Here is a 55,698-nt window from a genome sequence, read left to right on the forward strand (position 1 = left end):
TATTCGCGTCGAACCATTATTCCTGAAGTTGATGCCCTAAGTATGCTTGCGGCTGGAAATCCTGGACCCATCGTAGTCAGCGCCGGCATTGAGGGCAATGAAATCGCTGGCAGGCTCGCTGCTCGACTCGCCTCGGGGGTGCTTTGCGATGTAGTAGCCATCAACTCCGATCGCAGCGCCACCATGAGCATCTTTGGAGACTCTATTGAAGTCAATGCAGTCGTAGGAGGTACCAGCCCAATTTATACGCTGCGCCAGGGTGCCGTTGATTCTCGCCAAGAGATTAGTGCAGGGGCTGGGGCTGTCAGCAGCTTCGCGCTTCCTTCTCACGGCGCTAAGGATTGCACTATTACGTCCTTTAGCCCAGTCGAGGCTGGCGAACGGCCGGATCTGAGTCAAGCAAAGGTAGTCATTTGTGCTGGCCGCGGAATTGACTCGGCCGAGAATTTCCACGAGCTCGCCGAACCTTTGGCCGATCTATTCGAAGGGGCGGTGGGTGCAACCCGCGATGTGGTTGACCTCGATTGGTATCCCGGGCAATACCAGGTGGGGCAGACAGGCGTGACTGTCAGCCCTGATCTCTACATTGGTCTCGGTATCTCTGGAGCCATCCAGCATACATCCGGAATGCAGACCTCGCGGACGGTCATCGTGATCAATAACGACGAGGACGCACCGTTTTTCCACATAGCGGATCTAGGTATAGTGGGTGACCTCCATGAGGTCGTGCCACTAGTGATTGAGAAGATCAAGGCTCGTCGTAGCTAAATAGGCCGCTAAATAGGCTGCGCTGCAATTAGGAGGGAGAAGCCTTGGTATACCTTGACCATGCCGCCACAACACCGATGCGCGCGGTCACCAAAAGTGCATGGCTGGAGGCGAGCACCTACCTGAATCCAGCCGGCCAGTATGGGGCAGGGCGACAGGCTCGAAGTGTGCTCGACGATGCCCGCGAACTCGTAGCCAGTCTCTTAGGTGCAGAACCCATTGAGGTTGTTTTCACAGCTAGCGGCACCGAAGCAGACAATCTCGCGATTCAGGGCTACTACGAGGCGCGGGGTGCCACCCACCCTCGAGTGATTAGTTCCGACATAGAGCACGCTGCTGTTTATGATACCGTACGCCATCTCGAGGCAAGCAGAGGAGCACACCTCGAGCTACTCCCTGCCGACCGTAGCGGCTTTATCCATGATGCCCACGACGCTCTCGACCAACCCGCGGCGGTGGCTAGTTTCATGTGGGCCAATAATGAAACTGGCGCGATACAACCAATATCGAGCCTCATTGCCGGAGCTGCCGCTACTGGTACCCCGGTCCATATTGATGCTGTCCAGGTGGCAGGCAAAATCCCCATCGATTTCGCGGCGCTGGGGGCTAGTTCGCTGGCTGTGTCCGGACACAAATTCGGTGGGCCCCGAGGTGTCGGAGTGCTGTTAGTGAAACGCAACCCCGCTCCACGTCCACTTTTCCATGGAGGGGGTCAAGAGCGAGGGCTACGGTCAGGGACCGTGGACGTTGCTGGAGCGTGGGCTCTTGCACGCGCGCTGGAGGAGGCAGTCGCGGACATCGACGCAGAAAATAGGCGCTTGGAACGGTTGAAGGAGAAAGTGCTTCGCACAGTTTCCGACACCGTTGATGACGTGCTGATCAATACTCCGGAGCTCTCCTTATCGAGCCATATAAATTTCTCTTTTCCCGGCTGTGAGGGGGATAGCCTCATCATGCTTCTCGACGCGATGAATATCGCTGCTTCAACCGGGTCCGCCTGTGCCAACGGAGTTAACCGTGCTTCGCGGGTGCTGCTGGCCCAGGGCCTCGATGACGCTACAGCGAGGGGAACCCTGCGCATTACCTTGGGCTATACCACCACCGAGGATGACGTCGATACGCTTTTAGCGGCGCTGCCTAAGGTAGTCGAACGAGCGCGAGCCGCTGGAATGGCGTCCACGTAGAAAAACTGCCTGCTCTGTAAGCAGGCAGTTTCTTTATTCGAAAGGAAGTTGGTTGAGGTCAGCTTCAGTCAGGGTTGATCTAGTCTCGCTCGGGGCCAGATTCTCGTCGCTGTCTGTATTGCTGTCTTCGTCGGTTGCGCGCATCCGGAATGCGTGGGGTAATACCTCCTCGTTGTCGATGCCGAACCCTTTAGCGTAGGTGGGCCAGGAATCCTCCATATCACGGACCCAGTAGGACCAGGTGTGGACGCCTGTATTGCGGAAATTATAGGTCGCCGGGATCCCCAGGTGATCTAGTTTCGCTTTAAGATCATGAGTGCATGAATTGGTTGCAGCCTCGATCACTCCACCGGATACCGTCACTTCGGCAGACCCTCCCAAGGCTTCCGTGCTTTGCTCCGGGGTACTTGTCTTGGAATTAACAAAAGAGCTAAATACCTCGCTTGCGGAAACTAGGCCCGAACCATTGGAGATATAGATCGTTTTATCGCGAAGTCCAGGAGCTTGGATCAAAGCATCATGGGCCTTGTTGCGCTCGGATCCCAAAGGGCCCCATATTGACGCTGGGCTCTCCCCGTCGCGGTTCACGGTGAATTGAGCCCATAGGGCTGGTAGCGGCTTCGATGTAGCAGCGCAGCCAGAATATGAACCGACTACATCATAGAAATCGGGATTGCGCTCGGCTAGTAGTAGCGACGAGGTCGCAGACATACTCATACCTACGATGCCCCGGCGCTGACTGTCAGCCTCCAGTTCTGCCTCTAAAGGGCCAGGTAATTCTTTAGTAAGGAAGGTCTCCCAGCGCTGCGGCCCCTTGAGATAGGTATCGCCTTGGGGTTCCTTCAGCCAATCCACATAATAGGAAAAGGCACCACGCATCGGGATGACCACATTGATATTCTTTTTCCAGTAAAAATCGAGCGCTTGAGTATTACTTACCCACGTCACACGTTGCTCACCGCCACCGGCACCATTGAGCAAATAGAGAATCGGTCGATTGGGGTCTTTAGCCTTAATAACCACCAACGGAATACTACGATTATTCATAGACGGTGAGGTCGCCTGAATCTCCACAATTCGATCATCACCGTGGCGCTGGTTGAAATAATCAATCCGTTGCCGGAAACGATCATCGTTGAACTCGGCATCAGCGGGGCGATCTTCTGGACGCATCACCGTCAATTGCGATAAAGCCACAGGAACGGCTTCTGCAGGATCTTCTTCTGCGATGGAGAGTTCTGTCTGTGAGGGTGCGGCGATCTCATCCCTGAGGGTCTCCGTACCTAAAACTTCGGCTGATACGAGGTTGTCAGCAGCAGTAAAAGATGAGTCTTCTGCGTGACTGAGAGCTGGATGAGCTACCAAGCTCGCAACTAAAAAACTGATCGCTGTAAGACCTACGGACGATTTACTCATAACGCTCCTTGCGAGAGGGACAACCTGGTTGGAAATCTTAGTGCACTTAGAATAGCAGCCTTTATCTAACTACAATCGTCGCCATTGCTTGCCCGCTATGATCAGTCATGCAGAATCTTACCGCTGGCACAAAATTGCTTAACCCACTCCTCATCCTTATATTGAGCTGGAACCGCACCGCGCAACAGCATCTTTGTCATATGAGGTGCCTGATCACGTAAAGGCAGGGGAGAAGAAGAAGCGAGTAAAATCATATTCCCATAGCGTCGCCCTTTCAGCATCGCAGGATCGGCAATCGCCGCGCGGTAGGGAAAAATCTCTCCCATAGTTTTCAATTCCGATTTAGCTAGACTGAGATCGGAGTGGTCTCCGCAATTTGCGCAGTACAGACCGCTGGAGTCTAGGGAGGCAGCCACCTGATGGAAAAACTCAATAGTTCTAAGAGATGAAGGAGTTTGATCACCGGCGAATACGTCTCGAATGATGATGTCTCGCGAGCGATCGACAAAGGAATCAGTCACAGTACGAGCATCGCCCACTCGAATTTTCAACTGGGGGCTGCGGGGCAGATCAAACCACTCGCGCACCATACGAGCTAAATCTCCATCGATTTCCACCACAGTATTTCGGGACGCCGGATACCGTGCCACCATATACCTTGCCAGCGAACATGCCCCACCTCCTAGGTGCGTCACCCGCAACTTCTGCGGATCCAGGCAGTTCTCCACCCACGGCTCAATTGCAGCCACAATCCACCGCATATACTCATATTCAAGGCGGAGAGGGTCTTGGCTGATATGAGAAGACGGAACCCCGTTGACTAAAACCTCCCAGTCGCCCGGGCTGAAACTGTCTGCTCGCACCTCCACGCTTCCCGAGGACGTAGGATAAACTCCAGCCAGCTCGGACTTATCGGGAGTCTTCTTGTTTAGATGTGATAATCGTTGTTTTCGGCCCACAGTGCTCTAATACTAGAGTAGTAGACTCGCATTATCATCGACGCTCGAAAGAAGAGAGGGGCTTATGAGAGTTCTTGCAGCAATGAGCGGTGGCGTTGATTCCGCCGTCGCCGCCGCCCGCGCAGTACAAGCCGGCCACGAGGTCATCGGCGTTCACCTTGCTCTTTCTCGCGATCCGAAGTCCGTGCGCGAATCCTCCCGCGGATGCTGCTCTCTTGAAGATTCAGCCGATGCGCGCCGGGTATGCGATAAACTCGGTATTCCCTTCTACGTGTGGGACTTCTCTGACCGCTTCAAGACCGAGGTTATCGACGATTTTGTGGACTCCTATGAGCGCGGCGAAACCCCTAACCCCTGCTTAAGATGTAACGAAAAAATCAAATTTGAGGCCCTCCTCGAACGCGGGATTGCGCTAGGATTCGACGCCGTGGTTACCGGACACTACGCTCAGTTGACGCAAGTTGGTGACGGCGGCGATGGATATCTCCGCCGCGGGATCGATCCGCAAAAGGACCAGTCCTATGTTTTAGGTGTACTCGGGGCGAAGGAAATCGCACATTGCATGTTTCCTGTCGGCGATACGATTAAACCCGACATTAGACAAGAGGCAGCAACATTGGGTTTCTCGGTGGCAACCAAGCCGGACTCCTACGATATCTGTTTTATTCCCGACGGAAACACCCAAGCCTTCTTAGGAGCGCGCATCGGCCTCAGGCCAGGGATGATTGTTGACACCGAGGGCCGAGAGCTGCGCAGCCACGACGGGGCATGGAATTATACTATTGGTCAAAGAAAAGGTCTCGATATCAAGGAACCAGCTGCTGATGGTCAACCCCGATATGTCACTGATATTGATGCGGCAACCGGGACAGTGACAGTAGGTGCCAGAAAAGATCTCGAGGTCCGCACTATCACAGCTGATCGCCTCAAATACCTGCATCCTGATATGACTGGTGAATTTGAGGCTGAAGTTCAAGTTCGCGCTCACGGTTCGGTCGTACCGTGCACTGTTGTTATCGATCGCGAACGCGATACCATGACCATCGACCTTCATCATCCTCTTAGCGGTGTGGCGCGCGGGCAGGCGGCTGTCATCTATCGACCCGACCCTGGCGGAGATATTGTCTTGGGCTCCGGCACAATTTCTGGGACGAAGAACTAATGGATGCTTTTGCACGCGGCGAGTTCCCAGGAACAGACCTTGAAAGTGCTGCCGATATAATCTCCAGCGAAACGGGGAGCCTGCGAGCGATTCCACGGCTCGTGCAACGAGGCCTTGGTGCTGATCTGGTTGGACACACCATGGCCGTCATCGAAGAACTGCCTGTCGATATCGGACCCCGCTCATGGCGGCTTAGTGCCCGGCCGCAGCAGATCAGTAGGCGCCTATTCGATATGAGGGAAAGGGATCTGGACCAATTAGTGGAATTCTGGGGTCGAGGGGATATCCACTGTCACGTCATGGGCCCATGGTCACTGGCGAGCAGGATAGAGCTGCCTCGGGGACATCGCGCCATTACCGATCGCGGAGCAGTGGAGGAGATTTTTACGCTCTTCGCCGCTGGGGTGCAGCAGCATATACTCGACCTAAAGAAACGCTTTGGAAAACGGGTAACGCTCGCCATTTATGAGCCGGACGTGAAGGACCTCATGCGCGGAACGCTTCCAGGAACGAGTGACTTTGATCGAATCCCAGCGATGAACATGGAGGACCTCGCGCCTCGGTTGGCGCACTGTGTTTCTGTGCTGCCCAACGATAATACGTGGCTATACCTGCGCTCTCGCGAAGACTTTCAGATTGTCCAGCACGCTCAGTTTCCCGGGCTCATGGCTGATATCGATTCACTATGTACCGCTGAGATCCTCGATGCCTGCGGCGAAGCAGTTGCCTCAGGCATGCCGCTAGCGCTTGGCGCCGTCAACCCAAAAAAGCCATATGAGTCAGAAACAGATTTAGCCCAGCGAGTCATCCGGCTTGCAGATGAGTGGGCCATTGATCGCTGCCTGCTGCTCGAACGCCTCTCGATTACCCACACCGGCGACCTGAGTGAGGGTAGTCAGCTGGATGCCGCGCACACCCTCGAACGAGTGCGAAAGGTAGCGCAGATTTTAGAATATGCTGGCAGTGACCTCTAATAGCTTCCTTATGTGTGTGCTCTGCGCACCTGCACGGGCCACGAGGTATTGACTTCGTCTGCATCCTTGCCCTCACCTTGGAGATAGCGCGCGAGAGAACTTTGAATCTCGTGATATCCCACAGCTTGGAACTCCATCAATTCTTCCATGGATCGATCGGAGATATCGGTCTTGAACGTGTGCTTTGCTTGTTTCCACGCAATACGAGCAGCCGCTAGAGCGTCTGCGGTGGCTTCGTGAGCATTATCAATTTTAACCCCATAAAATTCACAAAGATCTGTCAAAGTCCGGCGGCCCTTACGGTAGCGATCTAAGGTTTTGTCGATCACATAGGGATCAAAAACGGGACCATTGATGAGAAAACTCGGGTCGAGGTGGTGCAAGACGGAGAGATCATAGGCGGCATTAAAAACAATAAGTGTATATCCCTGCTCCCAGCCCTTAGTGATCGTGGCAATAGTCTCATTGAGTACGTCATTGTGGGGGCGGCCGTGGGTACGCGCATAGTCGGTAGAGATTCCGTGCACGTTGGTTGCTTCCTCCGGTATGTCCACTCCTGGGTCCGCCAACATCTCATACGGGTGGGCGCCATCGGTATCGATGGTGATGAGCGCAGACGTTACTATTCGCGCCTCGAAGGGCTGCGCAGACGTGGTCTCGAGATCAAAGCTGATGACTTTTTGCGGGTCGAAGGGGTGAAGAAGCGCGTCCATAAAGATACCTTCCAGGGGAGGATGAGGGGGAGACCTTCATCAAAGTCGATGAGCCACCCAGGTTTTGTCCCTATCAGTGTAGATCACAGTCGCGACACCAAAGCTGTGAGGTGGATGACGAAAGTACGGAATTATTACTACACTCTAAGGCTATGACAAGTGAGACGAGTAAAGAGTCGGACTACAGCGATATCTATCAGCAGTGGCAAAAATTGGCGGCCACGATCACCGATCACCGGGATCTCTACTATCAAGGCTCTCCGAAGATAAGTGATCAAGAATTCGACCGACTTTTTCAAGAATTACTCGCCCTGGAAGAAGCGCATCCGCAGTTAAAAACGCCGGATAGCCCTAGTGCTCAAGTTGGTTCACCAGTAAAAGAATCTAGCTTTGAAAACGTTGAGCATCTGGAGAAGATGACTAGCTTGGACAATGTCTTCAACGCTGAGGAACTCGACGAGTGGCTTAAGAAAACCCCAGCTGATGACTATATTACCGAACTGAAAATCGATGGGCTATCGCTTGCGCTCGTCTACCGCCGTGGTGTTCTAGAACGCGCAGCTACGAGAGGGGACGGGCGCGTGGGAGAAGACGTGACAGAGAACGCCAAGGTCATCGAAGATATCCCGCACCGACTCCACGAGCACCCCGAGTTCCCCATTCCAGACGTTGTGGAAGTGCGCGGCGAAGTCTTTATCGCTGTTGAGGATTTCGGGCTCGTTAACGAACAACGGCAAAAGGATGGTGGTAAGCCATTCGCCAATCCTCGTAATGCGGCCGCTGGATCGCTGCGTCAGAAGGACGTTGAGGCCGTGAAGCGCCGCAGACTGAGGCTCCTTTGCCACGGCATTGGCTACAGCGAGGGTTTTGAGCCTGTTACACAGTCAGCAGCCTACGAAGCCCTCGATGCTTGGGGATTACCAGTGTCCAAATACTCACAAGTGGTTACCAGTTCGGCGGAAGTGCACCAACGGGTGAGCTACTGGGAAAAACACCGAGGTGATGCACTTCATGAGATGGATGGGCTTGTCATCAAGGTGAATTCACGCGCTCAACAGGCCCAACTGGGAGCAACCTCTAGAGCGCCACGCTGGGCCATCGCCTACAAATACCCTCCAGAAGAAGTTACAACTAAGCTCCTTGACATAAGGGCCTCAGTGGGACGTACCGGCCGAGTTACACCTTTTGCCATTATGGAACCAGTTTTCGTGGCCGGATCGACGGTTTCTATGGCCACATTGCACAACCAGACGGAGGTTAAGCGCAAAGGCGTTCTGATCGGTGATACCGTAGTCGTGCGTAAAGCAGGAGAGATCATTCCAGAAGTCTTAGGCCCAGTGGTGGAGGACCGTGACGGAAGTGAATACGACTTCGTTTTTCCCACGTATTGTCCGAGTTGCGGTACAGTCCTCGCGCCGCAAAAAGAAGACGACGCCGATTGGCGCTGCCCCAATACTCGTTCATGCCCTGCACAGCTGTCAGCCCGCCTGAGTTATATAGGTGGACGCGGAGCCTTTGATATCGAAGCGCTAGGTGAAAAGGGTGCCCAGGATCTCATAGCCTCCAAAGTTCTCAACGATGAGGCCGGGCTTTTCGATTTAACTGCTGAGGATCTCGAACGAACGGGCGTCTATACCACCAAGAAGGGAACTATCAACGCTAGTGCCCGGAAACTGCTCAAGAATCTTGAGAGCGCCAAGCATACCGAATTGTGGAGGGTCATCGTGGCCCTGTCAATTCGTCACGTGGGACCGATCGCGGCGCGCGCGATAGCGAATAGGTATCGCAGCATGGCTGCCGCCCGTGCCGCGGATATCGAGGACCTTGCCGAAACCCCAGGCGTAGGAACCATTATTGCGCAGAGCTTTAAGGAATGGTTCGAGGTTGATTGGCACCAGGATATCGTCGACAGATGGGCCGCTAGCGGGGTTACCATGGAAGAGAATGCTCGCGAGGAGCTGCCACAAACGCTAGCTGGTTTAACCGTCGTGGTAACGGGCACCTTGGAGGGGTATACCCGTGATTCCGTGAAGGAGGCGATTATTGCTCGTGGTGGCAAAGCCAGTGGCTCTGTATCTAGAAAGACTGATTACGTTGTCGTGGGGGCCAACGCAGGGTCTAAGGAAACGAAGGCTCGCGACTTAGGTTTACGGATTCTCAACGAAGAGGAGTTCCGTGAGCTCATTGAAACTGGGAACATCGGAAATGCTGCGGGCACTGCTGACTAGGCATCGAAGCTAAAGTATGCCCGTGGTCAGCTCGGGCCGCGGGCATGCTTCGTGGTTCTTCTAGTCTTGAAGCATCCTGGATAGGATCGTGCCAAAATTACCCATATGTTCTACCTCTCCCGGTAAATAATCGGGTCCGCCTACTCTGCCGATGATAAGGACGAGTCCAGAGTGGCCTAGGGGTGCCGCTGCGAGAGAAGAGTCGAGCAAGGACCACGACTCCGGAATCCAGGCTTCTTCTTCAGGGTTGAGAATGCGCGCCTTGGGAATATTAAGCTGCGAAGGTGCGGAGCCATCGTCGCCGGGTGCGGCATCGGATGCGGTCACTCGGCTCACAGGACTGCCATCTTGGAGGAGGATGGCCCAACTCGAGGTGATGGCCTGGGGGATCCGATCCACGAGGGCGGCAATAGTGTCAGAGTGAGAGGACGCACCTGCCACGGCTGCGAGCATGGCAATTTGACCGCGTCGATCGACAGTTCCGGAAAAAGGCCGAATGGAGTCTACTTCGACGCCTGGGACCGAGGTGGCAGCCGAAATGAGGGTATCGGCCATGGCATGACCAGGCAGATGGACTACCATATCATCCATGGCGGTACCATCGGGGAGTGTTTCTATGACATCGACCGATTTGATATTGCCATCGATTAATCCAATAGCCTCTGCGAGTAGTCCCAGGCTACCGGGAGTATCGGGAAGCAAGACGCGGATTAAGTACTTCACCGAGTATCACAGCCTTTCTTAGAGTACTGACCTTTACTTCTCATGAAGGATCCATGACTGAGGGCTAACGAAAGGCCAGACTTCCTATCTTAGACTCTCGGGGCTTCTATGCTCCGTAGCGCTCCAGCGCGTTTCGGCAATTACCAGCCACCACGATTGGGGCAACCCCTTGAACTCCTCTGGACCCTCTAGACCCTCTAGATCTCAGAAACGCGCCTAGTTGCAAAACTATGATGCACCCACCTGATAGCGCGGTGCTCATTGTGTCTCCATGGCGGCTCATGACGCTTAGGTGTGACGATCGCTGGGCATCCGCGTTACCGCGCGAGTGAGGAGCGAAGATTTGGCATGGAATAGCTCCACGTTCGATAGGTGCCCTAAGATGGTGGTTACACCTATATGTTCACCATCCAAATCGAGGTAGTGAACATCGAATTGACTGCAGTAAGGATACGTCTAACAGTGCCTGATATTTCGCGCAATGAAGTTGCTCACCTGGCTAAGCTCGCCCGCTTGGCTCTAACAGATGAAGAATTGGATCGGTTTGCAGAGCAGATCGACAGTATCGTGGCTAATGTTTCCGCGGTTCAAAAGGTCTCGGTTGAGGGAGTTGAGCCGATGAGTCATCCGCACTCAATTCCAACGCGGATGCGGGAGGACAGAGTAGAGCCCACATTAACCGCGGAGCAAGCTCTGGACCAGGCGCCCAAGGTTGCCGAGCAGCGTTTCGTCGTACCTCAGATTTTGGGAGAGTAAACTAGCATGACCAGTAAATATATATGGAATTCTGAATCTGCCCCAGAGCTCGTTAAGCTCTCGGCGGCAGAGCTAGCAGAGAAAATTCACTCCCGCGAAGTCTCCTCGGTAGAGGTGACCCAAGCTCATCTTGATCGTATTGCTGACATTGATGACGACATCCACGCTTTCCTTCATATTGGAGCTCAGCAAGCTCTTGAGGCGGCGGAAAAAGTTGATGAAGCTCTCGACCGCGGGGAGCAACCCGCCTCTGCACTAGCAGGTGTGCCATTGGCACTTAAGGATGTATTTACCACCACTGACGCTCCTACGACCTGCGCTTCAAAGATACTTGAAGGGTATATATCGCCGTACGATGCCACGGTAACGTCTAAGATTCGAGCAGCTGGAATCCCAATTTTAGGTAAAACAAATATGGACGAATTTGCCATGGGCTCGTCCACGGAAAATTCCGCCTACGGTCCTACCCATAATCCGTGGGATTTGGAGCGCACTGCCGGTGGCTCCGGAGGTGGCTCAGCTGCTGCCTTAGCGTCTGGTGAGGCTCCTTTGGCTATTGGAACTGATACAGGTGGATCAATTAGGCAGCCCGCAGCTTTGACCAGCACAGTAGGCGTGAAACCAACCTATGGTACGGTCTCGCGTTATGGTCTAGTGGCATGCGCATCGTCTCTGGATCAGGGCGGCCCGACCGCGCGCACGGTACTGGACACAGCTCTTCTCCATGAGATTATTGCAGGTTATGACCGATTTGATGCGACAAGCGTGAACCGCTCTGTTGCGCCTGTTGTTGAGGCTGCACGACGGGGTCAGAGTGGCGACTTAACCGGCGTGCGGCTTGGTGTGGTCAAGCAATTCGACCGGGAAGGCTACCAAGATGGTGTATTGCAGCAATTCCACCGGTCTGTGGAGCAGCTACAATCCCAAGGTGCTGATATCGTGGAGGTCGATTGCCCCCATTTCGATGATGCACTCGCAGCCTACTACCTCATTCTGCCGTGTGAAGTGTCCTCGAACCTTGCCCGCTTTGATGGCATGCGCTATGGCTTGAGAGCCGGTGATGACGGGCAACGCTCCGCGGAAGAGGTGATGTCTCTAACGCGTGCCGAAGGCTTCGGGCCCGAAGTCAAGAGGCGCATCATTCTTGGAACTTATGCACTCTCAGTAGGTTATTACGATGCCTATTACCTGCAGGCGCAGCGTGTGCGAACGCTCATCGCCCAAGATTTCGCGCGCGCTTTTGAGCAGTGCGACGTGCTGATTTCCCCCACCACGCCTACCACCGCCTTCAAACTGGGGGAGAAGGTCTCCGATCCAATGGCAATGTACAACTTTGATTTGTGCACCCTGCCTCTAAATCTTGCTGGTTTGTGTGGCATGTCGGTCCCAGCAGGATTGGCCACCGATACCCAGCTGCCGGTGGGCTTGCAGTTGATGGCCCCCGCTTTTGCTGATGACCGTCTTTACCATGTCGGAGCGGCATTCGAACAAGGTCGTTCCTGATAGGGGGACTGGCAATTAAAAGCCCGCCGGATTTTACCGGCGGGCTTTTAATTGCCAAAACACACTGCTAAACTAATTACTAGCACTTCGAAGTGAGCTGATGGGAATTTTCCCATGGGAACACCCAGTGAGATTCTGGGGACTGACGCGCAGCGGTGAGCGGGGACTTCCTACTCTCGAGTTATTTATAGCAACCACTGGCCAATTCCATGGCTGGGAAGGTGAGAGGGTAATGAGGGTTGATCCGCGAAGTCCGAAGACCGATCAGCTCGTGACCGTTAGTAATCGCCTCGCGTTCTAGGTAGATGCTGATACTACGAGGATCTTTCCGGCATAGCAGGTCCGTTATAGTGCCTTAGGTTCGATCAGCCCTCCGTCAAAAGGGCCGGTACACCTATCGCCATAATGCTCCTAAGTGCACGCGCCACGCAGAACCGTGGGGCAGTAGCAGAAAAGTGAGTCAGTCGATCGTATTGAGGTCACTGTCAGCCGGAAAAGTTTTGTCAGGCTTCCTCCGGGACCAAACGATCGACAGGCGCTTGTGATGCGCGGAAAATGCTGCCTCCTCCCTGCTGACGCACCTTTTGATGAAACAGGAAATAGGTTATCGTCGTCGCACCTTTTTTGAGGAAAGCCTCGACGCTGAGGGAATATGATCTCGAAGTTTTTCCCACCCCTTTTAGCTTCGAGTAATTTTATTTCGGTGCCGAACATGGACTCAAATAGTCTCAAGATTCATCTTGGGGGCTGAGCTTAAAAAAGGTCCAACCTATTTCCTGTTTCACCCATGCCTTAATTTAGTGATTTTAGTTTGTTATTTGATATGCATTTAGCGGATAAAATGGCATCGCCAATGAAACGGTTGGCTGTCAGAGCTTTCGCTGCGCAGTCCACAAACCAGAGGGTATCGGGGGTTCTGTAGGAGACGGGGAATGAGTCAGTCGGCGTGTGAAACCCGGGGAATAAGCCAGATGTGTCGGCAATCGTAATAACTGCTGCTCGTACAGTTAAGAAGCGTATTAGGGGAGAGCTTGCTTAGGCGATTTATCACAATCAATGGTGGTAGTGGATACCGGGAAAAACGGGGGTAAAGAGATTAGTCTTTTTTATTGTTTAGATAACATTTTCACCTTTCAGTTACGTTACGTCAGGTATATGAGCTACCATTACCGCTGAGCTTTCATTAGAAAGCTAGCGTTAGTAACAAGTATCTAGACAAGCTGCTTTGCTACCGCTTTTTTTGGAATAATAGAGGTTCGTTAGTGCTAAAGTTTCGGTGGCTCACACCCGTTCTCTTTCTCACCTTGCTGGGTTTTACAGCGGTGAGTTTTGTGCTTTCCTTAACCTTTGGTGCGGTTGAATATCCCGCAGCAGATGTTCGAAACGTAGTGATGGCCCACCTCGCAGGTGGAATGGGAGATGACCCAGCACTTGATGCGGTTGTGTGGGAGCTTCGCGCCCCTCGAGGCCTGCTAGCTATCATCGTGGGCGCCGGTTTGGCGCTAGCAGGTGTGGCCATGCAGACTCTGGTGCGCAATCCTCTCGCAGATCCCTATCTTCTTGGCGTTTCCTCTGGCGCTTCAGTGGGAGCAACTGCGGTTATCACATGGGGAATATTCTCTTCCTTCGGTCTCTACTCGCTCTCGGTGGGTGCTCTGATTGGCGCCCTCGTTGCTACCGTCAGCGTATACACCATCACTCTAGCCCAAGGAGGTCTGACCCCTTTGCGCCTGATACTTACTGGTGTTGTACTTTCGTCGGCTTTTTCTGCCCTGGCAAGCTTCCTCGTTTTTTGGGGACCAGATCCCCGTGCCGCTCAAGGAGTAATGTTCTGGATGCTAGGCTCAGTCTCAGGCGGACAGTGGGATAAGCTGCTGATTCCGGTCGTAGTCGTTGTTATCAGCTACCTCATCCTCAGCTTATGCGCTAATGATCTCGATGCTTTAGCTTCAGGCCCTGACACCGCTAGTGCTTTGGGGGTAAAGGTGCCACAGCTTAGGCGTTTACTCTTTTTCCTCCAAGCCCTGTTGGTGGGATCGATGGTCGCTGTTGCTGGCGGCATCGGATTCGTTGGCTTGGTTATTCCACACCTTGCCCGAATGGTGGTGGGCTCTCTGCACCGTCGATTGCTACCCATTGCGATGGCGATGGGTGGGCTGTTTCTCCTTTGGGTTGATGTGTTAGCGCGTATCGCCGCCGCTCCACAAGAAATTCCGCTCGGTGTGGTGACCGGTGTGATTGGCGCACCAATATTCCTGATTCTCATGAGTCGCGGTCGCTATACCTTTGGGAGTGCATCATGACCTTACTTGAAGTTAAAAACGTTGCTGCGGGATTTAATCAAAGGTCGGTTGTTCACGATGCTTCCTTTAGGGTGGCGAATGGATCCTTCACAGCACTCGTAGGAGTCAACGGTGCAGGTAAATCGACACTGCTTCGCGCTATTGCGGGCATCACTCCGGTTCTATCTGGCCATGTGCACCTCGACGGACACGATATCCACCGTATGCCGTCAAAAAAGCGAGCCCAAGCTCTCAGTTTCATCGGGCAGGATGAGGTTCCGTTGGGTGATCTCACCGTTCATGAGATGGTAGCTATGGGGCGTATGCCGCATCTAAAGAGCTGGCAAATTGGCGGCAGAAAAGAGCAGACGATTATTGAATCATGTTTAGACATGGTGGATATGGTCGGCCTTGCGGAGCGCCGCTGTGAGCAGCTATCTGGCGGTCAGCGTCGATTAGCTCTGATCGCAAGAGGGCTAGCTCAGCAGGCACCCATGATGATCCTGGATGAGCCGACCAATCACCTTGATGTTCACCACCAGCACCATCTCCTGCAGTTATTGAAGAACTCGGGATTAACCATTCTTGCTACTATTCACGATCTCGATCTTGCGGTTGCATACTGCGATCAAGTTGTGGTGCTCCATGAGGGCGGGATCTTGGTTGCAGGGACTCCTGTCGAGGTACTAAATTCGCAAACCTTAAGACAGGTCTTTGATGTCTCAGCTTTTGTATTCGATTTTGAGACAACAGAACACCCCCATCTAGTTGTGGATTCTCTCTGATAGATTCTGCACCAGTACGACCCAGCTCAGAAGGGCTGGAGAAAGAAAACCTAATGAAAAATATCTGGAATAACAAGAGCATCGGCGCCCTAGTGATTAGCGCCTTCGTTTTAACTGGCTGCGCAAATAATGAGCAGGCCGTTAACCCTGCCACCTCGGGCGCTGCCGACAGCCAAATGACTAAGGCAGCTGAAGGCGAAGGAGTCACTGTTACTAACTGCGGCGAAGAGGTGACCTTCTCGAAGGCCGACAATCTATTCGTCAACGACGGCAATATCATCTCCATCGTCATGTCGGCTGGTGCTCGCGAGAATATCAAATATGTCTCGTCTGTCCAGCGCGATATGGATATTCTCAGGGCCAAATACGGTGAGGAGGTCGATGGCTTAGTTGATGTGGCTGAGCAGTACCCGTCTCTCGAAGAGATCGTATCCAAGCAACCTGATATTTATGTAGCTGGGTGGGGCTACGGCTTCAGTGAGGGTAAAAATATCACTCCAGAGGCACTCAAAGAGCAAGGCATCGACTCGTATTTCCTCACGGAATCATGCCGCCAAGAGGATGGCGACCGCGGTATCGTTGACCCCTGGACCGCTGTGACCACCGATATCAAGAATATCGCCGCCATCACTGGACACAAGGAGAACGCCGATAAGGTCGTTGCCGATATCAACTCCCGCCTGAATAAATTGGAAAACGCCGCGAAGGCTGAGAAGACCCCTGTAGGCTTCCTTTTCGATTCTGGCAGTGACACCATCTTTACCTCTGGCCGGTTCGGTGCTCCGCAAGCCATCCTAGAGGCTGCTGGCTCCGAAAATGCAGCCGCTGATATTGACAACACATGGACCACTGTGAGCTGGGAGCAAATGTCCGCGAAATCCCCAGATTTCTTCGTTTTCGTGGAATATCCAGGACAAGAATTCGATGAGAAGGTGAAGATCCTCAAGGAGCACCCAGTGACCAAGGATCTCCCAGCTGTCAAGGAAAACCGCTTTATCAACCTGCCGTATGCGATGTGGACCTCCGGCCCGCTCAATATCGATGCTGCTGAGCACGTACGGAAGGGCTTGGAAAAATTTGACCTCGTTCCTGCTTCGAACCTGACTCCCAAGCTTGATTTGCCAGATTCTGTTCCTGGTAAGGAGTTCTTCGTCGGCTAGTAGCCGCTGATTTTGCTCTACAGTTAACCGCCTCTGTCTGTGACGAGGCGGTTTTTCACCCCCTACTTTGCTATACCTCAGATTCGGCTAAGCTGTGCTGCAAAGCTAGTACCGGGGAAAGGGTATACAGTTGCCTCAGTTGACGCGCTCTCCAAAAAATACCGTATGGGTTTACCTCCTATCAGCCGCCTTATCCAATTTTGGCAACTCCATTGCTGGGACTGTGTGGCCATGGCTAGTCCTCGTACGCACGGGAGATCCGGCTTCCGCTGCACTGGTGGCCGCTCTCATTGCTATTCCCTCGGTGGTGTTTTCCGTTGTCGGCGGCCAACTCATCGATACCTTTGGCCGGAAACGTATGAGCGTAATCTCCGACACCATTTCTGCTTTAAGCATCGTGAGCGTGATCATCGTTGATCAATTTTTGGGGCTTAATATATGGTGGTTCGTGATTATAGGGATCTTTGGGGCAATCGGCGACGTCCCAGGTTACGCCGCGCGTAGTGCCCTCCTGGGAGATGTCGCTCAAACCTCTCAACGCACCTTGAAGTGGTTAGCGGGTGCTAGTCAGACGGTGGGCGCGATGACCTTTCTTGTTGGTCCAGCACTTGCCGGTGTACTTATTGCAGCGTTCCCTATCACTCAAGTTCTGTGGATTACCGCGTTATGTTCTTTCTTAGCCGCGCTGGTGACGTGGTCGCTGCGTTTGAAACCCAGTCAAGAGGCAGCAGAAACCTCAGACAATCCTCTGCAGGGCTGGCGAGCATGGACCAACCTGTTAAAAAGCGGGCCTATACGATTGCTTGCTATCACCAGTGGTATCTCTCAAATCTTAGTCATGCCTTATATCATTATTGTGGTTCCAGCCCACTTTCAGGCCACCGAGAATCCTCTCGGTATGGGCATGGTGCTTTCGAGTTTCGCTATTGGGATGATGGCCGGCGGTGTTCTAAGTACTACAATCTCTTCCAAAAATAAGTTCTGCCCGTGGAGTATTGCTCTTCTCAGTTACAGCATTGGGTTTTCTATGATGTCAGTCCTACAGTGGGAATGGGTCGTGATCGCGGGGACTGCTATTGCCGGAATTGGCGGCGGATTAATTAATCCTCTGCAAGCGGTCATCATCACCGAGAATGCCGCCGAGCACGTGCGAGGGCGAGCGTTTTCGCTCCTCGGTGCCATTGCCTTATTAACTCAACCCATGGGATTATCAGCCGCAGCATTTTTCCTGGAATTCACGACCATCTATGTTCTTGCCACAGCGGTTGCGGGAATTTGGCTCATTGTTGCTTTATGGGCTGCCGTTTATGGAGCGCGAGTGCTGCACCCGAGCAAAACAGCGTAGTAGGATCGTACCGGTGACTGATATAAGTGAGAAGCAGGCATGGCGGGCGCTGGCAGCCTTGTGTATTGGCTTCTTTATGATTTTACTTGACCAAACAATCGTTGCCGTTGCCACCCCTGAAATCCAAGCCGAACTGGGTGCCACGCTCAATCAAGTGGTGTGGGTATCGAGTATTTATTTACTCTTCTTCGCGGTCCCTATCCTTGTTACCGGACGCTTAGGTGACCGATATGGACAGCGTCGGATGTATATCACGGGTATGTCTATCTTCACGGCAAGCTCGCTGGCTTGTGGACTGGCTCCCACGATTGACATTCTCATTGTAGCGCGCGCTTTCCAAGGGATCGGGGCGGCTATTATGACACCCCAAACAATGAGTGTGGTTAACCGGATTTTTCCGCGCGATCGACGTGGTGCGGCCCTCGGGGTTTGGGGTGCGGTTGCAGGACTTGCCACTTTGCTTGGCCCAATTCTCGGCGGAGTCTTAGTCAGCAGTGTGGGATGGCAGTGGATTTTTCTGGCGAATATCCCTCTCGGAATTCCTTCGATTATTGCGGTTTATTACTGGGTTCCAAAGCTCCCGCGAACCGCTAAGGCAATAGACACCGTAAGTGTTGTTGTGGCAATAGTCGCTATGTCCTGTTTCATTTTTGCGGTTCAGCAGGGTCCCGAGCTCGGGTGGCCCTGGTGGTTGTGGATCCTTCTCGCCATCGGACTGCTAGGTATCGGGTATTTTATTCGACGTCAGGCTGATGTGGCTGCTCGCGCCGAGGATGCTCTCGTTCCTTTGGAAATTTTCAAGGACAAGAATTTTTCCCTTGCCGCTTTCTCCATATCGACCATGGCTTTTGCGGTTGGGGGTGTGATGCTCCCTATGATGATTTACCTCCAAGACGGGCACCAATTAAGCGCGCAAGATGCGGGTTTTATGCTCATTCCCATGTCCGTTCTAGCGGGCGTTTTGGCTCCTTTTGTCGGCAGGTTATCGGATCGGCTTCATCCACGAATCCTCTCTACTATTGGGTTTAGCTGTATGCTCTGTGCTGCCTGTGCGCTGTTTGTCGTTATGCGCGAAGGATGGAGCTACTGGTGGTTGTTGCTTCCTGTGGTTTTGCTTGGTTTTGGAAATGGTTTCGTGTGGTCGCCTAATTCCGCCACCGCCCTGCGAGACCTTCCTGTTTCGCAGCTAGGAGCAGCTTCAGGGGTATATAATACGACCCGTCAGGTGGGTTCAGTGGTTGGGACCGCCATGATCGGCGCCTTAATGCAGCACGGTATGGCGCATTCTGCTTCGGTCAAAGACGCTATGGGTTTTTCCATGATTGCAGCCGTCATCGCGCTGGCTTTTGGCCTGCTAGCCGTAATCCAATTCAACGACCCGTCAGCGAAAAAGAATGCTCGTGTGCGAGAAAACTCACAGCTCTAGGAAAGACCAGCTCAACACCACAATGCCCATTTTTACCGATCGGACATTTTTTCAAGTATAAGCTAGGATAACAATCATGCGTATTGCCACTTTAACCTCCGGCGGCGACTGCCCCGGCCTGAATGCTGTTATTCGAGGAATTGTTCGTACCGCCACCGAGTACGGCTCCACAGTAGTGGGCTATCAAGATGGTTGGGTAGGCCTCATGGAAGATCGCCGTGTGCAGCTTTACGACGATGAAAGTATCGATCGTATTCTCTTACGTGGCGGTACCATACTTGGTACCGGCCGACTGCACCCTGACCGTTTTAAGAGTGGGGTTGACCAGATCAAGGCAAATCTCGCTGACGCAGGGATCGATGCTCTCGTACCCATCGGTGGCGAGGGAACCTTGAAGGGCGCTCAGTGGCTCGCAGATAACGGGATCCCTGTTGTAGGTGTCCCTAAAACAATCGACAACGACGTCAACGGAACCGATTTCACCTTTGGTTTTGATACGGCAGTATCAGTAGCAACAGACTCGATTGACCGTTTGCACACTACCGCAGAATCGCACAACCGCGTGATGATCGTGGAGGTTATGGGTCGGCATGTCGGTTGGATTGCCTTGCACGCAGGTATGGCTGGTGGCGCTCACTATATTGTGATACCTGAGGTTCCTTTTGATATTGCGGAAATCTGCAAGGCAATGGAACGTCGCTTCCAAATGGGCGAAAAGTACGGCATTATTGTGGTTGCTGAAGGTGCACTGCCCAAGGAAGGCACCCTGAATTTTGATGAGGGTGAAGAGGATCAATTTGGTCACAAGACCTTTAATGGCATCGGTCATGTGATCGGTGAGGAAATCAAAAAACGTCTGGGACACGATGTTCGCACCTCGGTTTTGGGACATATTCAACGCGGCGGTACTCCCACCGCCTTTGACCGAGTTCTTGCCACTCGCTATGGCGTTCATGCAGCTCGTGCTTGCCACAACGGAAACTTTGGTAAGTGTGTGGCTCTGCATGGAGAACATATCGAGCTCATCGATTTGCAAGAAGCAGTTGGCAGTTTGAAAGCTGTTCCAGCCGGCCGGTATCGCACCGCCCAAGCCCTCTTTGGCTAATAATAGTAATAGAAAAAGCCTGCGGCCTCTGTGGTCGCAGGCTTTTTCTAATAGTGGGTTGCAAGCACGAGACCGAGGACCTGGACACCGTAGTGCTCGTGCAGCTCCGAAGCCGCGACAGTGACACTCCACGACGTGTCCACAACATCACTGATGAGTAATACAGGACCGATGACCTCACCGAGAGAGTCGCAGTTCCATCTCTTGGTGAGTGCTCTCACGCGGTAGGTGGAATTATGTGCGTCGACGTCTCGGGCCCCCTCATGGAGCTTTAGTACACCGCTGAAATTTATATTGCCAATATCTGCTAGGAGCTGCGCATACTGGTGGAGCAATGTTGTTATGTCTGGATGCGGATTTTCTAAGACGACCACACAGCGCGGGCGATATTCCCACTCCCAATCCTGTAAGACACTGACGGATAGGGCGAGGAGTGGGTCGTCCTGCCACCGGGCAGCGAAGGGCCACGCTTTGTCGTGGAGGATTTGACGTAATAGTGTTCCGTGCGTGAGGGAGGAGAGTCGATCGAGAGCTTTGATCCCAGCAATTCCTAAAATTGGTCCTTTCTGGGTTACACCAGCAGGCCACCTCTTTCGGACGCTTATATCGACGCCGCTCTGAGCGGCCGCTGCACGCAGGGCCTCGAGACTCGCTGTGTCGATATGTGGGTCGAGGTAGGTGTTGCGGCAATTGTCGCACCGACCGCACGGTTCCGTAGCGGTCATATCATCGAGTTGCTTGCGTAAATAAAGCTCGCGGCACCACGACGTTTCGATATAGTCCAACATCGCCTGTGCCTCCTTTGCGCGTGTTTCTTTGAGAGCTTGGTTCTTGTGGAGGTCAAGAGTAAAGGGTTTGCTGGTTCTTATCCATCCGCTGCGGGTTTTCTCTACGAAGTGGTCAACGCTGAGGATTTTCAGGGTTTGCTCAATTCGCCCGCGGCTTAGGTTGACAGAATTCTCCAGGCGGGCCACGGTGAGAGGGGTATCTGCTTGGGAGAGGGCCTGCATAAGAGTCTCGACGGCGGAAGCATCGGGCAGGCTCGATTTGGCGAAGTATTCCCAAATTGCCTGATCCTCAGTTCCGGGTAGAAGAATAATACTGGCTTGATCGTTATTGCGGCCTGCTCGTCCAATGTGCTGATAGTAGCTAATAGGTGAGGAGGGCGCTCCGTAGTGTATGACAAAGCCGAGGTCAGGTTTGTCAAAGCCCATGCCCAAGGCGGATGTGGCAACGAGTACTTTCAGTTCGTTGTTGAGAAGTTGTTGCTCATAGAGTTCCCGCTCTGCAGCCTCAGTGCGCCCTGTATAGGTAGCCGCCTGATAACCCATGGAACGAAGATAGTGGCCGAGCTCTTCGGCTGCCGCAATAGTCAAGCAATAAACGATGCCGGAACCAGATAGATCTTGTATATGAGTAGCAATCCACGCCGCTCGTTGGGACGAATCGGGTAGGTGGAGCACATTGAGATATAGCGAACGCCGGGCGAGAGATCCACGCATGATCGTGGTTTCTTCCCCTAATTGAGCACTGATATCGCCGACTACTCTGTTATTTGCGGTAGCAGTAGTGGCAAGCACTGGGGTTGCCGGATTCAGAGTGGGAATCAGGTCCTTAATGCGGCGATAGTCAGGGCGGAAATCATGTCCCCAATCTGAAATACAGTGCGCCTCATCGATGACAAGAAGTGACAACTGTGTTGCCAGTCGAGGCAGGAGCTCTTCGCGGAAATTAAGATTATTCAGCCGCTCGGGGGACACGAGGAGAATATCGATGTCCCCATCCCTTAGACGGGAAGCGATCGTGCCCCATTCGTCGATATTTGCACTATTGAGAGTCACTGCCTGAATGCCAGCGCGCTGGGCCGCTTCGATCTGGTTGCGCATCAAAGCTAATAACGGGGAGATAATCACAGCGGGGCCACCCCCTGCATCGCGGAGGAGTTGAGCAGCTATGAAATAAACGGCTGATTTTCCCCATCCGGTCCGTTGGACCACCAAGAGCCGTTGATGGCCGTTGACAAGGGCATCTATCGCATCCCATTGGTCAGGGTGGAGATGATGGTCATCATCTCCGGTAATTCTTCTTAAAATATTAGTGGCTGATGCCTGGCTAACTATGCTCATATGGATGAGAGTATCGGGTGCACAGGACACACCACCCCCACGATGGTGATGCAACGGCGCACGGAGTCCCGATTATCTGGCTTCTCAGTGGGTATCGGTATCTCGGAGGAGACAGTATAGAATGGTGAATTATGACTACAGCCTTTGATGAACTGATGGATTACGACGAGGTCCTGGAAAAATTTGAGCCAGTGATGGGCATGGAAGTCCACGTTGAATTGGCAACTGAAACCAAAATGTTCTCCACATCCTCGGCTCATTTCGGTTCAGAACCCAATTCCAATGTTGATCCCGTTTCACTCGGTCTGCCTGGTGCGCTTCCCGTTGTAAATGCTCAGGGAGTCGAGTGGGCTATTAAGATCGGCCTCGCCCTCAACTGCTCCATCGCTGAATCTTCGCGCTTCGCTCGCAAGAATTATTTCTATCCTGATCAGCCCAAAAATTATCAGATCTCGCAGTACGACGAGCCAATTGCTTACGATGGCTATCTCGATGTGGTTCTCGATGACGGTACGCCGTGGCGGATTGACATTGAACGGGCACATATGGAGGAAGATACTGGCAAGTTGACTCATATCGGTGGGGCCGATGGCCGCATCCACGGAGCCACCTCGTCGTTGGTGGATTGCAACCGCGCAGGGATTCCACTTATAGAGATAGTGACAAAGCCCATCGTTGGTGCTGGTGAGAGAGCCCCAGAAGTAGCAAAAGCATATGTGTCTGCGCTTCGAGATTTGGTCAAGGCTCTGGGTGTATCTGATGCGCGAATGGATCAAGGATCTATGCGCGTTGATTCGAATCTCTCGCTCAATCGGATCGGAGCTGAGGAATTTGGCACCCGTACAGAGACAAAGAATATTAACTCTCTCAAATCCGTTGAGCAGGCTGTGCGCTTCGAGATGATGCGTCAAGCAGCAGTGATCGAGAACGGAGGTGAGATTATCCAAGAAACGCGCCACTATCAGGAAACCGACGGGTCGACGACCTCCGGCCGTATCAAGGAAACCGCCGAGGACTATCGGTATTTCAATGATCCCGACTTGCCGCCGGTTATTGCCCCCCGAGAATGGGTCGAGGAGATCCGCGCCACCCTGCCGGAGCTGCCGTGGGTGAGGAAGGCACGTATTCAGAAGGAGTGGAATCTCTCCGACGCTGAAATGCGCGATCTCGTGAACGCTGGTGCCATCGACGTCATCATCGCAACCGTAGAAGCCGGAACCACTGCTGACGAGGCTCGTTCTTGGTGGGTTTCTTATCTGGCGCAAAAAGCCAAGGAGCGCGGTGTGGAACTTGAGGACCTCGCTATCACCCCTCAGCAGGTTGCTGAGGTGGTGTCCATGGTTAAGCAGGGAACGCTTACCAATAAGTTGGCCCGCCAGGCAGTTGACGGGGTCGTCGCCGGGGAGGGCAGTGTGGCTGAAGTTATTAAGGCCCGAGGCTTGGAGGTAGTCCGCGATGATGGTGCGATCGAAAAGGCAGTAGATGAGGCCTTAGCAGCCAATCCAGATATCGTGGAGAAATATAGAGCCGGCAATAAGAAAGTTGTCGGAGCCATTGTTGGTCAAGTGATGAAGGCAACACGCGGCAAGGCCGATCCAGGTCACGTGAACCAGCTCATTGCGAAAAAGCTCAACTCTTAAAAAAGAGGGGGATCTAGCTCCGGCTAGATCCCTCTTGTTGGTTTCGGTTAGAGCACACGTTCAGTTAGTGCATGAGTAAGCGCACACACATGACGGCCATAATGCAGCCGATGGCAGCGTTAATAATACGCCAGGATGAGGGCTTGGCTAAGATATGGGAGAAGTAGCTGGACCCGAAGCCTATGAGAGGAAACCACACAACTGAGGCGATGAGGGCACCTGTAGCGAAATACCAGCGACCAGACGTTCCATACTGGTTTGCCATTCCGCCCAGCATGATGAGTGCATCGATATAGGCAGCTGGATTCAGCCATGTAAACGCAAGCGCCGCGAGAACGGGCTTCGTCCATGTCCGAGTGCGTTGCTGTGGTCGCACCTTAACCTGAACGCCCCCGGAACCGCTGGCACCGTCAACGGGAGCAGTAGGGGAGGATTGCTCTATGACCATAGATCCGCCTTTAGGTTTGAAAGCATCCCTAAAACAGCTCAGCCCAAACCAGGCGAGGTAGCTTGCGCCCGCATACTTCAAAATGGTGAGAATAATTGGAGCCCGCTCGATTATGGCGCCCACTCCTGCGGTGCCACCGAAGATGAGCAAGATATCACTGATGAGACAGACGGCCACAACAGCTCCAACAGCTTCGCGTTTGATGCCCTGTCGGATAATGAGTGCGTTCTGAGGACCAATGGCCACGATAATGGAGATTCCCAGGAGGAATCCAGCGATAACAATGCTCATACTCAATGAAATTAGATTGAGCGAATCCTTAAGTAAAATTACATACCTTAAACATAGTTTAGAATAGCTTCATGAACCCCACTCACCTGCACACATTGCTCAGCATTATCGACGAGGGTAGTTTCGAAGATGCCGCCGCAGCCCTAGGCATTAGCCCTTCAGCGGTTAGCCAACGCATCAAGAGTTTGGAGAAATTCGCCGGTCGGGTTCTCTTACGTCGTACGAGCCCGGTGACTGCCACCGCTGCTGGAGAAATTTTGGTGCAGTCCGCTCGCAAGATGGCGCTTCTGGAGGCGGAGACTCTCGCAGAATTAAAGGGAAGAATTGCGGGTATTCCGCTGAGCGTCGTCGTTAATGCGGATTCACTGTCCACCTGGTTTAAACCTGTGTTGGCTGAGGTGGCTCGGTGGGAGAATGCCACATTAAGGCTACTCATCGAAGACGAATCGCATTCGCTAAACTTGCTGCGTAGGGGGGATGTTTTGGGTGCAGTGACGCGAGAAAAGAATCCGGTCCCCGGATGTGAGTCTGTGGCATTGGGAACCATGCGCTATGTGCCCGTTGCCCATCCCCGCCTCGCGCACCGCTATACAATCCAAGGCGAACTAGATTGGGCTGCGATGCCAACGTTGCGTTTTGGTCCCCGGGACACCTTGCAAATTGATGACCTCAAAGGGCGCTCGCGCCACCGACGCATATCCCAGATCCCTTCTGCCGAAGCTTTTATCGAAGCTACGAGAGTGGGTCTGGGATGGTCAATGCTACCTATTCATGAGGCTAGCCCCCTTCTTGAGAGCGGAGAGATTATACTCCTCGATGAAAAGGTCCAGGCGGTACCCCTGTTTTGGCAGAGCTGGCGTCTGGAATCGACCTCGCTAGAGCGCCTGACCCAAGCGGTAGTTGGTGCAGCACAGACTCTATGAGCACATTTTCGGACGGTTGTGATACGGTACCGACCGTGAAAAATGCACGACCTTTTGGCCTTGATATGGCGCAGCTTATTAGTTTAGTAATTGGAATTATCACGACGGTATCGCTCATTGTGGGCGTTGTATTAGGAAGTAATTCGGGATCGAGCACTCAACCTCCAGCAGTGACTTCGGCTGTGACCCCGACAACTGAGGAAAACCCTGACACTGGTAGCTCTCCTCAGCAGGAGGAGGACCTCGACGCTGTACCTGGAGAATCAGCGGAAGACGAACAGCTCCCCGACGTGGCACCCGAAGGACCAGAGGGTGCAGGCGAGGTGCCTCCAGCGGTAACTGGCGACCAGCAATCTTTGGCTTGGCTTGCGGAGCTACCGACTCGCGTCTTCGATAAGAATGCACCCGCATACGATCGAGGCGCTTTTGGTAAGGCGTGGAGTGACGATGCTATGGACGTCGATTTGAGTGGCAATAGCTGCGATACTCGAAATGATATTCTTGCGCGCGACCTTAATGATGTGGTCTTTGTTCCTTCGAAGCGGAAGAATAAGGTCGAGACATGTAAGGTGAAAAGTGGCTGGTTCATCGATCCTTATACCGGGAAGCGCGTTGATTTCCAGCGAGGTCAGAAAACCAGTGCCCTCGTTCCCATCGATCATGTGGTTGCCCTCGGTGACGCGTGGTATGCCGGAGCTTATCGGTGGGATAATCAACGTCGTCTCGCTTTTGCTAATGATCCTATTAACCTCCTTGCCACCACGCAGTCTGAGAACTCCTCGAAGAGCGCACAGTCTGCGGCGAGCTGGATGCCACCTAACGAGGAATTTCACTGCGAGTATGCTCGTAAGCAGGTGCAGATCAAGCACACATATGATCTCGCGGTCACAACAGCGGAGCGCGGAGCCTTGGAAAAAGCTCTGCATCGCTGCTAGTTTTCCTGCGTGCCGTTGCCCTATTCGACGGCGTTCTCGCCTACATTGATAAAGTATGAGCGAGAATAATACACCCGATCGAGCCACCGAGCTCGACTCAGATATTCCAACCTTTGATCCTAATACGCCGCCCACCGCTGCTGAGCCTACAGATATTTATGCGCGCGCCGGACGGGCGGCCCCACAGGATATCCCCCCTCACAGCCCTAGCATTAACCCTAGCCCTGAACCAGTGCTAGGCGAGGTGCCTGATATGCACGCCGAGGATGCACTGGATCATCCCGTGCGCACTCCGGCGGCTGCCACCCAGCAGGCCGAAATTTTTGAAGTGAGTGATCGCCTCGCCTCTGATGCACCTATCAGTGCCTATGACGACGGTGCTATGGGTACAGATGCCACTCAGCACCTTGCCGCTGTGCAGCTTGCCCAACCTGCTCCTCTAACAGAACCAGCGCCAGCAGGTGTTCCTGCAGACTTTGTGGTTCGAGATGAGGTGATCGTGGAAAAGGAAGTTAAGCGTGGAACTCTTGACTTTGGACTGCTCCTTTTGCGTATCTTCTTTAGCCTCTACCTCATCAGTCACGCTCTCATCGTCTTTTTCCGCATCGGTTCGTCGGAGGGTATCAGTGAGCTATCCGCCGAATTTGCTGCCTATCCTTATGGCGATATTCTTAGCATCGCACTTCCTACGATTGAGCTTACTGCCGGCATATTCTTGCTCTTTGGACTCCTGAGCCCAGTAGCTGCGGCGCTGGCGATCATATCAACCTCCTTCATGGCCTTGCACACCATCAATATCCAAGACAGCCTCACCTTTAATACGGCTACTGAGACGCTGTGGTTTGGTGCATTTTTGAGCGCGATCGCTCTCGTTGTGCAATTCACAGGTCCTGGCCGTTACTCTTTCGACGCCGGTCGTTCGTGGTCGAAACGGCCTCTAGCTTCGAGCTGGGTCTTTGTGATAGTAGGCCTTGGTGCGGCCGCCGCGTTGTGGTGGTTCGGGGCGGCCACGAACCCTTTTAACTAAGTCCGAACTCCAGGCGCTGCAGGTGAGACTGCAGCGCCTTTTACGTTCGTCTTTAGCAGTGGGAGGATGAGGAAAAGAGTCCAAAAGAAATAATCATCCATCCACAGTTTAAGCAGTAAAATCTGCTCAAAGTCCTGATCACCTTGGGGATCACCGAGCCACCAATGAGGTGGAGTGGTCATCATAAAAAAGCTCATAGCTCCCAATAGAACCACCAATGTACGGGCACGCAAACGCAGTGCATAGTAGCCGAGAACCGCTATCCATATAGGCCACCACACCCAGTGATGTGACCAGGAAATAGGGGAGACTAGCAGCATGAGGGCTGTATTGACTAATGCTGCCTCGAAATCCAGGCCAGATCGCAGCAGTCGGAGCATAACTACGGCGAAAATGACGGTCACTAGTACCGCTAGGATCAGCCAGAGTACCTGAATGGTGTCACTGGCATTGTGGGCTGCCTCGGAACTTGGCCACAACCGTGTGAGGACACCCTTGATTGATTGGTTGGAGATATAGCCGATATTCACACCAATGCGTGAATTATCATTCATAACAAAGATGGCACGGCCAAAGAAATCAACAGTTTCCTTGGTATTATGAAGAGCACCAATGGCCGTGGCTCCCACAGCTCCTAAGATAAACATCCCAATGCCCTTGAGATCTTTGCGGAGCACCAGGTAGAGCACCATGACTGCTGGGGTGATTTTGATGGCAGCGGCGATTCCTATCAACCACCCTCGTGGTATCTTTCGCTTGCGCGGCACAATATCAAGAAAAACCAAGGCGAGAAGCCACATATTGATTTGCCCAAATTTGGCATTCTGCACAACAGGTTCCAGAAGCAGCCCGAATCCCCACCCTGTGGCTGTAAAAAGTAATGCGGCAGAGGGAGACGAGAAAAGATAGCGCCCTAAATACCATAGGCAGAGCGCTAGGAGAAGCCCCGATAGAGCAATCATCAAGTAGCCAGCGTGCTGCTCTGAGAGGAGGGCGAACGGACTAAGGAGAAGTGCTGCAAAGGGCGGGTAGATAAACGGCAAGGTAAGATCGTAGGCGGGAAATCCTGCCTGGTAGAGACTGGCTCCGTCCATGTAGGCTTGTGCTCCCTGACGATAAATGATCATATCTATATGCCCGTGAGGGTCTGCGATCTGAAGCACCATAATGAGTGCGGAGACCACACAAGCTACTACCGTGAGCAGCGGCCTGAAGCGCCGCAGCAAAGTCATTGAGATTCTTCTTCCTATACTTCGCGGACGGCACCCTTGTCAGCGGATGTAGCCATTTTTGCGTAGGCCCGCAATGCCTTCGATACTGTGCGTTGGCGGTTGACTGGCGTCCACGGTTTGTTGCGGACCCCTTGTGCCTGGCGACGTCTTTCGATCTCGTCGGCGTCGACGAGTAGATTGAGTTCGCGGTTTTTCACTGAGATGCTGATCATATCTCCGTTCTCTATGAGACCGATGAGCCCGCCGTGAGCGGCCTCAGGGGAGATATGGCCGATGGATAGACCAGAGGTCCCACCGGAGAAGCGTCCGTCTGTGATAAGAGCACACGCTTTGCCAAGACCTGCTCCTTTAAGAAAAGAGGTGGGGTGGAGCATCTCTTGCATGCCAGGGCCCCCGGCTGGGCCTTCATAGCGAATGACAACTACTTCTCCGGGCTGCACCTCTCGTTTGAGAATAATAGACACAGCTTCTTCCTGGGATTCGCACACCCGTGCCGGCCCGGAAAATTCCCATAATTCGGCGTCGACGCCGGCGGTTTTCAAAACCGAACCGTCAGGGGACAAGTTGCCACGCAAAATGACGAGTCCGCCGTTTTCGGAGTAAGCATGGTCGATGCTGTGGATGCAACCATCTTTTTGGTCGGTATCTAGGCTTTCCCACCGCGTCGATTGGCTAAACGGTTCTGTGGTGCGCATGCCGCCGGGGGCGGCGTGGAAGAGTTCTTCGGCCCGATCGAGGGCTTTGCCGCCGCGGATATCCCAATCGTTAAGCCAGCCGTCTAAGGTGTCATAAGCCACTGTGTGTACCTGCTCATGAAGGAGCCCGGCGCGTCGTAATTCACCCAAGATTGCTGGAATCCCTCCAGCGCGATGGACGTCTTCGATATGGTAGTGCCCATTAGGCGCAACTTTGGAAATACAAGGAATTTTATGGGAGAGTTCCGAAATATCGCTGAGATCGAAGTCCACCTCGCCTTCTTGAGCTGCCGCTAGAGTGTGCAGGATCGTATTGGTGGACCCGCCCATGGCCATATCGAGAGCTAAGGCATTGCTAAAGGCCTCTTTAGTCGCGATCGAGCGTGGCAGCACTGATTCATCTTCCTCGCCGTAGTAACGCTGACACAGATCGACGATCATATGGCCGGCTTGTTCAAAAAGCTGCTTCCGAGCGGTATGGGTGGCCAAGGTGGTGCCATTACCGGGCAGGGATAGTCCCAATGCCTCGGTGAGACAATTCATGGAATTCGCGGTGAACATTCCTGAACAGGAACCACAGGTGGGACAGGCGAGGTCTTCGATTGTGCGCAATTCAGCATCGGAGATTGCCTCATTGGCAGAGGCCGTGATTGCTGTGATGAGATCAGTGGGGGCGTGAGCGACCCCGTCAATGGACACAACTTTTCCGGCTTCCATGGGGCCACCAGAGACGAAGACCGCTGGAATATTCAAACGGAGGGCGGCGTTGAGCATGCCGGGGGTAATTTTATCGCAGTTGGAGATGCACACCATCGCATCGGCGGTATGGGCATTGCACATATATTCCACAGAATCAGCAATAATCTCGCGAGAAGGTAGGGAGTAGAGCATGCCCCCGTGACCCATCGCGATACCGTCATCGACGGCAATGGTATTAAATTCTTTGGGGACACCTCCCGCCTTGCGGACAGCCTCAGCGACGGTATCGCCCACATTTTTCAGATGCACGTGCCCTGGAACAAATTGGGTATAGGAATTGACGATGGCCACAATTGGTTTGCCAAAATCTTGTTCCTTGGTGCCGGTAGCTCGCCATAGGGCGCGTGCCCCAGATGCGTTGCGGCCAACCGTGGTTACGCGAGAGCGCAGAGGAATCATACTAGTCAATCCTTAATCGTTGTCAGCGGTATCACTATGAATACGGGCATCGTACTCATCCTTAGAAATGAGGACTTGGTGGCCGTCTTTATTTATGATGACAACCTGGTCATCGGCCGCCTGGTGAGCCTTAGTGATAACATCGGGAATCCGGCCAAAAGAGGCTTTTTCTAGTTCGGGCAAGGAATTGAAGCTGATACCAGGAAGCCTCATCTTCTTATTGTGCGAACCAAATGCCAGTGCGCGCGAGCCCTGAAAACCGAGCCCGGTGAATTCTGCCCATGGCATTGTGGCTGGGCGTTTGAATGCATAGTAGGCGGTAATCCCGTCGGTGGTAATAACGGTGCGCGACCTCAGCACATAATAAATCATGACCAGCGGTAGGAATGGCACCCAGAAGAGATATGTAAAAGCAGCGCCTGAGATGAGCAGCGCTAGGGCTGCCATGAAGATCGCTGCGAGCAGATGGGCGCGATCGACACGAAAGATTGTCTCGGGGCTGTCGGGGTTGTGGTCGCTCATACTCATTGATGATATTGGATTCTCAAGATCACGGTTAATTCTTTAAGTAGTTTCAGGCTCCACTGAGCTATCTAAGGGGGTGGTGGATTCAGGTTCGACTGTCACTTCAGTTTCGGGGTTCGCTGTGGGCTGGATGGAAACCGGCTCCTCCGTGAGTTCCGCTACGTGGGTATCGTCGTGGGTATCTTGAGGAACAATAGTCACCTCTGGTTCAGTTTCACTTGGAATGGCGGGCTGGATCTGACTCTGCGGTAACAGCGTTGGAGTTTCTGCAGTGGGCTCGGGTTCGAGAGTGAAGGCCTTAATAGCTAGCAGAATGATCCCCGCTAGCAACATCAAAGCAGTGGACAGACGTACCCTTCCGCCGAAGGTAAAAATATGCTGCGAGGAGTGTGCGGTCGGCTCTGCGTCGTCCTCTTGCGCAGGATCGGTAACAGCGGGATCGTTATCGGTGAGGAATCCACGCTCAGTTAGCCGTTCCGCACTGCTGGGATGCATAGTTCCTTCTTGGGGGGTGTACTCAACGGTGGTAGCTTGCGTCGCGAGTGAATGAGGAGTCTGGGTATCTTCGAGTTCTGAAACGATGCGTCCATCAATCGTTGCAGCGGATCCGTATTCGTGCCAAAACTCTTCGATAATTTTGACTCGCACTGCGCGTTCTACCATCCATTGAGAACCCGGCTTGACCTGAGTAAGGAAGCGCATTTGCATGGTCCACGGCATGCCAACGCTCGCAGGCGGATTGATCGCCAATGCGGGATGTACGGCAAGGGGGCCCAAAACCACCTCACGTATATTAGGCTCATCGAGGGCGCGCTGTGTAGCGCTAGTAGCGCGTTCGACGGCTTCGTCCACCGAATGGGATCCGAGAAGGGGAACGGGCATGGAAACTACGGCAGAAGACCAGTGATTGGAACAATTGATGCTCACCCCGGCTTTGGAATTCGGGATGATAACCGTCTCTTCTGCGAGGGTTCGAATACGAGTCGATCGCATTGTAATTTGAATGACGGTGCCCTCGATAGCGTCGGCAGATCCCCCTTTAAAGATCACCCAATCGCCAACCCCGTACTGCTTCTCCGAGAGAATGAAAAAGCCTGCGAGAAAATCTGCGATGATGGATTGCGCACCCAGGCCGATAGCGGCTGAGGCCGCCGTTGCAGGAATAGCTGCGGAAGCGAGAGAAAATCCAAGTTGTTGCAATATTGCAACAAAGATGAGGAAATAGGCCAAGATTTGAGCGGCATAAACAAATACTCCCGCGAAGGCGAGTTGGGTTTTCTGCTCATCCGCTTGTTCATCCACGACCTTATTACGAATGATATACATGGCGAGGCGTCCAGCGCGGGGCACCAGGAGCGCTAACAAGATAAGCAGGGCTAGAGGAATGCCAGGATCGAGAAACCAGTTCCATAGAGACTGGGCAATATAACTGATATGCATAATTCTTTCTAGGTTATCGTCTTCCCTGTGGTCTCGCGAATAGTGCGGATCGAGCGCCTCACTGCTTGGTCATGACTGCTGATAGCTTAACTTGGGGTGCTCCAGAATTTTTTGGGCGAATAAGCCTCTACCTGCACCGATTGGTTTTTGGGAGAGCTCTGGATGGGGTAGTGGCGAGGGGTAAAAAGCGATATTTTCGACAATTCCCTTAGTTGAATTGTATGATTGGTGACTATGAACATTATTCGACTTGTACTAGTAGTGAACGGCGCGGCGCTTGATGTCGCGGCTTGCTAAAGTTCAAGTCGAAACCAAAGCGCCCCCGAAACCTACGCACCACAAGTGCTAGGAATACGGGGGCTTTAGTGTTTTAGGTGGCAGACCGCCATTGGCTTCATTCTTTGCGATTATCACACCATGGATAATGGGCAGGAGTGAAGGAATATCTTTATTTCTAGACCCCAACAAGGAGTTAGAAGTCGTGACAACTCCCTCACGTCCGAGCCCCGCCACGGTTGCTTCGCGTGCTAAAGCTGCACAACCAGAACGAATGACCGGCGCCGACGCGGTCGTTCGGACTCTGGAAATGTTGGGCACCGATATTGTCTTCGGTCTGCCCGGCGGGGCCGTTTTGCCACTCTACGACGCGCTCTATAAATCAACGAAATTGCGGCATATTTTAGTTCGTCATGAGCAAGGTGCTGGCCACGCGGCGACAGGCTACGCACAAGTATCCGGAAAAGTGGGCGTCTGTATTGCCACGTCCGGACCAGGTGCAACCAATCTCGTCACCCCAATAGCAGATGCCTATCTCGACTCTGTTCCGCTCGTCGCCATTACAGGCCAAGTGGCCCGCCCCATGTTAGGAACAGATGCCTTCCAGGAAGCCGATATTCGATCGATTACGATACCGGTGACCAAACATAGTTTTATGATTACTTCTCCGGACGAAATTCCGCGGGCTATCGCCGAGGCCTTTCATGTAGCGAATACGGGCCGCCCCGGACCAGTGCTCGTAGATATTCCCAAAGATATCCAAGCGATGGAAATGGAATTCCACTGGCCACCGCGTCTGGAACTTGTTGGGTATCACCCCGTGACCAAACCTCATTCGCGTCCCATCGAACAAGCAGTGAGGCTCATCGCAGAATCTACCCGCCCGGCCCTCTATATTGGGGGCGGCGTCGTGAAGGCTGATGCCGCCCGCGAGCTGAAAATCTTTGCCGAAAAAACTGGAATTCCAGTCGTGACTACTTTGATGGCGCTCGGCGTATTTCCCGATTCACATCCTTTGCATATGGGTATGCCAGGCATGCATGGAACAGTTCCCGCTGTGGGGGCGCTTCAAGAGAGCGACTTGCTGATCGCTATCGGCACCCGCTTCGATGACCGCGTAACCGGTGATACTGCATCTTTTGCCCCGGAGGCTAAGGTGATCCACGCTGATATAGACCCAGCCGAAATTGGCAAGATCAGAATGGCCGATATCCCCATAGTTGGGGATGCCCGCGAGGTACTTGTGGCGCTGGCGGAAGAGTTTGATAGAACTTTGCCCCAAGGGATTGATATTTCTGCGTGGACGTATCATCTCAGCGATCTTAAAGAGAGGTTCCCGCGTGGCTACGAGCACAGCGCCGATGGAGTTTTGGAACCTCAATTCGTGATTGAGTCCCTCTCATCGATAGTTGGACCTGAGGCAATCTACTGTGCCGGAGTAGGTCAACACCAAATGTGGTCAGCGCAGTTTATCGACTTCGAAAGACCTCGTCACTGGCTTAATTCCGGGGGGCTAGGAACCATGGGTTATGCGATTCCGGCGGCCGTAGGCGCTAAAGCTGCAGCACCCGACCGTGAAGTATGGGCGGTTGACGGCGATGGATGTTTCCAGATGACCAACCAGGAACTCACTACGGCCTCAGCTAATGGCTTCCCCATTAAGGTAGCCCTCATCAATAACGGCAACTTAGGCATGGTGCGCCAGTGGCAGACACTGTTCTACGACGGACACTACTCTCATACCCAACTGCGCAAGGGTAATCATTTTCTACCTGATTTTGTAGGACTGGCTGAGGCTCAGGGCTGCGCTGCTTTTAGAGCCGCCACCGAGGCGGAGGCACTTGAGGCGATTCACAAAGCGCGCGAGATCAATGACCGACCGGTGGTTATAGATTTTATCGTCGGAGAGGATGCGCAGGTGTGGCCCATGGTCGCTGCGGGGCACTCGAATTCCGAAATTCAATACGCGCGTGATCTACGTCCGCTTTTCGACGAAGCTTCGCCCACCGACGTCGACGATATGACGAAAAAGATCTGAGGGATAGCGTGAATAATCAACCTAAAAATTCCCGCCATATACTGTCCGCTTTGGTAGAGGACGTTGATGGGCTGGTGACCCGAGTGTCCGCAATGTTCTCACGTCGCGGCTTCAATTTGCGTTCCTTCGTCTCGGGCACCACCGAAACGCCACAGCTCACACGAATTACCATCGTCTTCGATGCGGATGAAAATGCTATTGAGCAGATCACCAAACAGCTCAACAAGATCGTGCCAGTTCGCAAAGTGGTTCGCATGGATCCAGAATCGACAGTGGCCCGTGCTCTAATGCTGGTTAAGGTCTCGGCAGATGCCTCAAATCGCCCGCAGGTAGTCGATGCAGCCAATATTTTCAGGGCTCGGATTATCGACGTGGCTCCCGAATCTGTGGTTATCGAGGCCACAGGTACCGAGGATAAGTTGGCGGCTTTTCTGGAGATCCTAAGGCCCTTCGGAGTTCGAGAATTAATATCCTCAGGGCCGATCGCTTTGACCCGTGGTCCGAAGACGATGGCTCCAAAGATCAATTAAGCAGTATCCTATAATTAGTTTCACAGAGTCCCCACTAGGAAACTCTCGTGTGACTCATATTCTTTAACAGAAAGGTCCTTTTTTCATGGCAATTGAGCTGCTCTATGATGCAGATGCTGATCTCTCCCTCATCCAATCCCGCAAGGTAGCGGTTTTGGGCTACGGCTCCCAAGGGCATGCCCATGCGATGAATTTGCGTGACTCAGGAGTCGAGGTCGTTATCGGTTTGCGCGAAGGCTCCCCATCACGTCAAAAGGCTGAAGAAGCCGGTTTCGACGTTAAAACAAATTCCGAGGCCGCCGAATGGGCAGATGTCATCATGGTCTTGGTTCCCGATACCACCCAGGCCAAAGTCTACGAGGAAGACCTTGCACCACATTTAAAAGACGGCGATACAATCCTTTTTGCCCACGGCCTCAATATTCACTTCAAACTGATCGAGCCTGCGCAGAATATAACCGTAGGAATGATCGCCCCTAAGGGCCCTGGACATCTCGTCCGTCGTGAATTTGTCGACGGTAAAGGGGTGCCGTGCTTGATTGCCGTAGGCCAAGACCCTCACGGTCACGGCAAGGAGCTATGCCTGTCTTATGCTGCAGCCATCGGTGGCGCTCGCGCCGGGGTTATCCCCACTACTTTTGAGGCCGAGACTGTTACTGATCTGTTTGGTGAGCAGGTTGTGCTGTGTGGTGGCCTCGAAGAGCTGATTAAAAATGGTTTCGATGTCCTCGTTGAAGCTGGCTACGAGCCGGAGATGGCTTATTTCGAATGCTTGCATGAGATGAAATTGATCGTTGACCTCATCTATGAGGGCGGTCTGGCTAATATGAATTACTCGATTTCCGATACCGCTGAGCTCGGCGGCTACCTGTCTGGTCCTCGTGTCATTGATGGGGATACGAAGACACGCATGCGCGAAATTCTGCAGGATATCCAGAACGGTTCCTTCACAGAGCAGCTCCTAGCCAATATCAAAGACGGCAATCGGCGGCTTGAACAGTTGCGCGCTGAGACTTCTGCACACCAGATCGAAGAGACTGGCGAGAAACTGCGCGATCTTATGAGCTGGGTTAAAAATCCTCTCGATGCCACTGCCTAGAGTTTAGGTAGCTGCTGACCCTCAAACCCCTCGGGTATTCCGAGGGGTTTTGCTCTGCCAAGCTTACTATTCGACATTGGGTACAAGCCTGGTGAGGTTCGGGATATGTGTTGAGAGTAGGAGAGCTGGGCTTCGATAGAGCTACTCTTAGAGCTACCTCTTAAGTTCTACTTTGCCGACCAATTCCCATCATCTGGTTGTAACTTGTGTTCTTGCGTGCTCTGTAGCGTGTGGGCTGGACTTTCGGGTACACCCACCTTAAAAGCTCGCTTTGTCGCATCCGAGTGCTCAATGTGGGCACATTAGAGCTAATGAGAAGAAGTATTGGATCTGTGAGAATTTGCTTAACGTGCGGGGGCGTCGAACCGTCTTCGTGGAGGTCTAGCCGCGTAAATTGTGTCAGCGATAAGTATCTTTGAAATAGGTAACCGGAAACGACCGGTAAGCGATGGCAACGAGCCGGGTATGTCGACGGTCGCCCCATTTTTTTTGCTCTCTTTTTCTTAAGAAAAACCCCAAAAAGACCGACTGATATGAATATCTATTTTCATTATATTGAAGTTAATGAAAGTAAAGGTTAGGGTAGCATCATGAGCAGGAAACGACGTCATTTAAACCACGGACACAGCCGTCGCCCGGGAGAAACTCGCTCGCGAGGCGCGCGTCGTTATAGTATCCGCGCACGTGACGCTTCCGAGTCCCAGACCGCTCCGACTCCTCGCACACACGATCAGGAGCACAGTGTGCCCCAGCAGTCCAAGGTGCTTGTAGGTCGTGGCCATGCCCGCGATGATGATCATGACCACAACCATGACCACCGTAATGGCCATGATCACAACCATAACCACAACCACGATCATGATCATCATAGCCACGCACCGGAGGGTCTAAAAGCACTCCTAACAGTTCTTATTTTCACCGCGACAATTTTTTTTGCCGAACTCATTGGTGGATATATATCTGGCTCGCTCGCCCTCGTCTCTGACGCGATGCATATGCTCTCGGATTCAACAGGACTTCTAGTAGCCGCGTTAGCCATCATTTTCGCCCGCAAGACTGCAAGCGATACCGCAACATACGGCTACCGCCGACTAGAGGTGGTAGCCGCCTTAGCGAACGCGCTGAGCGTTTCGATTATCTCGTTGTGGATCGTAGTGGAAGCGATCATGCGTTTTTTCGCCCAGGAAGAGATCAACGCCCCGCTAATGCTCGGAGTAGGCATCATAGGTTTGGTGGCAAATATTTTCGGGGCACTTGTGTTGCACGGACACAGTCACTCCAGCATGAATATGCGCGGTGCTTATTTACACGTTCTCGTCGATCTCTTCGGATCAATTGCCGTAATCATCGCAGCCCTCGCCATGATCTTCTACCAAATTATATGGGCTGATACGGTAGCTTCGCTCATCATCGCAGCCCTCATTCTCCCGCGGAGCATGAAGCTGGCATGGGAATCGCTAAGGGTGATTACGGAACAGGTGCCACTAGGGGTAGACATGGCCGAGATTAAGCTAGCGCTTACCCATATCGATGATGTGCTAACAGTACATGATCTACACGTCTGGTCACTTGACGGCAATGAACTAATCGCCACCTGCCACCTCGTAGTCGATCGCGATATGTCCATTGGGTCGTGTACCGTCTTGGATAAAGTTCAAGATCGCTTGCTCGATTTTGGTATCGAGCACTCAACAGTGCAGCTCGAAGGCCCCGGGCACCAAAGGCACGAGACGACGTGCTGATCATCGGCTAAGCTAAAATTATGGCTTATAGCACCCCAAGTTATGATCTTCTCGATCTCTTCGCTCGTGTAGATCGCGGCGATATCCAACTGCCAGATTTCCAGCGCGAATACCGGTGGGATGTCGACCAAATCCGCACTCTAATCATTTCAGTCCTACGGGGCGACCCCATCGGCGCATTCATGGCGCTCGACACGCGCAACGAGGTACTCCGTTTCCGTCCGCGCCCCCTCGCCGGCGCCCCAGATCATGGCCTGGGTCCAGGTATGCTGCTCCTTGATGGACAACAACGCCTGACTACCTTGTATCATTGCCTCCGTGGTGGTGGAATCGTCGAAAGCGTCGACTTTCGTCATAAGCGGGTGCGGCGGCGGTTTTACGTTAATGTTGAGCGCGCTACAGCAGAAGAAATCATTCCAGATGATGCTGTCATCGCAGTTGATGAACAAGGTGTTGTGTGTTCGCATTTCGGCCCTTCTGCACAACTTCCAGACTCCGATACTGCATCTACCTATGGCTATATTCCAGTGGCAGATTTACTCTTTGAAAAAGGTACAGATCTACTCTTCGATATAGCTGTTGCTTCCTCCCATGACGTGGCAAAGAAATTTTATACCCGGGTTATCAAGCCACTAGTGCGCTACCAAATCCCCATTATCAGGTTGGATCGTGATACTGCCCAGGCTGGAATCGGATCGATTTTTGCCCATGCTAATAGCGTGGGTCAGCAAATGGACGTATTCGAGCTCATCACTGCAATCTTTGCTGCCCAGGACCAGAATTTTCACCTAGCCGATGATTGGCGCAAAACCCAGCGGGTCCTTAATGCCCACCCAGCTTTAGCAGAAATTGGGCGCACCGAATTCCTCACTGCTGTTGCCCTCTATTGCACCTACAACAAGGGCAAAGCCTCAGGCTTCAGGCAGTCAATTCTGCAGCTCACGCTCGAGGAGTACAAAGAGGCCGCAGAAAAACTGCGATCTGCATTTGAACACGTCGGTGACTTCCTCACTGAACGCTGTATTCATTCCATTGACCAAGTGCCCTATAGTGCCCAATTGGTACCCCTAGCCGCGATCAGAGCCCTTCTCGATGACAGTGTCTTGGACAACCAAGCAGCACTTGACCGCCTGAATCGCTGGTTCTGGTGCGGGGTATTTGGCGAACTCTACGGCTCCCCAGCTGTCATGGTGCGAACAAGCCAAGATGTCGATGAAGTAACCAAGTGGATTCTTGATTACAACAATTCCAGGGGCGTACCAGAGCCAAAAACCATTGCTCAAGCCCGCTTTGTGGAATCACGACTGCATTCTGCTACCCCACATTCTGGGCTCTATAAAGGCATCTATGCTTTAATCATGGGGCGCGGTGCTATAGATTGGCGCAGCAATTCTAGGTTCGACGGGGAAAATTTCCACGCCCTCAGCACACATTTCCGCAAGATTTTCCCGACCGAGTGGTGCGCGGAAAACGGCATCGAAGAATTTCTATCAGATTCGGTTCTCAACCGGACCCCAATGTCGCGGCGCACATATGTGATGCTGGAGCAGAACTCGCCTGCGCGCTACCTGCACCGAATTCAGCTGAAAAGTCTGCTTGACGATGCGGAGTTCGATGCCGTATTGAATTCCCATCTCATTGATTCTCACTTACTCTTTAGTGCCAATGCCCGAGAATTCTTTCATGATCGACGCCATAAGATTCTGAAGATGATCGAGTCAGCCATGGGAGTCACAGCCATCTTAGATGTTGATGAAGATAACCTTCACGCTGGAGAAGAGGGCCCAGGTGCCTTCGTGGATGCCCGCAAGTAATTCATGCGTTATTGGAAAATACTGTCAAGCGTCCTGCTAGCGTCGTTGGTGCTCGGCGCGTGTACCACTGATCCGGCTCGCCAGATTTCAGCGATTCCAACTACTCAAGTTGCCGATCATCTAGAGCAATCGCGAACCAGGAATCTAGGGCACCATGTCAATCCTATATTCGATCGGGAACCAGTTGTATTAAGCGACACTGGTTCGGGGATTGCGGCGGTAAGACACTTCTTCGAGGCTGCGGAAACTCTGGTGATTTCAGACGCAGATATTGCCCACCAGTTGCGTGCAGCCAGCATCGCAGTGGTTGCTCATGCTCCGATGCTGACCATGACTGACGACGACCGCGACGATATTATCGCCGAAATCGATCGCCTGGGTGTCAAAACTATCTTACTCGTCGGAGATGTGCCTTTGGCCTCGCTCAGTGGGGATGTAGCAATCATCAAAGATACGTTAACTCCGGTAGCTCTAGGGGACCTCACCGCACTGCAATTCCAGCGCAAAGCGATAACGTATCAAAAATCTGTGATCCGCAGTGTGGCTAAGCTCCCAGGAGATGAGGCCGTTGAATTGGTGCCTGCATGGGATGAAGAATTTGCTGACATGAGCCCGCAAGAGCGTTTTGGCCGTCCAGACGGTGGCCAAAAATTGCGCCCTTTCCCGCTGAATTCTAAACGCGACGCAGATACTGCCCCCATTGTAATTGCATCCGCAGATTCAAGTATTGCAGCAGTTGCCAGCACGCGAGCTTTCGGTGCAAAAATACGTGTTCTGGCATTTCCTGATCCCCGCTTTAGCGTGGAAAGTATGCGCAAGGTAGCAGGATTATCCAATCATCCATTAGTGGCCCTGGGTGAACAGTTTGGTAGTGCCGCAGAACTTGCAGATCGAATCGAGGCAGGTGAGCAGCTGACACAATATCAGCCAGGTCCGGGTCGACGCGGCCTCGTCTTCCCGCAGCGCTCGATTGCGGCGGTAGAGATGCCTGCGACTAAGAGGGTGGACCATAGCGGCATCTTCACCGAAAGATTGGCCCAAGCGCGGGCTGATAGCGCGGAGATGGGTAAACTTTATGATCACGTTATTAGCCCAGCAGTTTTCTTTGATATGGACAATACGAATCTATCGGAGTTGGATGGATGGCTGGAGCAGCTCAAGGATGCCGATGCATACGGAATCATCAAGGTCCGCAGTTTTAAAGAATTGCAACGCTTCAAAGCGGAAGTTATTGCGCCTCATGTGGGGGTTTATTTCCACACCGATTCTGCTCGAGATACCGAGGATCACACGGCGGACAATCGTGAGGTGGAAAAAGCCAGCGAGTGGCTTTCTTTAGTCGTGAGGGCGCAGGATCTGCCACAAAAAATATTTATTACTGATTTTCCTCTCACTACGCGTTACGATGAGCTGTCCTATGTCCACTTGATTGTGGGAAAAGAGAAATACCTAAAGGAAGCGGCGGAATTACCGCCGTATTACCATCCAGCTCTAGAGCTACTTCCCGATAGTCCGCTTGCGGTAGCTGATATTGACCAGGTGCAACCTCGGTTGAAGATGTTAAAACGTAGTCAAAAGAGCCAAGAATTTCCTGCTCTTCGCTAAGGTGTGGGATACACTACACATAGTCAATATCAGTATTGACCGTCACTAAGAGCCTATGGGTGATATTTCATCCGGCCAAACCCACCTGTCAAGGAGAATATGCAACGTGAGCGTTTCACATCGCCCCGTAGTTTTAATTGCTGATAAATTGGCGCAGTCAACTGTTGATGCGCTTGGAGATGAGGTTGAGGTTCGCTGGGTTGATGGCCCCAATCGTGAGGCATTGATGGCAGCAGTTGCAGAGGCTGACGCGCTGTTAGTACGTTCCGCGACTACGGTAGACCGAGAGGTTTTGCAGGCGGCACCTCGTCTAAAGATTGTAGGTCGCGCGGGCGTGGGGCTGGACAACGTCGATATCCAGGCAGCCACAGAGCTGGGAATTATGGTCGCCAATGCACCCACCTCAAATATCCACTCGGCGTGCGAGCATGCAATTTCGCTACTACTAGCCACAGCTCGTCAAATTCCGGCGGCTGATTCAACGCTGCGCCGCGGTAAGTGGAAACGCTCGTCCTTTAACGGTGTAGAAATCTACGGTAAAACGATTGGCATTATCGGCTTTGGCCATATCGGACAGTTATTCGCGCAACGTCTCACGGCGTTCGGGGCCCGAATTATCGCCTTTGATCCTTATGCGAACCCGGCGCGTGCAGGCCAATTAGGCGTGGAGCTGCTGTCTTTGGTGGAGGTGGTTGAGCAATCTGATTTTATAACGATTCACCTACCCAAGACTCCGGAGACCGCGGGAATGTTCGACGCTGAACTGCTCGCTCACGCTAAGCCCGGGCAGATTATTATCAACGCAGCGCGAGGGGGATTGGTTGACGAACACGCTCTAGCTGAGGCGATACGCAGTGGGCGCATCAGGGGTGCTGGTTTTGACGTATTCGCCACTGAACCGTGCACCGATTCTCCGCTATTTGACCTCGATGAAGTGGTAGTTACCCCTCATTTGGGAGCGTCGACTGTTGAGGCACAAGATCGTGCTGGTACCGATGTGGCGGCCTCTTGCCTGCGAGCCTTAGCCGGCGAATTTGTCCCTGATGCGGTGAATGTGGCTGCGGGTCAAGTGGGTGAAGAAGTAGCCCTGTGGCTCGAACTAGCGCGTAAGCTCGGCCTGACCGTCAGCCATATGTTGGCACAAGCCCCAATCCGCTTAGAGGTGCAAGCTCGCGGTGAATTGTCCACCGAGGATGTGGAAGTTCTTGGCCTCTCGGCACTGCGTGGCCTCTTTGCTGGGATTGTCAATGAGCAAGTCACATTCGTGAATGCACCGATGATTGCCAAAGAACGGGGAGTGTCTTTGGAGGTGAGTACGCGTTCCGAGTCGGTATCGCATCGCTCGGTATTAGATGTCACGGCGATTGCAGCTGACGGCTCTCGGATTTCACTGATTGGTGCCCTCACGGGGCTCGACCGCGAAGAAAAAATCGTGCGCATCAATGGCCGCGGCATCGATCTGCGAGCTAAAGGCACTAACCTATTCTTCAATTATGCCGATACACCTGGTGCATTGGGGCGTGTCGGTACTGCTCTGGGCAATTATGGGGTCAATATTGTGGCCGCAGCTTTGACCACAGAGTCCTCTGGTGATAAAGCCGTCTTGATTTTGCGAGTGGATCGCCCCGTCGACGATGATGTCGTGGAATCAATCGCAGCTGACTTGGGGGCTGTAGCCTTCCAACTTGATCTCGGATAGGAATGGGATAAGGTAGCCCGCCTGAGGGGAGCGCTCAGATTAAAGGGCCATATGGGGAGCGAGTTGCGGCAGCTTCGAACACGGGGGTCGAGGCTGCCGCGATTTTTATTTCAGTAGGCTTTGCTATCTCGAGCCAGTAGGTGCAGGTGCGTATCTTCGCACGAGGGTTGATGTGCGTCTGCTCGCGCTGGGTAAAATGCGTCACATCTTCTTCATCTGTGTATATCTCTATTCCCGAATTAGAGCCGAGAATTGAATTCTACCCACAAAGCGGGGGAGATAGTCTCACAGATCCCTATCCTTAGGGGATACATACTTCTGCTTCACGCACTAAAGTGGGGAAGATGACAGTTGAATCAGTAGAAGTCACCGCTTTTCTCTCCACTCAAGCGCCTTATGCCCAACTCCCCAGCGAAATCCTCAGTGTGCTCGCTACTGAACTCGCGATCAGTTACGTTCGCCGCGGCAAGCGAATTAAGAATATTGGTGATGCCAATACCACTCTTTACCTCGTCCGCCAGGGAGCCGTCGACGTTCTCGATCGAGACAATATCCTCGTAGATCGGCGCGAATCTGGCCGTTCCTTCGGGTATTCCAGCCTCATCAGCGGCGAGAGCCTAAAGTACTCATTCGAAGCGTGTGAAGACAGTCTTCTTTATCTCATTCCTGAGGCCAGCTTTAGGCGAATAGCTAATCACGACGAGGCTTTTGCTCGCTATTTCGCCTCGCACACTCGCCGCATCCACGCCACCGCCACGACTTTGCGTCAAGGAGCTGCAACAGACCTTTTGCGTCGCTCTATTTCTGATTTCATGGTGGCAAACCCCACGACAGCATCCCCTACGACCAGTATTCAAGATGCCGCCATCAGGATGCACAAGACCAATGTGTCCTCTCTTATTATTCTTGAGGACTCTCAGCTCGTAGGGATCGTGACCGACCGAGACTTTCGAAAAAAGGTAGTAGCCAACGCTCTTGACGTAAGTCAGCCGCTCTCCACGATCATGAGCACCAATGTGGTCACTATCGCTACGACGGCACAAGCTTTTGAGGCCATGCTCATGATGACCGAATTTTCCATACACCACCTGCCTGTCCTTGATGGCACAACTTTGGCTGGTATCGTCAGTTCCCCCGACATTATGCGATTGCTGCAATCAGACCCGATTTATCTACTTGCGGATCTTAAGAATAAATACACCACTGAGCAGCTTCAAGAGGTTCACACCTCTGCTAGTGAGGTGGCGTTGCGCTTTATTGAACGGGGTTCCTCCCCAGGAGAAATCTCCAGCGTGATGAATGTGTCTGCCGACGCCCTCGGCCGCCATATTATATCGATGGCTATTGAGCATCTGGGCCCGGCACCCGTTCCGTTCTCTTTTATCACACTAGGTTCCCAGGGACGCCGTGAGATGGGATTTGCTTCTGACCAAGATAATGCTTTGATCCTAGATAATAGCTATGAGGAAAAACTCCATGGCGACTACTTTCAAGCACTTGGTGATTATACAAGCCGGCATCTTGCAGCCGCCGGCCAACCCCTGTGCCCCGGAGATATGATGGTCTCCAACCCAACGTGGCGAATGACAGAAGACGAGTGGATTACTTCCTTTCACCGGTGGATCACCGCCCCCGAACCAGACTCCCTCCTCTACGTCCAGACCTTCTTCGATATGCGCTCTCTTTTTGGTCAGACGGAACTCGAGCATATGGTTCGCCGAACCGCCTATCAAATGGCGCATAAGGCACGACGCCTTCACGCACACTTGGCGGCCCTTGCAGCGCGTCGAGAACCTCCCCTAGGTTTTTTTCGTGGATTTGTGCTCGAACGTGACGGTGAATACCGGCACACCCTGGACATTAAAAAGGGCGGAATAGCGGCTATTGTGCAAATGGCAAGACTTTACGCAATCACTGCCGGTGTCAGTGAGATCTCCACTCGTGACCGGCTAAAGGTATCGCACGAGCACGGAGTCGTCAGCGCCCAGGGTGCCCAGGATCTGATCGACTCCTTTGATTTTCTTAACTCGTTGACTTTTAAGCATCAAGGAAAGCAGATTCGCGGCGGACTACATCCTGATTACCACATCGATCCCATACTCTTGGGGAAAATGGACCGCGAACACTTAAGGGATGCCTTCGGCATTATCAAGAGCATGCAAACAGCACTGGCCACCACATATCCCGTGCGCACCATCTAGCAGGAGTCGATAGGCATGTTTCGTTTCTTAAAAAGACCTCAAATAACTGCAGAGTATCAAGCATTTTTAGACTCTGGCATCCCAAGTCTAGATGCTCAGCTTGCTGAGCTGAAGCTTCTAGCTGTGGATATGGAAACAACGGGTCTGAATCCTCATACGGACAATATCCTCGCGATCGGTTGGGTAGCTGTCAATGGGCCAACCATAGATATGTCGAGCGCAGGCTATGAATTAGTGCGTGGTCACCTAGTAGGATCCTCCGCCACCATTCACCATCTGACTGACGATGAAGTGGCGCACGGGCTGAACGAACCCGATGCTATAAGAAGGCTTGTGTTCGCTATGCACGGACGATTGATGCTCAATCACTTCACCGCCCTAGAAACCCAATTTCTCAATCGGGCGACAAAGAAATACTTCGCCGCGAGCTTTTCCTTCGATACGGTTGATACCTTTCAGATCGAGCGAGGCCATATGGAGCGCATGGGAACCTATCCGCGGGGGGAAGACCTGAGACTAGCCGTAGTGCGTCGGCGCTACGGTCTTCCTGATTATGGCAACCATAACGCATTGACCGACGCTCTAGCCTGCGCAGAGTTATTTCTCGCCCAACAAGCTCATCTACCGGCTGCAACCGCCAAAGGTTTGATGGGGTAGCGCGCAATATTCTAGGTTAGAATCTCTGTTTATGCGATTTGGACGAATAGCTACCCCAGATGGAATGTTTTTCTGCACTGTTGAGTCTCGCGATGACAAGCAGTGGTGTCGGGTTATTGAGGGTACCCCTTTTACTTCTCCCCGTTATAGCGGTAAAGAGTATCCGTTGGAGGAGGTCAAGGTTCTTGCGCCGATGCTGCCGAGCAAGATTGTGGCAGTGGGCCGTAACTATGCCGACCACGTTAGGGAACTATTTGGAAAAACATCCGAAGAGTTACCACCCACCCTGTTTCTCAAGCCGCCGACCGCAGTAGTGGGGCCTGAGGCGCCCATCAGGATTCCCGATTTCGCCCACAACGTGGAATTTGAAGGTGAATTAGGGCTCGTCATTGCAAAGCCGTGCAAAAATGTCAGTGCCAATAACTGGAGGCAGGTTGTGCTTGGCTATACCATCGTCAACGACGTATCCTCTCGTTCGTTGCAATTTTCCGATCACCAGTGGGCGAGGGCAAAGGGTATCGATACATTTGCACCCATCGGCCCATGGATTGAGACCGATCTCGACGCCATTGATACTGAGGACGTACCGATTAGGGCCTACTTAACTCATGAGGGTGAGACTGTTACGAAGCAGAATTCAAATTCGCGGGAGATGATTATGGATATCGGGGAGATCATCGAGTTTATTACGGCCTCTATGACGTTATTGCCAGGCGATATTATCTTCACTGGTTCTCCAGCTGGTACCGCGGAAATGGTTCCAGGTGATCGCATCGAAATCGAGATTCCAGGCTTGGGAAAACTTGCTAACCCAGTAGAACGGGCATAAAAAATTGGCCTAAACGATATATATCGCTTAGGCCAATTTTTTATTCGGCAGCTTTCTTGTCAGAAGAACAGCAGCAATCATGCGTGTCTTCCACTACCGGTAGCTCCGATTTTGCACCGTCGGCGCAGCAGCAAGGACTATCAGCTGTTGCTCCAGGAGGGCAGCACTGCTGATCATCACAGGTTGCGGGGTCGCAACAACCTGGTGGGCAGCATAATGGGGCTAGGGCTTGGTTCACATCGGTTTCGCTCACGGGTGTCTCCTTGGACAATAGTGCGTCAATCTCACCGAGCATTGCGTGCAGTGAAACGATTTGCTGTTCCACGTAGGCTCGCTGCTGGTGGAGATATGGCCGCAGATTATGGGGGTAATCATCACTATCGAGCAGCGCCGAAATTTCTTTTAAGCTCATTCCGATGGTGCGGAAGATAATGATGGTCTGCAGACGCGAGATATCATCATTGCTGTAAAGGCGATGACCTTGCCATGACCGGGTGCAAGGGGAGAGAAGCCCGATATCATCCCAGTGGTGGAGAGTCCGCTTGGTCAGTTGGTAGAGTTCCGCGACCTCTCCAATGGTTCTCGTGTGCATAGTGCTTACCCTTCCAGCCTTCCGTAACGTGATGTCAAGCATAATGGTGAAACTGCCAATATCAACGCCTTCCAGAACGTCGCCAGAGTAGCGAAGACATTTCAAGCATCCATGAGAAGCCCTGATCTCGCAACGATCGCACTACCTTCGTGACCCCACCCACCAGCGCCTACGCGTTCGTGCAGGCGTATAGACAACTTCAAAATCGCCTAATCTCTCGCCTAATCTCTCAAAGTGACGCTATATCGTCAGTAACGAAGCTAGGGACTTAAGGGCGGTGTACCTTTGGGAGAAAGCGCCAGGGAGACATATATTCTCCTCGTCGGGCACATGGGTATAGATAGTCTCGCCGGTTGATCACAGGTATCTCGTCACGGCTTTATCGGGCAGGGTATTGGACGGGGTGTCAGGGCCTAAACTTATTGACCACAGCAGACCTCAAGAGAGAAGTTGTGGGCCATGGTGCCCCAATTGATCATAATTTTTGATTTTTCTTAGGACGGTGCCGATAGTTTCCTACTGTCCGCGGCGGCTGAAATATATAGCTGGCGAAACGATAACGAGTAGGCCCTAACGAGCTGCCTGCATCTTCTCCATAGAGGTCACCTCGGGTTTTGATTAGCAGGAAGGTTTAGAGTATGGAGCGGAAAAGATTCTTAGTGTTGTGCCGTGCGGATAGGAAGCAGTGGTCTTTATGTTGGACGAATATAGCTCTCTGAATAATGTTTGTTGCTATTCGCAGCACACCTTGTCTGGATTTTTTTAAGAACTCTCTGTCACGATTGAATAAGGCTATATCTCCACGTAGTGTTCGCAGAGATTATGCAGCTTGCTCACGAGTGTCGTGTAGCACGGGCACAGTCTCGACTAGCTCCCAGATCTCCTCGTATGTGAACTAAATAATCAAAGAGCTTCTCAACCAGGCCCCTTGCAAAGGCTAGAGATTGCCGCGGGCGAATTCTGCTAGGAAAACCGGTGTGAATGCGTGCAGAGTGACTGACAATTGTGGAACCTACCTATGGTCTCCCCAAGTATGACCCACGTATCAACCAGGATTCGACTAGTAGGGCATGACTAAGCACGTTATCTTCGACTAAAAATCTGTGCGCTAATAAGTTCTGGAATCTTGAAGCTTCACCTTTTCTAGCGCCTGATAGATTCCAAGAGGCATATCTACGTGTCGATGAACTACACTAAGTAACCATGTCTGAAGTACGCGTACGATTCTGTCCATCACCAACTGGCACCCCCCATGTAGGCATGGTGCGCACCGCCCTCTTCAATTGGGCTTACGCTCGCCATACGGGGGGAAAGCTGATCTTCCGCATCGAGGATACTGATGCCGCCCGCGATTCCGAGGAATCATATCAGGCGATTATTGATTCTCTCGAGTGGCTAGGAATTAACTGGGACGAAGGCGTCAATATCGGCGGTCCCGACGCCCCGTACCGGCAATCGCAGCGTATGGAGATCTATCAGGATGTGCTGGAAAAACTTAAAGAGTCAGGATGGGTATACCCCGCCTACTCAACCGCTCAAGAAGTAGAAGAACGTCACAAGCAGGCTGGTCGCGATCCGAAATTGGGCTACGATAACTTCGATCGTGATCTGAGCGCGGAGCAGATCGCCGCGTTTGAGGCTGAAGGCCGCCAGCCAGTGTGGCGGTTACGGATGCCTGAGAATGATTGGCGTTGGTCCGATCTAGTGCGCGGGGACATCGAGTTCAAACGTCAAACCCAGCCCGATTTCGTAGTTGCCCGATCTAACGGTGCTCCGCTGTACACACTGGTCAACCCCGTAGACGATGCCCTGATGGGCGTCACTCACGTCTTGCGTGGCGAGGACCTTCTGCCCTCAACTCCGCGCCAGCTTGCCTTATATGAGGCCCTCAAGGAGATAGGTGTTGCCAAGCACACTCCCACCTTTGGCCACCTGCCTTTTGTTATGGGGGAGGGCAATAAGAAGTTGTCCAAGCGCGATCCCGAATCTAACCTCTTTCACCACCGCGATAAGGGCATTATTCCTGAAGGAATGCTGAACTATTTAGCGTTGCTGGGTTGGTCGCTCTCCTCGGAGCGCGATATTTTCAGTGTGACGGAGCTCGTGGAGAATTTCGAGGTCACTGATGTTCTTGCAAACCCAGCTCGCTTTGACCAAAAGAAGCTCGAAGCAATCAACGCCGATCATATTCGCTTGCTTCCGCTCGATGATTTCACGCATCGGCTACGCGACTACTTAGAGCGGTATTACGATTTCCCCGCGGACTACCCGAAGCAGAAGTTCGCCCTTGCTGCAGAATTAGTGCAGACTCGCATCAAGACGCTCTCAGACGCCTGGCAGTTATTAAAATTCTTGGTTACGGCCGATGAAGATCTCATCTTGGATGAAAAATCTGCACGAAAGAACCTCAAAGAGGCTGCCCTCGAACCACTTCGCGCCGGTATTGCGGCCTTAGAAGCGATAGCTGATTGGACAACTCCTGAGATTGAAAAGGCGCTATCGACGGCCCTAATCGAAGAACTTGGACTCAAGCCGCGTATTGCCTACGGAGCACTGCGAGTAGGGATCTCTGGAGAGGCCATTTCACCGCCACTTTTCGAGTCCATGGAATTGCTCGGTAAGGATTCCACTCTGTTTAGACTTCGTCGTGCCTTGGAGCAGACTCCGTTCCAAATAGTCAACTAGTCTGAGCCAGGACCCGCTGCCCGATAACAAGACCCCTTAACCGATATGAGGTTTAAGGGGTCTTGTTGGTTAAACTTCAGCCGAAGCTAGCGGAGATCGCGCAGCATTTCGTTGCACTCGCATCCATACAAAGAAGCCCCAGATAACGAAAATGCCGTAGATGATATACAGGATGGCTGACGGGTAGTAGCCTGCGCTTAGCAATAGTGGTACACCTACGATGTCAACCCCGATCCAGATTAGCCAGAATTCAGTCCAGCCACGAGCCATGCCGTACGTAGCGAGAAGCGAACCGGTGAAAATCCATGCGTCGGCCAAAGGCCCCCACGATCCCAGAGCCGAGAAGACCCAGGCGAGAGTAGCAGTCAGAACAACAGCGGCGACCACTAGACCGAGGCGCTCCTTATTAGTGGCCCACCGTGGTTCCACTGCAGCTGCTTCATCGTGGGGTTCGCTGATAATTGAACGGCTGGGATTAGTCCCTGAAGCCTCCCTTATGCCGCGGCGTTTCGCCTTCGACCAGTTCCACCACCCGTATACGCTGACAATGAGGAACATAACCTGGCGCCCTGCTTGGCCGTAGAGATCGAGGTTTTGTGGAGTGTGAAAGACTCCCCCAAGAAAAACAGTAAACAGTAGCAGATTGCCGATAATACCGACAGGCCAGGCCCACACAACTCGGCGCATGCCTCCGATTGCTGAGGCAAGACCAAAGGCGTTACCGATGATTTCGCGCCATAAAATGGGGACGCCGCCGATAACGAGGGTGGCATCAAGAAGGGTAGTGAGAAGATTCACGATAAAACTCCAGAAGGTAGTAGGAATACGCAAATCCTCAAGGTGAAAAGCGAAGCATTCTCCTTAGAGCGCTGGATATAAAGAAAGAGCCCTCACGAGCGGTTCTCTTTTAGTCTTCATAACCAGAGCTGAAAAGAAACCACGCGCCGAGGCCGGTATGGTTGCTTTGTTGAGCAACCATCGACAGTCTTTAGCTGCAGCTAACTTCTGCTCTCTTTCATCCGGACTATAACCGTCGGCTCTGGAGTTGCACCAGATCTGCTGACCCACCTCCAAGGAAAGTGGCGCTCGCGGGCTCGACTCATATAAGTCTTACCGCCGGTGGGGAGTTTCACCCCGCCCTGAGAACGTAACACGATTCTAACAAACGGAGATGAATACTCAGAAATCCCATTTATCCCGTTAAACTGAGAGCTATCATGATAAATCGTCGAAGGCATCGGACGCACTCCAAGAGTGGTCTTGTTACTAGCGCTCTAATAGGAGCATTGGCCGGCTCACTCATAGCATTCCCGCTGCACGATCTCAGCTCCACACAACCCGATCCGCTGCATCTCGACGCGGTGACCCCGAGAGTCGAAGAATTCTTGGAACCCCAACTAGCTGCTGTCGAAGAGCGCGCGGATATTCTGTCTCGAAACGTAGCTCGTTACGGTGAGGATCTTAGCTACAACCCTGTTCCTCCGGTGGCTCCAGGTATGCAGCAAAGTGTAGAAATGCGAGATGATAGTGGTATTACCAGGCGATATATCGTCCATATAGGCTCTCAGTACAATTTAGACAATCCCGCTCCCGCTCCAGTGCTTTTCGCCTTTCACGGGTGGAAAGAAGGTGCAGAGGCCTTCGTTAAACATTCTGGCTTCGCTAATACCAAAGCTTGGGAGGAAGCCATCGCGATTTACCCTCAAGGGCTTGACAGTGCGTGGGAGGGGGCTCCCTACGCTAAAGCCACGGCTTCAGAGGATATGGATTTCATACGAGCAATCCTTGAGCAGATCGATCGCGACTATAAAATCGACCGCAACCGTGTCTACGCTGCGGGCTTCAGCAATGGTGGGGGAATGGCGGCAGCCCTAGGGTGTAAGATGCCGGAAACTTTCGCCGCGATTGCCACGGTCTCCGCCGCCTTCTACTTTCCCACTCTAGACGGCTGCGTGCGTTCTCCGATGCCCGGGCTTTTCGTGCACTCCTCAGAGGACCAAATCATTTCCTATGAGGGGGGTAAACGGCACGGCGCCTACTATTATGCGCCACGTTTCGCCGCCGACTTTGAGGCGGTACGCAACGGCTGTTCACAATCTACTCCCGACGTCGACCGCTTTGGGAATGGGGAGCGTTATATTTATCGTGGATGTACTGCTGAGACGCAGCATATTCGGATCGATGGACAACCGCATAAGTGGATACTCGATCCATCCCTGCCGGGCTATATCTGGAATTTCCTCAGCAGTAAGTCGAAATAGAGCCAGAAGATCTAGTCGCCTAGCTCGCGATTTGCTTTCGAGAGGTGTAACTGGTTAAATATCATTTCGTTGCATTGCGCACGGAAACAGCTTTCAAGCGCAGCAGCATTGGCCTATGGTGTAATTGGCAACACAAGGGTTTCTGGTACCCTCGTTCTAGGTTCGAGTCCTGGTAGGCCAGCAAGTGGTTTTATCCACTTAGTTCTATGCCCCGTTCGTCTAGTGGCCTAGGACGCCGGCCTCTCACGCCGGTAACACGGGTTCAAATCCCGTACGGGGTACAATTCCGCGAATACTAAAGAGTGCGGATAGGGATCTACGAGGCAGCCGGTGGAAATCTACCGACTGCCTCTTTTTCTTGCCCGTCTAGTGGCAGTGTTACCAGGGCATCGTTATTAGACGGTTTGCGGACAAAATATGAAACTTTAGATTCCCCGAGGTTTTCGCCAACGTTTAAGTATTTCAAGGCCAGTTGCATAGCAAGTTAGAAACTCTCCATGTAGTTGCACGTCTCATTTTGTTGTTAGTTCCGTGCCTAGATGATCGGCCCACATAATGCTCAGCGGCAATAAACTCCTGCACCACGGCCCCACCTTGAGCACGAAATCGCTGCCGAACCATAGTGTCTCATGTTGAGAACTTTCTCGAACCCGATTCGAAGGTAGTGTTCGCCAGGTGGTGTCGCCCGAGCTCCACATCCCCTGCGCTGGCACAACTGCTCATGCAGGCGAGAATGCCTGCATTCACATTACCGAAAAGAACCCAATTCGATCTAGGGGGCCTTCCAGACACCGTGTAGCTTGTATATATATTCGGAAAAAAGTCGGTCCTGATCGCTGTCGAAATTAGACTCAAGACCCTGGGAGATTCAACTGCACTTCCCACAAACTCGTCACGCTTGTAGGACTGCAACCCCTTATTATCTGCATGTTGTTGTTTAGAAACTCCAGTTAGATATCGCTGGTAGATAGAAGCTTCGAAGCTCTCATACCCTTTAGATGGTGCGTCCGTACTCAACAAATGTTCCAGTCCCATGTGATTCTGTGAGTAGACTGCATAGGCTTCGCACTGCATGGATAACTTTTGATTTGAGATCACTTGAGTAAAAAAATGTTCAGTACCGCTTGCGCCAAATAGTAACCGTATTTGATGGATCATCGCTCCTTCCCATTCCTTAGCGAGGTCTACGGAAGCGGCGTGGCTTGGACAGCCGGACTCCGATTCGCAGGGTCTATGGCGGCGGCCTATACCACTTGTGAGATGGTAGACGCCTGAATTAACAGCAACGCATACACAGCGTCCGATACTGGTTAGGCTGAAAACCGACGAGGTATCCCATAGGGTTGAAAGCGCTCTAGCAGTTGCTGGATAAAACACCGTCGATATCACAGCTCGCTGCAAACGCACTATACCTAGATTTTTCCCAAGGGTGCTGGGGCACTAAGGTTTTTCGCCCGCACTCTGCATTCAAGTTAAATAAGAGCTGACGGTGAAAACCTCAGTGTGCGCAGGATAAAATATAGGGTCATACCTCTACATTTCCTGTAACGATCTCTAGACCCTCAAGCTGGCGTATCCTTAAACTACAGACAGCGTTTGTTATCGGCAGACGAATAGGGCTCGGAAATGTCGTTTGGGTGGTGCTCTTTTAGAGTGGTGTTAGTTGGTGTCCTCGTCTCTGATCCACTCACCGATTACCTTAGGGATCACAACCGGGGGATCACCAAGAAGATCCCGAAGGTTCCCCTCACGCTCAACCGGATTACTAATCCGACGCTTTTGCTTCCGCCCTTGATCCTCACCAGGCTGGGCCTGATTCATCATCGGAACAAACCCACGCCCTTGAGAACCCGACTGAGACGAACCCGCCCCACCGGAGGAATTCAATCCGCGGGAAGTCCCCGACGACCCATCCGGACCGTTCGACCCCACACCACCAGTACCCCCTAGCCCGTGCACACCAGGAGAAGAACCCCGAGGAGTGCCCCGCTGGTTGAGACCATTGTCGGCAAACGCACCACCACGACGAGCCACGTCACCTGAGGTAGTGCTGTTGCGGCTACCAGTTGTGCGGTGACCGATATAACCAGTCCCATCTTTGGAACCTAATAAACGCGAGCGGGAGTTGAGGGAGGAATGATCTTGGGCGTTTGCACCTAAAATCCCACGGTCACTGATGCTCCCTCCGGTTCCAAGACCACTATAAGGAGTACTGGTAGTGGTTGGGTTTTTACCTGTTAGTGTTGCATACGCATGCGGTGGGAGACCACCACCGGTGGCAAAACTAGTGTGTGTGGTGGTTGTTGCTGCGGTGGTGGTCATTGGCGAGGCCCCCGCCCCAGCAAGGCCTGCCCCGTGAGGGGAAGTGAGGGTGGTACTTGCTTGGTGGGTGTTAATGGTGGTGGGGTTATGTGGGTTACTTACCCCGAGTGTGTGGTGATCGGTGGCATGCGGGTTATCACCACCAGCAGTTGCCATGGATGCGTTGCTTATGGTTTCTGATCCAGTTGGTGTATCGAAACGTGCACTGGTGGTTGGGGAATTAGTGAGGTTGCGTATGGGTGGGTTAGCTGCAGCGATCTCTGATTGCAGGCGTTGTTGGAACTGGTCGAGGTAGTTTTCCTCCATGCGCTGTGCGTGTTGTTCTGTTTCAGTTTCGATCATGCGTGCTGTGGTGGGGTCGTCTGCTGCGCGGGCGGCGGCTGCTTGTTCAGCGCCGCGTTTGCGTAGTTGTTCGATTG

42 protein-coding genes, 2 tRNA genes and 2 riboswitches (1 of these 46 cut by a window edge) are annotated in these 55,698 nt (G+C 52.8%); of the genes, 31 read left to right on the forward strand and 13 right to left on the reverse strand.

Going from position 1 to position 55,698, the window contains the following annotated elements; all coding sequences use genetic code 11:
- On the forward strand, nt 1-768 hold the 3' portion of the coding sequence (locus tag NXT00_RS05360) for an electron transfer flavoprotein subunit alpha/FixB family protein (protein ID WP_259077949.1). 195 nt of this gene lie to the left of the window's left edge; only the last 768 of its 963 coding nucleotides appear in the window; its start codon lies beyond the left edge, outside the window; its stop codon occupies nt 766-768.
- Between the two features lie 44 nt (nt 769-812).
- The gene (locus tag NXT00_RS05365; RefSeq protein ID WP_259077947.1) at nt 813-1,952 is read left to right on the forward strand and encodes a cysteine desulfurase family protein; all 1,140 of its coding nucleotides are present in this window, start codon (nt 813-815) and stop codon (nt 1,950-1,952) included.
- 33 nt (nt 1,953-1,985) lie between these two features.
- Here NXT00_RS05365 and NXT00_RS05370 read toward each other — a convergent pair whose 3' ends face one another.
- Both NXT00_RS05370 and NXT00_RS05375 read right to left on the reverse strand, forming a co-directional pair.
- Complete coding sequence (locus tag NXT00_RS05370; RefSeq protein WP_259077945.1) at nt 1,986-3,368, reverse strand: alpha/beta hydrolase family protein; 1,383 nt, start codon at nt 3,366-3,368, stop codon at nt 1,986-1,988.
- A 101-nt stretch (nt 3,369-3,469) separates the two neighbouring features.
- Nucleotides 3,470-4,327, reverse strand: coding sequence for a spermidine synthase (locus tag NXT00_RS05375; RefSeq protein WP_396124929.1), 858 nt, complete (start codon nt 4,325-4,327; stop codon nt 3,470-3,472).
- A gap of 64 nt (nt 4,328-4,391) precedes the next feature.
- Here NXT00_RS05375 and mnmA point away from each other — a divergent pair, with 64 nt between their 5' ends.
- Nucleotides 4,392-5,489: a tRNA 2-thiouridine(34) synthase MnmA gene (gene mnmA, locus NXT00_RS05380; protein ID WP_259077943.1), complete on the forward strand. Its 1,098-nt coding sequence runs from the start codon at nt 4,392-4,394 to the stop codon at nt 5,487-5,489.
- A complete protein-coding gene (locus NXT00_RS05385) occupies nt 5,489-6,463 on the forward strand; it encodes a hypothetical protein (RefSeq protein WP_259158349.1) in 975 nt (324 codons plus the stop codon). The genes mnmA and NXT00_RS05385 overlap by 1 nt, the downstream gene beginning before the upstream one ends.
- Before the next feature lie 8 nt (nt 6,464-6,471).
- Here NXT00_RS05385 and NXT00_RS05390 read toward each other — a convergent pair whose 3' ends face one another.
- On the reverse strand, nt 6,472-7,176 hold the full coding sequence (locus NXT00_RS05390) for an exonuclease domain-containing protein (RefSeq protein ID WP_259077939.1): 705 nt from the start codon (nt 7,174-7,176) through the stop codon (nt 6,472-6,474).
- A 152-nt stretch (nt 7,177-7,328) separates the two neighbouring features.
- On the opposite strand from NXT00_RS05390, the gene ligA reads away from it, so the two are divergent.
- Entirely contained in the window at nt 7,329-9,404 is a 2,076-nt protein-coding gene (ligA, locus tag NXT00_RS05395; protein WP_259077936.1) for an NAD-dependent DNA ligase LigA, read from the forward strand.
- Nucleotides 9,405-9,464: 60 nt separating this feature from the next.
- On the opposite strand, the gene NXT00_RS05400 is transcribed toward ligA, so the two are convergent.
- Entirely contained in the window at nt 9,465-10,127 is a 663-nt protein-coding gene (locus NXT00_RS05400) for an amino acid-binding ACT domain protein (RefSeq protein WP_259077934.1), read from the reverse strand.
- A gap of 462 nt (nt 10,128-10,589) precedes the next feature.
- Between NXT00_RS05400 and gatC the strand changes: the two genes are divergently transcribed.
- The 8 genes from gatC (at nt 10,590) to NXT00_RS05440 (ending at nt 20,489) form a co-directional block, all read left to right on the forward strand.
- On the forward strand, nt 10,590-10,883 hold the full coding sequence (gatC, locus tag NXT00_RS05405) for an Asp-tRNA(Asn)/Glu-tRNA(Gln) amidotransferase subunit GatC (RefSeq protein WP_259077932.1): 294 nt from the start codon (nt 10,590-10,592) through the stop codon (nt 10,881-10,883).
- A gap of 6 nt (nt 10,884-10,889) precedes the next feature.
- The gene (gene gatA / locus NXT00_RS05410) at nt 10,890-12,386 is read left to right on the forward strand and encodes an Asp-tRNA(Asn)/Glu-tRNA(Gln) amidotransferase subunit GatA (protein WP_259077930.1); all 1,497 of its coding nucleotides are present in this window, start codon (nt 10,890-10,892) and stop codon (nt 12,384-12,386) included.
- Nucleotides 12,387-12,467: 81 nt separating this feature from the next.
- A riboswitch (cobalamin riboswitch) is annotated at nt 12,468-12,670 on the forward strand.
- Nucleotides 12,671-13,648: 978 nt separating this feature from the next.
- Nucleotides 13,649-14,689 carry an iron ABC transporter permease gene (locus tag NXT00_RS05415; RefSeq protein ID WP_259077928.1) on the forward strand — a complete coding sequence of 347 codons (1,041 nt, stop codon included), beginning with the start codon at nt 13,649-13,651 and terminating at the stop codon, nt 14,687-14,689.
- Nucleotides 14,686-15,453, forward strand: coding sequence for an ABC transporter ATP-binding protein (locus NXT00_RS05420; protein WP_259077926.1), 768 nt, complete (start codon nt 14,686-14,688; stop codon nt 15,451-15,453). Before NXT00_RS05415 ends, NXT00_RS05420 begins: the two co-directional genes overlap by 4 nt.
- A gap of 53 nt (nt 15,454-15,506) precedes the next feature.
- Nucleotides 15,507-16,613, forward strand: a complete 1,107-nt coding sequence (locus tag NXT00_RS05425; RefSeq protein ID WP_259077924.1) for an ABC transporter substrate-binding protein — start codon at nt 15,507-15,509, stop codon at nt 16,611-16,613.
- 139 nt (nt 16,614-16,752) lie between these two features.
- Nucleotides 16,753-17,958 carry an MFS transporter gene (locus NXT00_RS05430; protein WP_259158350.1) on the forward strand — a complete coding sequence of 402 codons (1,206 nt, stop codon included), beginning with the start codon at nt 16,753-16,755 and terminating at the stop codon, nt 17,956-17,958.
- Nucleotides 17,921-19,384 carry an MDR family MFS transporter gene (locus tag NXT00_RS05435; protein WP_396124933.1) on the forward strand — a complete coding sequence of 488 codons (1,464 nt, stop codon included), beginning with the start codon at nt 17,921-17,923 and terminating at the stop codon, nt 19,382-19,384. Before NXT00_RS05430 ends, NXT00_RS05435 begins: the two co-directional genes overlap by 38 nt.
- Before the next feature lie 76 nt (nt 19,385-19,460).
- On the forward strand, nt 19,461-20,489 hold the full coding sequence (locus tag NXT00_RS05440) for an ATP-dependent 6-phosphofructokinase (protein WP_259077915.1): 1,029 nt from the start codon (nt 19,461-19,463) through the stop codon (nt 20,487-20,489).
- A 47-nt stretch (nt 20,490-20,536) separates the two neighbouring features.
- On the opposite strand, the gene NXT00_RS05445 is transcribed toward NXT00_RS05440, so the two are convergent.
- Nucleotides 20,537-22,615 carry an ATP-dependent DNA helicase RecQ gene (locus NXT00_RS05445; RefSeq protein WP_259158354.1) on the reverse strand — a complete coding sequence of 693 codons (2,079 nt, stop codon included), beginning with the start codon at nt 22,613-22,615 and terminating at the stop codon, nt 20,537-20,539.
- Nucleotides 22,616-22,746: 131 nt separating this feature from the next.
- On the opposite strand from NXT00_RS05445, the gene gatB reads away from it, so the two are divergent.
- Nucleotides 22,747-24,255: an Asp-tRNA(Asn)/Glu-tRNA(Gln) amidotransferase subunit GatB gene (gatB, locus tag NXT00_RS05450; protein WP_259077911.1), complete on the forward strand. Its 1,509-nt coding sequence runs from the start codon at nt 22,747-22,749 to the stop codon at nt 24,253-24,255.
- Nucleotides 24,256-24,319: 64 nt separating this feature from the next.
- Here gatB and NXT00_RS05455 read toward each other — a convergent pair whose 3' ends face one another.
- Complete coding sequence (locus NXT00_RS05455) at nt 24,320-24,994, reverse strand: LysE/ArgO family amino acid transporter (protein WP_259077908.1); 675 nt, start codon at nt 24,992-24,994, stop codon at nt 24,320-24,322.
- 71 nt (nt 24,995-25,065) lie between these two features.
- Between NXT00_RS05455 and NXT00_RS05460 the strand changes: the two genes are divergently transcribed.
- The 3 genes from NXT00_RS05460 to NXT00_RS05470 are packed head-to-tail and all read left to right on the forward strand — an operon-like array spanning nt 25,066 to nt 27,879.
- Nucleotides 25,066-25,917, forward strand: coding sequence for a LysR family transcriptional regulator ArgP (locus NXT00_RS05460; protein ID WP_259077907.1), 852 nt, complete (start codon nt 25,066-25,068; stop codon nt 25,915-25,917).
- On the forward strand, nt 25,914-26,852 hold the full coding sequence (locus NXT00_RS05465; RefSeq protein ID WP_259077905.1) for an HNH endonuclease family protein: 939 nt from the start codon (nt 25,914-25,916) through the stop codon (nt 26,850-26,852). The genes NXT00_RS05460 and NXT00_RS05465 overlap by 4 nt, the downstream gene beginning before the upstream one ends.
- Before the next feature lie 55 nt (nt 26,853-26,907).
- Complete coding sequence (locus NXT00_RS05470; RefSeq protein WP_259077903.1) at nt 26,908-27,879, forward strand: DoxX family protein; 972 nt, start codon at nt 26,908-26,910, stop codon at nt 27,877-27,879.
- Here NXT00_RS05470 and NXT00_RS05475 read toward each other — a convergent pair.
- From NXT00_RS05475 to NXT00_RS05490, 4 genes are read right to left on the reverse strand one after another with little or no spacing between them, the layout of a single operon-like run.
- Nucleotides 27,876-29,111, reverse strand: a complete 1,236-nt coding sequence (locus tag NXT00_RS05475) for a glycosyltransferase 87 family protein (RefSeq protein ID WP_259077900.1) — start codon at nt 29,109-29,111, stop codon at nt 27,876-27,878. The genes NXT00_RS05470 and NXT00_RS05475 overlap by 4 nt on opposite strands.
- A 14-nt stretch (nt 29,112-29,125) precedes the next feature.
- Entirely contained in the window at nt 29,126-30,964 is a 1,839-nt protein-coding gene (gene ilvD / locus NXT00_RS05480; protein ID WP_259158355.1) for a dihydroxy-acid dehydratase, read from the reverse strand.
- 12 nt (nt 30,965-30,976) lie between these two features.
- On the reverse strand, nt 30,977-31,492 hold the full coding sequence (locus NXT00_RS05485; protein ID WP_259158357.1) for a PH domain-containing protein: 516 nt from the start codon (nt 31,490-31,492) through the stop codon (nt 30,977-30,979).
- A 36-nt stretch (nt 31,493-31,528) separates the two neighbouring features.
- Nucleotides 31,529-32,929 (reverse strand): mechanosensitive ion channel domain-containing protein, encoded by a 1,401-nt coding sequence (locus tag NXT00_RS05490; protein ID WP_259077883.1) that lies wholly within the window; start codon nt 32,927-32,929, stop codon nt 31,529-31,531.
- 424 nt (nt 32,930-33,353) lie between these two features.
- On the opposite strand from NXT00_RS05490, the gene NXT00_RS05495 reads away from it, so the two are divergent.
- The 10 genes from NXT00_RS05495 (at nt 33,354) to NXT00_RS05540 (ending at nt 47,419) form a co-directional block, all read left to right on the forward strand.
- On the forward strand, nt 33,354-35,243 hold the full coding sequence (locus tag NXT00_RS05495; RefSeq protein ID WP_259077864.1) for an acetolactate synthase large subunit: 1,890 nt from the start codon (nt 33,354-33,356) through the stop codon (nt 35,241-35,243).
- Nucleotides 35,244-35,251: 8 nt separating this feature from the next.
- The gene (gene ilvN / locus NXT00_RS05500; protein WP_259077854.1) at nt 35,252-35,773 is read left to right on the forward strand and encodes an acetolactate synthase small subunit; all 522 of its coding nucleotides are present in this window, start codon (nt 35,252-35,254) and stop codon (nt 35,771-35,773) included.
- Nucleotides 35,774-35,858: 85 nt separating this feature from the next.
- A complete protein-coding gene (gene ilvC / locus NXT00_RS05505; protein WP_259077841.1) occupies nt 35,859-36,872 on the forward strand; it encodes a ketol-acid reductoisomerase in 1,014 nt (337 codons plus the stop codon).
- A gap of 590 nt (nt 36,873-37,462) precedes the next feature.
- Nucleotides 37,463-38,614, forward strand: coding sequence for a cation diffusion facilitator family transporter (locus NXT00_RS05510; protein WP_310470376.1), 1,152 nt, complete (start codon nt 37,463-37,465; stop codon nt 38,612-38,614).
- Between the two features lie 20 nt (nt 38,615-38,634).
- Nucleotides 38,635-40,428: a DUF262 domain-containing protein gene (locus tag NXT00_RS05515; protein WP_259158358.1), complete on the forward strand. Its 1,794-nt coding sequence runs from the start codon at nt 38,635-38,637 to the stop codon at nt 40,426-40,428.
- A 3-nt stretch (nt 40,429-40,431) separates the two neighbouring features.
- Entirely contained in the window at nt 40,432-42,033 is a 1,602-nt protein-coding gene (locus tag NXT00_RS05520; RefSeq protein WP_259077833.1) for a hypothetical protein, read from the forward strand.
- Between the two features lie 106 nt (nt 42,034-42,139).
- Nucleotides 42,140-43,732: a phosphoglycerate dehydrogenase gene (serA, locus tag NXT00_RS05525; RefSeq protein WP_259077830.1), complete on the forward strand. Its 1,593-nt coding sequence runs from the start codon at nt 42,140-42,142 to the stop codon at nt 43,730-43,732.
- 344 nt (nt 43,733-44,076) lie between these two features.
- The gene (locus NXT00_RS05530; protein WP_259158359.1) at nt 44,077-45,933 is read left to right on the forward strand and encodes a putative nucleotidyltransferase substrate binding domain-containing protein; all 1,857 of its coding nucleotides are present in this window, start codon (nt 44,077-44,079) and stop codon (nt 45,931-45,933) included.
- 15 nt (nt 45,934-45,948) lie between these two features.
- The gene (locus NXT00_RS05535; RefSeq protein ID WP_259077827.1) at nt 45,949-46,590 is read left to right on the forward strand and encodes an exonuclease domain-containing protein; all 642 of its coding nucleotides are present in this window, start codon (nt 45,949-45,951) and stop codon (nt 46,588-46,590) included.
- Between the two features lie 31 nt (nt 46,591-46,621).
- The gene (locus NXT00_RS05540) at nt 46,622-47,419 is read left to right on the forward strand and encodes a fumarylacetoacetate hydrolase family protein (RefSeq protein WP_259077824.1); all 798 of its coding nucleotides are present in this window, start codon (nt 46,622-46,624) and stop codon (nt 47,417-47,419) included.
- 40 nt (nt 47,420-47,459) lie between these two features.
- On the opposite strand, the gene NXT00_RS05545 is transcribed toward NXT00_RS05540, so the two are convergent.
- The gene (locus NXT00_RS05545; RefSeq protein ID WP_259077822.1) at nt 47,460-48,011 is read right to left on the reverse strand and encodes a MerR family transcriptional regulator; all 552 of its coding nucleotides are present in this window, start codon (nt 48,009-48,011) and stop codon (nt 47,460-47,462) included.
- A gap of 1,203 nt (nt 48,012-49,214) precedes the next feature.
- Here NXT00_RS05545 and gltX point away from each other — a divergent pair.
- The gene (gene gltX, locus NXT00_RS05550; protein WP_259077820.1) at nt 49,215-50,696 is read left to right on the forward strand and encodes a glutamate--tRNA ligase; all 1,482 of its coding nucleotides are present in this window, start codon (nt 49,215-49,217) and stop codon (nt 50,694-50,696) included.
- 69 nt (nt 50,697-50,765) lie between these two features.
- On the opposite strand, the gene NXT00_RS05555 is transcribed toward gltX, so the two are convergent.
- Nucleotides 50,766-51,494 carry a nicotinamide mononucleotide transporter family protein gene (locus NXT00_RS05555; protein ID WP_259078430.1) on the reverse strand — a complete coding sequence of 243 codons (729 nt, stop codon included), beginning with the start codon at nt 51,492-51,494 and terminating at the stop codon, nt 50,766-50,768.
- 205 nt (nt 51,495-51,699) lie between these two features.
- Nucleotides 51,700-51,847, reverse strand: a riboswitch (FMN riboswitch).
- A 135-nt stretch (nt 51,848-51,982) separates the two neighbouring features.
- On the opposite strand from NXT00_RS05555, the gene NXT00_RS05560 reads away from it, so the two are divergent.
- From NXT00_RS05560 to NXT00_RS05570, 3 genes are all read left to right on the forward strand, one after another.
- Entirely contained in the window at nt 51,983-52,957 is a 975-nt protein-coding gene (locus tag NXT00_RS05560; protein ID WP_259158360.1) for a PHB depolymerase family esterase, read from the forward strand.
- 109 nt (nt 52,958-53,066) lie between these two features.
- Nucleotides 53,067-53,138: transfer RNA gene (locus tag NXT00_RS05565), tRNA-Gln, on the forward strand.
- A 27-nt stretch (nt 53,139-53,165) separates the two neighbouring features.
- Nucleotides 53,166-53,238, forward strand: a tRNA-Glu gene (locus NXT00_RS05570).
- 1,378 nt (nt 53,239-54,616) lie between these two features.
- On the opposite strand, the gene NXT00_RS05575 is transcribed toward NXT00_RS05570, so the two are convergent.
- The coding region (locus NXT00_RS05575) for a hypothetical protein (protein ID WP_259158362.1) at nt 54,617-55,698 on the reverse strand (1,082 nt) is incomplete at its 5' end.

This window comes from Corynebacterium sp. ES2715-CONJ3, assembly GCF_024814365.1.
Classification (GTDB): domain Bacteria; phylum Actinomycetota; class Actinomycetes; order Mycobacteriales; family Mycobacteriaceae; genus Corynebacterium.

Excerpts from the sequence above, each read along its gene's own strand:
- gatA (WP_259077930.1), top strand. The coding sequence starts at position 10,890 with ATGACCAGTAAATATATATGGAATTCTGAATCTGCCCCAGAGCTCGTT.
- mnmA (WP_259077943.1), top strand. The coding sequence starts at position 4,392 with ATGAGAGTTCTTGCAGCAATGAGCGGTGGCGTTGATTCCGCCGTCGCC.
- NXT00_RS05455 (WP_259077908.1), bottom strand. The coding sequence starts at position 24,994 with ATGAGCATTGTTATCGCTGGATTCCTCCTGGGAATCTCCATTATCGTG.
- NXT00_RS05475 (WP_259077900.1), bottom strand. The coding sequence starts at position 29,111 with ATGACTTTGCTGCGGCGCTTCAGGCCGCTGCTCACGGTAGTAGCTTGT.
- NXT00_RS05385 (WP_259158349.1), top strand. The coding sequence starts at position 5,489 with ATGGATGCTTTTGCACGCGGCGAGTTCCCAGGAACAGACCTTGAAAGT.
- ilvC (WP_259077841.1), top strand. The coding sequence starts at position 35,859 with ATGGCAATTGAGCTGCTCTATGATGCAGATGCTGATCTCTCCCTCATC.
- NXT00_RS05445 (WP_259158354.1), bottom strand. The coding sequence starts at position 22,615 with ATGAGCATAGTTAGCCAGGCATCAGCCACTAATATTTTAAGAAGAATT.
- NXT00_RS05440 (WP_259077915.1), top strand. The coding sequence starts at position 19,461 with ATGCGTATTGCCACTTTAACCTCCGGCGGCGACTGCCCCGGCCTGAAT.
- gltX (WP_259077820.1), top strand. The coding sequence starts at position 49,215 with ATGTCTGAAGTACGCGTACGATTCTGTCCATCACCAACTGGCACCCCC.
- NXT00_RS05540 (WP_259077824.1), top strand. The coding sequence starts at position 46,622 with ATGCGATTTGGACGAATAGCTACCCCAGATGGAATGTTTTTCTGCACT.
- NXT00_RS05510 (WP_310470376.1), top strand. The coding sequence starts at position 37,463 with ATGAGCAGGAAACGACGTCATTTAAACCACGGACACAGCCGTCGCCCG.
- gatB (WP_259077911.1), top strand. The coding sequence starts at position 22,747 with ATGACTACAGCCTTTGATGAACTGATGGATTACGACGAGGTCCTGGAA.
- NXT00_RS05460 (WP_259077907.1), top strand. The coding sequence starts at position 25,066 with ATGAACCCCACTCACCTGCACACATTGCTCAGCATTATCGACGAGGGT.
- NXT00_RS05535 (WP_259077827.1), top strand. The coding sequence starts at position 45,949 with ATGTTTCGTTTCTTAAAAAGACCTCAAATAACTGCAGAGTATCAAGCA.
- NXT00_RS05425 (WP_259077924.1), top strand. The coding sequence starts at position 15,507 with ATGAAAAATATCTGGAATAACAAGAGCATCGGCGCCCTAGTGATTAGC.
- NXT00_RS05515 (WP_259158358.1), top strand. The coding sequence starts at position 38,635 with ATGGCTTATAGCACCCCAAGTTATGATCTTCTCGATCTCTTCGCTCGT.
- ligA (WP_259077936.1), top strand. The coding sequence starts at position 7,329 with ATGACAAGTGAGACGAGTAAAGAGTCGGACTACAGCGATATCTATCAG.
- NXT00_RS05530 (WP_259158359.1), top strand. The coding sequence starts at position 44,077 with ATGACAGTTGAATCAGTAGAAGTCACCGCTTTTCTCTCCACTCAAGCG.
- NXT00_RS05390 (WP_259077939.1), bottom strand. The coding sequence starts at position 7,176 with ATGGACGCGCTTCTTCACCCCTTCGACCCGCAAAAAGTCATCAGCTTT.
- NXT00_RS05435 (WP_396124933.1), top strand. The coding sequence starts at position 17,921 with ATGGAGCGCGAGTGCTGCACCCGAGCAAAACAGCGTAGTAGGATCGTA.
- NXT00_RS05465 (WP_259077905.1), top strand. The coding sequence starts at position 25,914 with ATGAGCACATTTTCGGACGGTTGTGATACGGTACCGACCGTGAAAAAT.
- NXT00_RS05420 (WP_259077926.1), top strand. The coding sequence starts at position 14,686 with ATGACCTTACTTGAAGTTAAAAACGTTGCTGCGGGATTTAATCAAAGG.
- NXT00_RS05490 (WP_259077883.1), bottom strand. The coding sequence starts at position 32,929 with ATGCATATCAGTTATATTGCCCAGTCTCTATGGAACTGGTTTCTCGAT.
- NXT00_RS05470 (WP_259077903.1), top strand. The coding sequence starts at position 26,908 with ATGAGCGAGAATAATACACCCGATCGAGCCACCGAGCTCGACTCAGAT.
- NXT00_RS05485 (WP_259158357.1), bottom strand. The coding sequence starts at position 31,492 with ATGAGTATGAGCGACCACAACCCCGACAGCCCCGAGACAATCTTTCGT.
- ilvD (WP_259158355.1), bottom strand. The coding sequence starts at position 30,964 with ATGATTCCTCTGCGCTCTCGCGTAACCACGGTTGGCCGCAACGCATCT.
- NXT00_RS05545 (WP_259077822.1), bottom strand. The coding sequence starts at position 48,011 with ATGCACACGAGAACCATTGGAGAGGTCGCGGAACTCTACCAACTGACC.
- NXT00_RS05370 (WP_259077945.1), bottom strand. The coding sequence starts at position 3,368 with ATGAGTAAATCGTCCGTAGGTCTTACAGCGATCAGTTTTTTAGTTGCG.
- NXT00_RS05495 (WP_259077864.1), top strand. The coding sequence starts at position 33,354 with ATGGGCAGGAGTGAAGGAATATCTTTATTTCTAGACCCCAACAAGGAG.
- NXT00_RS05520 (WP_259077833.1), top strand. The coding sequence starts at position 40,432 with ATGCGTTATTGGAAAATACTGTCAAGCGTCCTGCTAGCGTCGTTGGTG.